Genomic DNA, 50019 nt, shown 5'->3' with positions numbered 1-50019 from the left:
GCCGGAGACTGCCGGGTGTCAGGCTTAGGCCTGTTCTGTTGCCTCCAGCCGCGTCACCACCTTGGCGCCGCTCTCCAGGGTGCGGTGTACCGGGCATTTATCTGCGATTTCCAACAGCCGCGCGCGCTGTTCCTCGCTCAAGGGGCCGCAGAGGCGCACCACCCGTGTGAACTGGTCGATCTTGGCAGGCCCGGAGGGCAGGGCGTCCTGGGCGTGCACCTTGTCATGGCTCACATCCACGCTGATCCCCTCCAGCGGCCAGTCCTTGCGCCGCGCATACATTCTGAGCGTCATCGAGGTGCAGGCGCCAAGCCCCGCAGCCACAAACCCGTAAGGAGACATGCCGCGGTTGGTGCCGCCATAGGCCAGCGGCTCGTCCGCCAAGGCGTGGTGATAGGGGCCGGATTGAACATCCTGCAGGAACCCGTCCGGATCCGCCTCTGTCACCCGCAGGATGCCCTCTGGTGCGCCGGGCGGCGGTGCGGGCGGGGCCATGCCGATATAGCGCCCGGCCCAGGCAGCGATGACTTCGGCGGCGTATTCCGCGTCTGCCGGCCGGGAAATCAGGTGATCGGCGTCATCCAGAGTGACAAAGCTCTTGGGGTGTTTCGCAGCAGTGAAGATGGAGGCGGCATTGTCGATGCTCACGGTCTCGTCGCGCGGCGCATGCAGCACCAGCAGCGCGGCCTTGAGTTCAGCAATCGCAGGCGCCAGCGCCTCGGCGCTGATGTCGTCGACAAACTCCTTGCCGATCACAAACGGCCGCCCGCCCAGGCAGACCTCGGCACGGCCCTTGGCCTCGATCTCCGGCAGGGCGGCTTCGAAGTGGTGGGAGACATGGCCCGGATCAAACGGCGCGGCCAGTGTCACCACCCCCTTGACCGACGGGATGCCCGCCCGCGCCCGCAGTACCGCCGCCCCGCCCAGCGAGTGGCCGATCAGCAGCGCCGGCGCCATATTGCGTGTTGCAAGGTACTGCGCCGCTTTGATGAGGTCCGCCACGTTGGAGCTGAAAGTGGTATTCTCAAACTCGCCTTCCGAATGCCCCAGCCCGGTGAAATCGAACCGCAAGACCGCAATCCCCATCGCCGCCAGCCGCCCGGCAATCCGCCGCGCGGCCGGGATGTCCTTGGAGCAGGTGAAGCAATGGGCGAACAGCGCGGTGGCCAGCACCGGCCCCTCCGGCAGGTCGAGGCGGGCAGCAAGGGTGTTTCCGGCGTGGCCGGTGAAGGTGATCCGTTCCGTGGGCATGGGCGTGGCCTTTTTTGGGTGTTCCGCATAGATTGAGCGTTCGGCGGGGCCTGAACAAGGCAGCGGGACGGAACGTCACGGGAAGGTGAAGCCAGATGAGCAGCAGCGCCCTTACGGGCATCGGATGTTACAGCCCGCAGACCGCGCGGGACCGCGGGATGTGGCAGCGGTTGCAGGCGTTTTGCAGGCAGGAGCCGCAAGCCTTTGGCCGCAATCCGGAAACCGGACATGTCACCGGCTCTGCCTTTGTGATGTCACCGGACAGAAAAAACGTGCTGCTGACTCACCACAAAAAGCTCAACCGCTGGTTCCAGCTGGGCGGCCATTGCGACGGAATTGCCGACGTGCCCTTTGTTGCGCTGAAAGAAGCCTATGAGGAAAGCGGGCTGGCGCGCATCAGGCCGCTGTCTGCCTGTGTGTTCGACGTCGACATCCACGAAATCCCGCCCGGCACCAGGGAGTGCGCCCATCTGCACTATGACGTCCGCTACCTGTTTCAGGCAGAGGCCGGGGGAATTGCTGCAAGTGGTGAATCCCACGCCCTGGCCTGGGTGCCAATCACCCGGCTGGAAGACGTCACTGACTCCCCCGGCGTGCTGGTGCTGCGGGAAAAGCTGGAGCCGTTCCTGAGCAGCTCTTGTTAAGCGGTGGCGCCTGACGGCGCCGCAGGCTGTCCCGGCCCCTCCTTGCGGGAGGGACCGGCGGCAATGGATTACGCCTCGCCCATCAGGGCCTTGTCGAAGGGGTAGCTGGTCAGGTTCTCATAGCCGTCCTCGGTGATCAGCACCTGGTCTTCCAGCTTGATCGAGAAGTCACCGCCCTCAGGCGAAACCAGCGCCTCGACACAGAGCACCATGCCCGGCTCCAGCTCATAGTCAAAGGCGCCCTCGACCATTTGATCCGGATAGGCGACCAGAGGCCACTCGTCGCACAGCCCGACGCCGTGCATCATGCAGCCGTATTTCTGTTTCTGGAATTGGTCATCCAGCACGTGGCAGCCGCGCGACAGCTCCTGAATGTTCACGCCCGGCTTCAGCATCTCCATGTTGTGGCGGATGTGCTCCACCCCGTGCTGCATGGCATAGACCATGTCGGGTCGCGGCTTCTGACTGCCAATCCACCAGCTGCGGGAAATGTCGATGCAGATGCCGTAGGAGCCGACAAGGTCGGTGTCAAAGCTGATCATCTCGTTGTTCTGGATGATGCGGGGGCCGCATTCCTGGAACCAGGGGTTGGTGCGCGGCCCGGACGCCAGCAGCCGGGTTTCGATCCATTCGCCGCCGCGGCGGATGTTCTCTGCGTGCAGCACCGCCCAGACGTCGTCTTCGGAGATATAGCCGCCGGGGATCTGCTCGCGGGCGAATTTCTCCATCGCCGCCACCGCGGTTTCGCAGGCGTGATGGGCGCAGCGCATCGCCAGAATCTCATCCGGTCCCTTCACCGCGCGGCATTTCTCGGTCAGCTCCTCGCCGGGAAAAATCTCCAGCCCCTGTGCCTCCAGCGCCCGCAGCCCGTGCAGCATCACCTTGTCCACCGCCAGCCGCTTGTTGCTGCCGCTGTGCTCTTCCAGCAGGATGCGCACTTCGTTGGAGAACTTGTCGGCGGCCACGTCGATCTTGTCGCCGCGGTCGAAGTAGAACAGGTCGGCACCGGCGCGCTGCTCCCGCACCAGTGGGTTGAATTCGCTGAGGAAGGGCGACTGCTTGTAGTCCCACAGCACCATATAGCCGTCGGCGCAGATCAGCAGCGCGCGGAACGGGTTGTGGGTGTTCCACAGCTGCATGTTCGTGGAATCGGTCGCATAGCGGATGTTGAGCGGGTCAAAGACCAGCAGGCCGCCATAGCCGCGGTCATTGATGTGCTTGACCAGACGTTCCCAGCGGAACCTGCGCAACGCCTGCAGGTCAGGCAGTTGCAGCCCGGCCTCGGCCCATTCTGAAAACGCCAGCTGGGTCGGGCCGATCTCAACCCGGTTGTTGTCGTTCGGGGTGTTGTCGCCCAGGGTGGCGCCGCGGGTCGGGTCAATCTTGCGGATGTCGCGGTAATGCTCGTTCATGCGTGGCCTCCGTCGCTGCACAGTCCTGTCCAATGTGCCGCCGGCAGCCGGGGAAATCGCTGCAGAAAACGACGGGTTTTCCGGTCGTTTCTGACCTGTGATGCAGCGTTGCGGCTGTTTCCCGGCGCTTTGGATGCTATCGCAGAGGGATGAAGGCGATTCTGCAGAAAACACTTCCCTACAACCCGCTGGAGGAGAAGAAACTCCCTGGTATTCAGCCGCTTGAGCCGGATCGCTGGCTGGTGGCGGATGACGCCTATGCGGACCAGATGGCAGAGCGCGAGCGGCTGCTGGCTACCCGGCGGGACGCGGTTTTGCGGCTGGACGCAAACGCGATGGCGGCGGCGCAGGAGCTTTTGCGGATGGCGCTGGACGCACTGGACATCGGCGCGGGCGACACCGCGCTGCGGCCCGATGGTATGCGGGTGACGGTCGATCTGGAGGATCCACTGGGCACCCTGGGCCGTCTCGCGCAGCAGGATTTCTGCATTCTGCAAAAGCCAGAGGGCGCACAGGAGCATGTTCTGACCGGCGCCGTTCTGTGTTTTCCGGCAAGCTGGACGCTGGCGGAAAAATTCCTGCAGCCGCTGACCGGCATACACGTGCCGATGGACAGCTACGATGCAGGGATTGCAGCGCGGGTGCAGCGGCTGTTTGACGGGGTGCAGGCGGGGCGGCCGCTGTGGCGGTTCAATGCGCTTTGGTATCAGGATCCGGCACTGTTTCAGCCGCGGAGCCAATATGCGCCGCGGGACAAACCGCACAGCACCAGGGCTGATTACCTGCGCAGTGAAAGACAAGTGATCATGCGGCTGCCGCAGACCCGTGCGGTGGTGTTTTCAATACATACGCATGTGCTTGCGCGGGCGGATGTGCTCCGCCAGTGGGGCTCAGCGCTGGACCAGCCCGCAGCGCGGCCCTAGTGGAACAGCGGACGCGCGGCCTGCACCATGCCGGCGCTGTCCAGGAACAGGAACAGGGCGGCCATCAGCAGCAGGTGGCTGACAAAACGCAGGCGGCGGCGCGGCGCCAGGATGAAGGCTGACAGCGCGGAGGCCCGTGCCTGGCCGCCCCAGCCGCTGTACTGCTGCCCGGTTTGCAGCGGTCCGCGCATCCGGGCCCGGGTCCGCTCGGCAGCTGTTGTTGCGCCCGGGCCCGGCGCGCGTCTGCCGGCGGCCTGAAAGGCGCGCTCGCAGTGGGCTTCAAGCGCAGGCGCGGTGAGCTCAACCGGGGTGAAGCAGGCGCGCCCGCGCGGCCGCGGGGGCTGCGGCTGCATTGGCTGGCGGCCGGCAGCTTTGGCCGCTGCCGGGGGCGTTTGGACCGGCTGCGGTTCAAACACGCTAAGGAACTGATCGCAGGTCAGCGCCACATCGGTATCGAGCCATTCAACTGAGGTGGCTTCGACCATCGGAACCAGCCGCCGCAGCATTTCGGCCAGCAGCGTTTCAGAGATTTCCCGATCGCAGTCTTCCGGGTAAAGCGGCGACAGCGCGAGTTCCAGCAGCGCCGAAGGCTGCAGCATGCTCCCGGTCAGCCGGCTGGAGCGCCGCAGCGGCACCCGGCGCAGGCGCACCGTGACAAGATACTGATCGCACTGCAGCCGGACGGCATGCTCGGCGCGGGCCTCGATGGCTTCTGCCGGATGGCCAAAATCTTCGAGCGTGTCCACAACAGCGGAAACTGCTGCAGAGAGGGTTCCCTGATCCCGGCTTTCCAGCCCGAGCCTGCCGCTAATTTGCACGTTCTCTGCCACTTTCCGGATCCTCCGTTCAGGGTGCCGATAAAATAAGAATAAATTTGGAACGGGTTGAAAGTTGGGCGGAAAGCGCGGCCCGGCGGCAAACTTTGAGGATTACGCGTTAAAAATCACGAAACGATTTAAGTGTCTGTTTTTATTGGGATTCACGTTCGCTTTGCGTAGCCGGTCGGCGGAATACGGCTCAACTGTGGCACGCGCCGGACACATTGATGCCTTAGGCCTTACAATGCAGCGGGAATCGCGGCACTGTTCCCGGTGGTATGCGCCCCCCCCGCTGCGGCCGCTTTGCAGGCGGCCTCAGGTGCAGGGCGGAGCTACGGCTGCGGTGCTGGCGAAGGCGGCGGCGGCCGGCGCTCAGCCGTCGATTTGCCGCCCCATGATTGCCAGCGACTGCTGATAGACCGTGGCGGCGTTCCACTGCTTCAGAACAGGATAATTCGGCTCACCCGGCTGATAGCCCTTGCCGCGCTTCCAACCCTTCTGTCGCAGGTAATTTGCGGTAGAGGCCAGCGCATCGCCCATATTGTAGAAATCCACCCGGCCGTTGCCGTCCCAATCGATCCCGTACTGCAGGGCGTTACCGGGCAGGAACTGTGTATGGCCCAGCTCGCCGTGTTTAGCGCCCAGGGTGGCCGGGGTGATTGCGCCCTGATCCACCAGTTTCAGCGCCCCCAGCGCGTGCGGGCGGAAGAAATCGGAGCGGCGGCAATCATAGGTCAGCGTCACAATGGCAGAGACCACCTGGCTGTCGCCCATATAATTGCCAAAGGCGGTTTCCATGCCGTGGATCGCAATCAGCACGCCCGCGGGCACGCCGTACTTGCGCTCCAGCGCGGCATAAAAGTCCAGATTGCGCGCCTTGCGCTTGCGGCCCTGCGCCACGATGGTGGCGGAGCCGCGGACCTGCATGAATTTCTCCAGCGAGTATTTGAAGCTTTTCTGGTTGCGGTCAGCGGCGATGGTGCGGCGGGCATATTGCGCATTGGCCAGCGCCTGCAGCCCTGCCTTGCGCACCCCGGCGCGCTTGGCCTCGCGGCTGAATGCCTGTTTCCAGGCATCGAACCCGGCAGAGGTATTGCCGCAGGTCGCGGCCGCGGCGGGGGAGGCGAGGAGGACGGAAATCAGGGCAGGGGCAAGCAGCCGGCGCATGAATGAAACTCTCGAAATGTGACTCGTGTGATTGCAGCCTAGCGTGACGGCGGCTTATGTCTAACGGGAAATCCCGCCAATGGTTCCCATCCGCTCAGGAAAAGGCTGTGCCGGCTGCCAGTGCCAACCCATCGGCGACTGCGGTCATGGCATTTTCCGTTTCGACACGGGCTTTTGGGCACAGCGACCGCATCTCAGCCTGCACCGCCGCCAGCAGCGACGAGCCGCCGACCATGACAATCCGGTTCACTTGATCCGGGTCTATGCCCGCCTGGTTCAGGGTCTCGGCGGCGCAAAGACCGATAGCGCGGGTCTGCTCCGCCAGCGTCCGGTTCATGGCCGCGCCGGGCAGAGGCACAGACAATCCGCGCTGCAAAAGCTTAAGGTCGATAGCGGCGCTGCCCCCCGCATCATTGGCGCGGATCTTGCCGCGCTCCACCGCAAAGGCCAGTTCGTGCCCCAGTTCGTCCTCCAGCACGGCAACCAGCCGCGCCAGTTTTTCCGGCTCCGCTGCATTGACAGCCAGGTCCTTTGCGGCCCGGCGGTTTTCGGGGCTGTAAAGAAACGGGATCATCTGCCAGGTGGCCAGATCGTTGAACAGCCGGTTCGGCGCGGGCAGGGCGCCTCCGCCGAAGGTGTTGCGGATCAGGCTGCCGCGGCCCAGCAGCGGCATTACATGCTGAATGCTCAGCTGCCGGTCGAAATCGGTGCCGCCCAGACGGATCCCGTGCGAGGCCAGGATGCGCGCGGCGCCGTCCGGTCCCTGCTCAAAGGCGGTAAAGTCCGAGGTGCCGCCGCCGATATCGACGATCAGCCCCAGCCCCGGCGACGGCGCGGCGGCGCGCAGGGCGGCTTCGGGCTCGTACATGAACAGGACGTCCTCGAAACCGGCCTCCAGATAGCAGGCGCGCAAGTCCTTTTCCGCCTGCGCGTCGCGGTCCGCATCCTTGGAATGAAACCGCACCGGCCGCCCCGACAGCGCATGGGTGAACTGCATACGGGTGGCCGCCTCGGCGCGCCGCTTCAACTCTGCCAGGAAGCGGGCGATAATGGTGGCAAAGCTCATCCGCTCGCCGCCCAGCCGCCGCTCCTCATGCAGCAGGGAGGTGCCAAGCAGGCTTTTGAGCGCCCGCATGAAACGGCCCTCATCGCCGCGGATAAGGGCCCGCGCGGCGCTGTGGCCGATCCGCATCCGGCGCGGGTCCTCCGCGAAGAACACCGCGGTGGGCAGGGTCTGCTCGCCAGGCTCCATCTCCACCAGCCACGGCCGCCCGGCAACTGCAATCCCGGCAGCAGAGTTGGATGTGCCAAAGTCGATACCAAGAGTGTTCGGGGCTGTCATAATGCGCTCCTCAGACCAAGCGGAGCCGCCCCGGCTACAGCAACTGCGGGCTCCGATCAAGGCGAATCACCCGGAATCAATGGTTGTGAATGCGCCACTGCACAGATTGCCGCAGGAGGTGCAAGTGCCTCAAATATCAACAGTAAAGCGGCCGTAAAAGTATATTAATTCCTGAATATCACACTTTTCTAACCTGCTGCCCAGAGCAGGATCTTTGGAGTTTGGAAGATGAGTAATACTGATAACCAGCGCATCATCTCGAAATTTGCGCTTGATGGAGAGCATCAGAAAGACCTGACACGCGCAAGTGCCCTTCTGGTGCCTCACTTCGATCTGATCCTCGACAAGTTCTATGCCTTTGCCCAATCGGACCGCGAAGCAAGCAAGTTCTTTCCCAATGAGGAAATCCTAACCCACGCCAGAACGGCGCAGAAACGGCATTGGGAACTGCTGCTGAGAGGCGATTTCCCGGAAGAGTATTTCGCGTCCGCGGAGCGCGTCGGCGCCGTCCACTTCAAGATCCAGCTCCCGTTCGAGCTTTACTTGTCGGCCTATTCACGGGCGACCTCCCACATTCAGCAGGTTCTCGGCGAAAAGTTCGGAGCCGCTGTAACCCCGGGCGGGCGGCGCAAACTTTTTGCCATGCTGGGGGCGCTGAACCGGGTGTTTGCGCTGGATACCTATTTTGTCATTGACGCTTATTTTGCGGCGCAGCGCGCGGAACAGGACACTGCCTTTGACTATATCACCGCCGGGATCGAACGGATGGAAGCCCGCGATCTCTCCCGGGCAATCCCGGCCCCCGGCGAAAGCGATTACCCGGAGCGCTATGACCAGGTGCGCGTGACGTTCAACCGGCTTATGGGCAGCCTGGCCGGCGTGATCGGCAGTATTCAGGACTCCGCCGACGGCCTGAACAGCACAGCCAGTGAAATTTCCGACGCGGCCCAGGATCTGTCGCAGCGCACCGAAACCCAGGCGGCAACCCTGGAGCAGACGGCGGCAGCGGTTGAGGAAATCACCTCGAGCATGCGGTCGTCGGCAGAGGCGACCAAGGAAACCAGCACCGTGGCCGCAACAGCGCAAGCCTGCGCCGAAGACGGCTTTGCAGTGGTGACCGACGCCGTCAGCAAGATGAAGGAAATTGCCGACTCCTCCGACCGGATTTCTCAGATCATCGGCGTGATTGACGATATCTCCTTCCAGACCAACCTGCTGGCGCTGAACGCCGGGGTCGAGGCCGCCCGCGCCGGCGAGGCCGGGCGCGGTTTTGCGGTTGTCGCCTCCGAGGTGCGCGGCCTGGCCCAGCGGGCCGCCGTGTCCGCCAAGGAAATCAAAGAGCTGATCAACATCAGTTCAGGCCATGTGGACGAGGGCGTTTCGTTGGTGGACCGCGCAGGTGAGGTACTGACCCGGATTGTGTCCGACGTGAACCGGGTGTCTGAACTGTCGGCGTCGGTTTCTGCCTCTGCCGGCGAGCAGACCACCGGGCTGACCGAGATCAACACCGGCGTTTCGCATCTGGACGGGGTCACGCAGCAGAACGCGGCAATGGTCGAGCAGACGACGGCGGCGACGGTGACCATGCGCCAGGATTCGCAGGCGCTGGCCGATCTGGTCAAATCTTTCAACGTTGGCCACACAACCGCCCCAGCCGCCGCAGGCAGCGGGGACAGCGGCGGCAGCCTGCGTCTGGCCGGCTGACGCAACGATCGGCGCCTGCCTGCTGGCACAAACAGAAAAAGGCGCCGCGAACGGCGCCTTTTCCTTTGGATGTCCTGCTATCAGCAGCTGTAGTACATGCCGAACTCAACCGGGTGCGGCGTGTGCTCGAACTTGTGGACCTCTTCCATCTTCAGCTCGATGTAGCCGTCGATCTGGTCCTTGGTGAACACATCGCCCTGCAGCAGGAAGTCGTGGTCGGCCGCCAGCGCGTCGATGGCTTCGCGCAGCGAGCCGCAGACGGTCGGGATGCCTTCCAGCTCTTCGGCCGGCAGATCGTACAGGTTCTTGTCCATGGCTTCGCCCGGATCGATCTTGTTGCGGATGCCGTCCAGGCCGGCCATCAGCAGCGCGGCAAAGCACAGATAGGGGTTTGCCGCCGGATCGGGGAAGCGGGCCTCGACGCGCTTGGCTTTCGGGCTTTCGGTCCACGGAATACGCACACAGCCGGAGCGGTTGCGGGCGGAGTAGGCGCGCAGAACCGGAGCCTCAAAGCCCGGGATCAGGCGCTTGTAGGAGTTGGTGGACGGGTTGGTGAAGGCATTCAGGGTCTTGGAATGCTTCAGGATGCCGCCGATGAAGTACAGCGCTTCCTGCGACAGGTCCGCGTATTTGTCGCCTGCAAACAGCGGCTTGCCGTCTTTCCAGATCGACATGTTGACGTGCATGCCGGAGCCGTTGTCGCCATAGATCGGCTTCGGCATGAAGGTTGCCGACTTGCCGTATGCGTGCGCCACGTTGTGGATCACGTATTTGTACTTCTGCAGCTCGTCGGCCTGTTTGGTCAGGCTGTCGAAGATCAGGCCCAGCTCGTGCTGGCAGGACGCCACTTCGTGGTGGTGCTTGTCGACCTTCATGCCCAGGCGCTTCATGGTCGAGAGCATTTCGGAGCGCAGGTCCTGCGCTTCGTCGGTCGGGTTGACCGGGAAGTAGCCGCCCTTCAGGCCCGGGCGGTGGCCCATGTTGCCCATCTCGAACTCAGCGTCGGTGTTCCAGGAGCCGTCGGTTGCGTCAACCTCATAGGACACCTTGTTGATGGTGTTGGAGTAACGCACGTCGTCGAACAGGAAGAATTCCGCTTCCGGGCCCATATAGGCCACGTCGCCGATGCCGGAGGACTTGAGGTAAGCTTCCGCCTTCTGGGCGGTGCCGCGCGGGTCGCGCTCATAGGCTTCGCCGGTGTCGGGCTCAACGATGGAGCAGTGCAGGCACAGGGTCTTTTCCGCGTAGAACGGGTCGATGTAGGCGGACTCGGTGTCTGCAACCAGTTTCATGTCGGAGTTTTCGATCGACTTCCAGCCGGCGATCGAGGAGCCGTCGAACATGAAGCCTTCTTCCAGGAAGTCTTCGTCGACCAGGTCCACGTCCACGGTCACGTGCTGCAGCTTGCCGCGCACATCGGTGAAACGGATGTCGACATAGGCGACGTCCTCGTCCTTGAGTGTCTTGAGAACTGCGTCTACGCTCATTCCCTCGGTCCTTTTTGTAGAGATGTAAGGATTTTCGTTGGTGTCTTAGAGTGCGTCCGGGCCGGTCTCGCCGGTACGGATGCGGATCGCTTGCTCGACGGGCGAGACAAAGATCTTGCCGTCGCCGATCTTGTCGGTCTTGGCGGCGTCGACGATGGCCTCGATCGCCTGGTCGACCTGATCGTCGTCCAGCACAACCTCGACCTTCACTTTGGGCAGGAAGTCGACGACATACTCGGCGCCGCGGTAAAGCTCGGTGTGACCCTTCTGGCGGCCGAAGCCCTTGACCTCGATGACGGAAAGGCCCTGCACGCCAACGTCCTGCAACGCTTCCTTCACCTCATCCAGTTTAAAAGGCTTGATGATGGCTTCGATCTTTTTCATCGGCATGGCTCCTCGCAAGCTTGTTGGGGGTGTCATTTCACTTCTAAATGAAGGCAGCAATGCGCGCCTGCGCGGCTGCGGCAATTCTGGCCAGGATTTCATCGTCGCTGCCTAAAAATTAAGCACTGCGCCTGCAAATTGCGCAGAATTGAATCGGGGAAGGGCAAAACATGACCGAACTGCTGACCGCAGCCCAGATGCGGGCGATTGAGCAGGCCGCCATCGCGTCCGGCGAGGTGACCGGGCTGGAACTGATGGAGCGGGCCGGGCAGGGGGTGGTCGAGGCCATCTTCGAGGAGTGGCCGGAACTGGCAGAAGAGCGAGGGGCCAGCCCCTCGCGCTCCCCGGAGTATTTGGGGAAAGATGAAAAGCTGCGCCGTGCAGTTGTCCTGTGCGGGCCGGGCAACAACGGCGGCGACGGGTTTGTGGTGGCGCGGCTCTTGAAGGAGCGCGGCTGGGAGGTGGAGGTGTTTCTTTACGGCGATGCTGAGAAGCTGCCGCCGGATGCGAAGGTGAACTATGAGCGGTGGCAGGAGTTAGGCCGTGTCAATGAGTGGGATGATCGCGGTATCCGTGATTTCTACGAAGGGGATGAAGAAAGCCAGTTTCTCGTGATAGACGCCTTGTTCGGAACGGGGCTGACCCGGGAAATGCCAGATGACACAAATGAAGCATGGAATGGCTTTATGCCGTCTCCTCTAATTACGGATGCCCACGAGCCGAACGAAGACCGTTTCGTAGCAATTGATTTCCCCAGCGGAATTTGCAGCGATAGCGGGCGAGACTTTGGAGCGCTCCCGACCCATCTTACCGTCACCTTCCATAGCGCCAAAATTGGCCATCATATGAGCCAGAATTGCAGGAACTATGGAGGAGCGGGAGGCTGTGGAAAGCTCAAAGTTGTGTCGATCGGTCTACCCCCTGTTTACCCCAAGGGGGGTGTCGAGTTGATTGACGACACGAAGGGTAAACTGAGTGCGAAATTTTCAGGCCACAAATACGCCCACGGCCACGCCCTCGTCCTCTCCGGCGGTCATGGCAAAACCGGAGCGGCCCGGCTGGCTGCCCGGGGCGCGCTGCGGATCGGGGCAGGGCTGGTCACTGTCGGCTCACCGCGCTCGGCGATGTTTGAAAATGCCGCCAACCTGACCGCCATCATGCTGCGTCAGATCGACGGGGCGCATGGGCTGGCGGAACTGTTGGAAGACGACCGCCTCAGTGCTCTCTGCCTTGGGCCGGGCATGGGGCGCGGGGCGGACACGCAGGCGATGGTTTTTGCGGCGCTGAAGGAAAAGCGGCCAACCGTTCTGGATGCCGATGCGCTCACAAGGTTTGAGCTGAAGCCCGAGGCGCTGTTTGAGGCCCTGCACGAAAACTGCGTGATCACCCCGCATGGCGGTGAGTTTGCCAGGCTGTTTCCGGACTTGGCGGAGAAGCTTAAAGCACCGGCAACCACCGGCCCCGCCTATTCCAAGGTCGACGCTACCCGTGAGGCCGCCAAACGCGCAGGTTGCGTGGTGCTGTTCAAGGGGCCGGATACGGTGATCGCCGCGCCGGACGGGCGCTGCTCTGTCAACTCAGCCCATTACGAACGCTCCGCTCCCTGGCTGGCAACCGCGGGGTCGGGCGACGTGCTGGCAGGCTTCATCACCGGGTTGATGGCGCGCGGGTTCGCCCCGATGCAGGCGGCGGAAACCGCTGCCTATATCCATGTGGAATGCGCGCTGGAATTCGGCCCCGGCCTGATTGCCGAGGATCTGCCGGAACAGATCCCCGCGGTGTTCCGCAAACTGGGCCTTTAAAGGTCAGGCCGCCGGGCGCAGATCCTCTTGCGGCGCAGCGGCGGCGGACAGTTCCAGCCCGCCTGCATAGATCACATGCGGGCGGGAAAACTCCAGCACTGCCAGATCCATCATCTGCAGGCCGAGGTCGCGGATGAACTCGCCGTCCACCAGCTCATAGGCCGGCACCACCGCCTGCGGCTGGCCGAACATTGCCTTGGCACGCCAGTCGCGCACCAGAATGCGCTGGTCCCAGGGCACAATCAGATCGCCGTCCGCGCGGGTGTCGCCCAGCGAACCGGCCGCAATGCTCACCGCTTGCAGCATGGCGCGGCGGGTCCGCACCGCCTCGACCTGGGCCATGCCCTGGGTGCGGGTGATCAGGCTGTCGCCGGATTTGATGTCCTCTGCCGGACGTTCGCCCTCACGGGTCAGCACGGTGGTGCCGCGCAGCAGGCTGATGTTCTGGCTGCCTTGAAACAGCCGCCGGGGCTGTGCCTGCCCGCGCATCGCGATTTGCGCGCGCAGGGCCGCATTTCCAAACGGTTTCATATTGTTGCTCGCTCTGTCTGCCTCAGACTTTTTTACCAAACTACGGCACAACCGGATTCCAGGCCCAGTCTTCTCCGGCAAAATTCCGCTCATTGTTGCAATTATGCGGACGGATTGTTGCCGGTCTGCACTGGGAGGGCCCGGCCGCGTTTTCCGCTCGCATCCGCTGCGAAGCTTTGCTATTGAGCGCGGCACGCAAGGCCGGGTGCCTCGCGGTTCGTGCGGGTGTGGCGGAATTGGTAGACGCACCAGATTTAGGTTCTGGCGCCGCAAGGCGTGGGGGTTCAAGTCCCTTCACCCGCACCATTCAATCCCTTTGAGAACAAAGAAACCTATGCCGGCAAGGCGCCTTGTCCGTTTCAAGGCCGCAATTTTGGTTGCAGTCGGGGTCTGGGCGCGCGCCGGACGTTTAGGCGGCGCTGAAATCAGCCTGCTGTGACGACCTGGGCTCTGGGTTGGTTTTTGCACCCGCCGGGTTTTCTGATTGTGCACGAATGAAAAGGGTTCTGCGCGCCGGCGCAGGGTTGCGCGGGTTGCATGGCACCTCTGACGCAAGCGCCCGGTTTAATGTGATGCCCTTCACTCAACGCCTTGAAAGAAGGCGGTTTATCGCCTGGGCGGGATCTTGCTGAGCGAATTTCCGCCTACCTCGGTTGCCTGGCGGCAGTCTGGATTTTCAACCCTGAAGCTCCCGAAAACTGCATGATATCCAGCTCGGCGGCAGCGGCCTCAGGGATGGAGAAGCACGCTGCCGGCGCAACAGGAGACTCAGAACAATGAGCACAAAATTTGCAGCACGTGCCGGCGCGGCGTCGCTGGCAGCGGCCCTGGCAGCCCCGGCCTTTGCGGGCCCGACTTATACCAATGACACCGGCGGCAGCTTCCGCTGGTACGGGCAGTTCAACCCCGCCTACCAGTCCTTTGACGACGGGCAGGAGGACTTTAACCGCCTGGTCGATAACGAGGCGTCAAACTCGCGCATCGGCCTTGAGCTGGAACAGGCCTATGGCGAGAACACCCTGCGGTTCCGCTTTGAAACCGCCTTTGGCTTCCGCGGCTCGGACGGGGTCAGCCAGCTGTCCACCGGCGACAACCTCAGCTGGGACCGCACCAATATCCGCCACGTCGACTTCCAGTTCGACACCGCGCGCTACGGCCGCTTCTCGGCCGGTCAGGGCTCGATGGCAACCGACGGCATCACCGGGGCGGATTTCTCGGGCACTGGCCTTGGCGCCTCCAACTCTGTCGCTGATTCCGCGGGCGGCTATGCCTTCCGCACCGGCGCTGGCGCGCTCAGCACCGTCGATATCGGCGATGCCTTCACCGACCTGGACGGCAGCCGGCTGGGCCGCGTCCGCTATGACTCGCCGGAGCTTGCAGGCTTCACCTTGTCGACCTCCTGGGGCACCGATGTCCTGAAGGACGCCAACGACCGCGAAAGCTACGATGTCGCGGTCCGCTGGGCCAATGACGATGCCGCCGCCTTTGCGATCGACACCGGCATCGGCGCGTCCTGGACCGAAGAAACGGGCAAGGAAGACACCCGCGACGTCTCCGGCTCCTTTGCGGTGCTGCACAAGGCGACCGGACTGTCGCTGAATCTGGCCGCGGGCGAGCGCGACATCGCAGGCACCTATGCCTATGCCAAGCTGGGCTACAAGGCGGATCTGATCGCCGCCGGCTCCACCGCGTTCTCGGTCGACTACTATGACGGCTCTGACATGGTCACCGCCGGCGACAGCGCCGAGTCCTGGGGTGTGGCTGCAGTCCAGAAGATCGACGCCTACAACGTCGAGACCTATCTGGCCTACCGCGATTATTCCTATGCCGACACCAGCGCCACCAGCTACCAGGACGCAAACGTCATCCTGGCCGGCGCCCGCTGGAAGTTCTGATCCTCCCCCTTTCGGTTTAAGAACAGCGAACACGCCCCCGCAGCGGGGCGTGTTTTCGTTACGGCACCCCGGAAATCCGCGGGATTGCGCAGGAAAGAGGCAATCCCTCTTGCGCCGCCGCGCCATGGGAAATAGAAGACCGCAAATTGTCTGGGGGCGCCTGCGCGCACGCGCCCCGAATCTCTATGGGGAATAGGATGCAGGTCACCGAGACGCTGAACGAAGGTCTGAAACGCGGCTACGCCATTACCGTCACCGCTGCAGAGCTGGACGAGAAGGTCAACGAAAAGCTGGTCGAAGCTCAGCCGGAAATCGAAATGAAAGGTTTCCGCAAGGGTAAGGTGCCGATGGCGCTGCTGAAAAAGCAGTTCGGCCAGCGCCTGATGGGCGAAGCCATGCAGGAAGCCGTTGACGGCGCCATGAACAAGCATTTCGAGGACAGCGGCGACCGTCCGGCAATGCAGCCCGACGTCAAGATGACCAACGAAGACTGGAAAGAAGGCGACGACGTCAACGTCGAGATGTCCTATGAGGCACTGCCGGAAATCCCCGAGGTCGACTTCTCCGGCGTCGAGCTGGAAAAGCTGGTTGTGAAGGCTGAAGACGAAGCCGTCACCGAAGCTCTGGAAAACCTGGCCGAAACCGCCAAGGAATTCGAAGCCCGCGAAGAGGGCGCAGCAGCCGAAGACGGCGACCAGGTCGTGATCGACTTCGTCGGCAAGATCGACGGCGAAGCCTTCGACGGCGGCGCAGGCGACGACTACCCGCTGGTGCTGGGCTCCAACTCCTTCATCCCCGGCTTCGAAGAGCAGCTGGTCGGCACCAAGGCCGGTGAAGAAAAAGACGTCACCGTCTCCTTCCCGGAAGAGTACCAGGCCGAGCACCTGGCCGGTAAGGAAGCCGTGTTCTCCTGCACCGTGAAAGAGGTCAAGGCGCCGAAAGCGGCTGAGATCGACGACGAACTGGCCAAGAAATTCGGTGCCGAGGACCTGGACGGTCTGAAGGCACAGATCTCCGAGCGTCTGGAAGCCGAATACGCCGGTGCCGCCCGCGCGGTGATGAAGCGCGCGCTGCTGGACAAGCTGGACAGCCTGGTCTCCTTCGATCTGCCGCCGTCGCTGGTCGATGCCGAAGCCAAGCAGATCGCGCATCAGCTGTGGCACGAGGACAACCCGGAAGTGCAGGGCCACGACCACGGCGAGATCGAGCCGACCGAAGAGCACGTCAAGCTGGCTGAGCGCCGCGTGCGCCTGGGCCTGCTGCTGGCCGAGCTGGGCCAGAAAGCCGAGGTCGAAGTGACCGACGCCGAAATGACCCAGGCGATCATGCAGCAAGCCCGCCAGTACCCGGGCCAGGAACGTCAGTTCTTCGAATTCATCCAGCAGAACGCCCAGATGCAGCAGCAGCTGCGCGCGCCGATCTTCGAAGACAAGGTTGTCGACCACATCGTCGAGCAGGCCAAAGTCGAGGAGAAAGAAGTCTCCAAAGACGAGCTGCAGAAGGCGGTTGAGGAGCTGGAAGAGGAATAATTCTCCTCTCCCTGTTAGATTAGGAAAAGGCCGCCCCTGGGGCGGCCTTTTTCGTGCGCGGCCCGGTTACAGGACCACGCGTTCCTGCAGCCACAGCAGAGATGGGTAGGCCGCCAGCCAGATCCAGAAGAACCGGTTCAGCCCGAACAGGCAGGCGTTGGCAAGGTGGAACAGCGCTGCGGTGAACAGCGCCAGAACCAGCGCCTCTTGGCTGAACAGCGCCAGCGGGAACAGCACCTCGAACAGCATCACCGCCCAGCCCATCATCCACAGCAGCCGCGGGCGGTCCGCCAGGCGGCGCAGGTTTTCGCTGACCGGGTAGGCGGAGAAGCGGAACACATCCTGCAACGCCCGGCCGGAGCGCCACTCAGCATTCACGATTTTTACTTGGCCGGAGATGAAGTAGCAGATCACCAGCTGCCCGGCGAGATAAGCAAAGGCGTATTCCTGCCATTGCTCGGACGGCAGCCAGCGGGCCGCGGTCAGGCAGCAAAGGATCAGCAGGCTCATCTTGTCGCTGCCGCCGTTATACGGCCCCTGAAACCGTTGCAGCAGCAAAAGCCCCAGGACCAGCAGTCCCAGCAGCACCCAGGGCGTGGCGGTCCCGAACAGCAGCAGCCCGGCCAGCAGCAGGCGGGGCCCGTGCAGGATCTGCTCGTCCCGCAAGCCCGCCATATGCTCGGCGCTTTGCTGCAGAAAGGCGAGCGCCAGCAGCACCTCGGTCGCGCGCAGGGCCAGTTCCAGGCTCATGCAGCGGCCCGTGCGGCCTGCGCCGCTTTGGCGGCGGCGCCGGCCATAATCTGCGGCTCGGATTGATAGGTGACCGCCTTCACCAGCCGGCCGTCTTCGCCGCGGTCCAGAAACACCAAACGGAACTGCAGGCAGGGCAGGAGGGCACCGGGCGGCAGTGCGCGCTGCAGGTCGGCCGCAATCCGGCGCAGGATTTCCTGGCGGCTGTGTTCCGTGGGCGCCAGTGTCAGCCGTTCGGCGCAGCTGACCAGGAACAGGCTTTCGTTCCAGCGCGCATTCCACAGCATCCGCCCGGCCACGGCAAGCGGGCTCAGCCGCTGCGGGCGCGGCCGGAATTCCTGCCAGTCCGTCGGCGGACCGGAGGTGCCCGCCAGCATGCGGAACTCAACCCGGGGCGAAGGGTCCACCGACTTGAAAAAGCGCCAGGACGGCATCAGCGCGGGCAGCAGCAGTTTGAACAGGGTCAGCATGGCGCCAGTAAAGCGGGCGCCGGTTATAATTCTGCTAAAATTCCGCCAGAACGAAAGCGAAATGCTCCCGCCCGTCCTTGGCAGCTTCCTGCGGAAGCCGCCGGCGTCCCGTTGGGCCGGGCAGCGCCCCTGCGGGGCGCTGCGGGCGGCGGCTCTGCGGGCCTAGGGGCGCAAGCCGGTCTCCCGGAGCATGCCGCGGCGTTTGGCCTCAAAATAATAGCCGCGGGAGTAATGCTTGACCGCCATGTCCTGGCTGCCATCGGCGAGCAGCCAGGCGCCGCGCAGGTATTTGACGGAAAACTGCAGGTTGGTGTCCGCATCCAGCAGATCCTTGGGCTGCCCCTGAAAGCCCATCGAGCGGGCGGTGGCCGGCAGGATTTGCAGCAGCCCGTAATAGGGCCGGTTCACCGCGTGCGGGCGGTGGGTGCTTTCGCGCACCGCCAGCCGGTGCACCAGGCTGCGCGGCACCTCGTAATGGTCTGCCCAATAATTGATCTGCTGCCGCAGCTCGGGCGTCTCATTGGGGAAGAGCGGCGGATTGTACCGTGTCACCTCCGGGGGCGCAGCGGTGCTTCCGCAGGCAGCCAGAACTGCGGCTGCAAAAAATAAGATCAGTGTGGTCCGGCGCGTCATGCGGCCTCCGCCTATAGTTGCTCGCGGACAGCCTAGCCGCATGGCGGCGGGCTGCAATATGGTCTGCGCCGCTCTCTGCGGCAACCGGCAGGGAACCGCCAGACCCGAAGGGGGATTCCGCCTGCAAAAGGGCCGCCTTGCAGGCCTTCGGGGTGGTCCCTCAAAGTTTAAGTATTAGACATTTGTTAAATATGTCCTCCCACTACATATTGGGTATGCGCATTGAGGCAACACGACCCTCAGGCAGATTGCCCCTCACGCCTGTGGGGCATCTGACCAGATCGGGCAGAAGGGGCCGCGGCTGTTTCCCAATTTTCCGCGGTCCCAACAACTCCCGGCAGGCGCAGCTGCCGCCATCTGGATCATGCCGGGTTTGACCGCCGCCCGGGCCTGCGGCGCAGCGCGGCCAAGCGCGGTGTCAGCCAGCCGTGCGGCCCGGTTTGTCCGGCGTCCCGAACAGGCTGCGGCCCGGCGCAATCACACCCTCGGGCACAATCTCCGCAATCGCTTCCGTTCTGAAGTCCGGCCGGTCGAACCGGTGCCCCCGCAGCAGCCTGAACAGCAGCCGCCGGCGCAGTGCCAGCTCCTCACGCTCCAGGTCGTCATCCAAGGCAAACCCCTCCCTTCTGCTCCCGCTGCCATGCTGGCAAGGAACGGCAAACGGAAGGTTTATGGCAGACGCGCATGTTTCTAAAACTTAGGCCGGCTTTTATCGGTGTCCGCCGGAATCAGAAAAGGCCGCCCGTCAGGCGGCCTTTCCCATGTCTCACCTGACCCGAAGGGATCAGTTGGTTTCTTCATCGCCAGCGGCTTCGGCTTCCGGACCTTCGTCCTCGTCGGAGGCTGCGGAGCCGATATCGTCGAACAGTTCGGAGATCTCGAATTCAGCAGCGGCTTCCTCTTCGGCGGCCAGCTCCTGGATCGATTTGCCCGATGCCTGCAGCTCGGCTTCCTCTTCGGAGCGGGCCACGTTCAGCTTGATTTCGACTTCCACTTCCGGGTGCAGCTTCACGGCGACCGAATGCAGGCCCAGTTCCTTGATCGGGTGGATCAGGGCGACCTGTTTCTTGTCGACCGAGAAACCGTCCGCGGTTGCGGCATCAGCAGCGTCGCGCGGAGTGACCGAGCCGTACAGCGCGCCCGCGTCCGATGCGGAGCGAATCACGATGAACTGCTGGCCGTCCAGCTTCTCTGCCAGTGCCTCGGCTTCTTTCTTGGTCTCCAGGTTGCGCGCTTCCAGCTGCGCTTTCTGGGCTTCGAAAGAGGCGATGTTGGCCTCGGAGGCGGTTTTTGCCTTGCCCTGCGGCAGCAGGAAGTTGCGGGCGTACCCGGGCTTCACGTCAACGACGTCGCCCATCTGGCCCAGCTTTGCAACGCGCTCAAGAAGGATAACTTGCATCTGCTTTTCTCCTTACTTCACGGCGTAGGGCAGCAGGGCGAGGAAGCGGGCGCGCTTGATTGCACGGGCCAGCTCACGCTGCTTCTTGGCCGAAACGGCGGTGATGCGCGAAGGCACGATCTTGCCGCGCTCAGAGATGTAGCGCTGCAGCAGACGGGTGTCCTTGTAGTCGATCTTCGGCGCGTTGTCGCCCGAGAACGGGCAAACCTTGCGGCGGCGGAAAAACGGTTTGGCTGCCATGATTTAGCGTCCTTTTCTCAAGCGTTGATCAGCGGCGCTCGCGACGGCCGTCGCGTTCGTCGCGCTTCTGCATCTGGACCGAAGGGCCCTCGGCGTGCTCGTCGACCTTGATGGTCAGGACGCGCATCACGTCATCATGCAGACGCATCAGGCGCTCCATTTCCTGCACGGCAGACGCGGGTGCGTCGGTGCGCAGGAAGGCATAGTGGCCCTTGCGGTTCTTGTTGATCTTGTAGGCCATGGTTTTGACGCCCCAGTACTCCTGGTCGACCAGCTTGCCGCCGTTGTCGGACAGAACAGCACCGAAGTGTTCGATGAGGCCTTCTGCTTGCGAGTTGGACAGGTCCTGACGCGCAATCATGACATGCTCATAGAGTGGCATGCGAACTCCTGTTTGTGTCTAGGCGCATTTCATAGACGGGGCATCTGATGCTTCCGCTGCCCGGTCACGAGAGGCTGCGCGGATCGAAAGTGTCGCGGAAGCAGGGCCTCCTATACAGGCTGAGGCGCAAAGGGCAAGGCAAAAGCGGCGCCCGGCCGCGCCCGGCGCCGGGCCGCCGCCGCAAAACCGCAGGCGCGCCGCATTGCTGCCCAATTGCCGGCCTTGATTGTTTAACGGAGTCTTAACGCGGTAAGAAGCCGCGGCGCCGGCCCCCGCGCCGGCATGGGCAGCTTTAGAAAGGGCAGTCGGATGGCAATGACAGATCAAATCCCGCCGCAGGGACCGGGCGTTTCCGGCGCCGCGGCGTTTGGCGCAGCGGCCAGGGCGGCGCCGCTCAGCCTGCAGCTGGAGGCGAACTGGAAACTGCGCTTGATCCTGCTCCGGCTTCTGGGGGCGGCGATGATCCTCGGCTCCACCGGCCTGTGGCTGGTGCCCGGCGCCGGGGCCGATCCGGAGATGAACCTGCTCCGGATGGGGGTTTCGGTGGCCTTCCTGCTGGCCGGGCTGGTGCTGATGACAGTGCATGAGCCCGGCAGCGGGCCTGAAGCCTGCTTTGACCCGGTGCGCCGCGAGCTGAGGCTGCTGCAGCGTGACGGCAAAGGGCGCCCGCGCACGGTGCTGCGCCGCAGCTACGAAAGCCTGGGCGCGGTCCGGCTGACCGCCGCGTCGGTGCAGCTCTACGAGACCGACGGCAGCCTGCTGATCGAGCTGCCGCTCCAGACTGCCGCGATGCGCAGCCAGCTGCGCGACCAGTTCAGCGGCGCGGTGCGGATCCTGACCTGACGGATCATCACTTTCCCGCGAGTGAGGCCCGGCTGCACAGCCGCCGGGTTTTGTGTTCGCCCGCTCACAGGTACTGTTGGTTTTTGCCGGCTTCCTTTTCGGGAGCCGTTCGCCACATCTGTTGCCACAAGATTTCTTCAGACGGAGCCTTTCCATGAAAAAGACACTGCTTGCCGCCGCCCTGGCCGCTGCCGCCGCAACCGGCGCTGCTGCCGCCCCCGAAAAATACGTCCTGGATCCCGGCCACAGCCAGATCCTGTTCGATTACAACCACCTGGGCTATTCGACCACCTACGGGCTGTTCGCCGGTTTTGAGGGCGAGATCATGTTTGACCAGGAAGACCCGGCAAATTCCTCCGTCTCCGTGTCCATGCCGCTCAGCAGCATGTTCACCGGCTGGCAGGCGCGCTTCGACCACTTTATGACCAAGGATTTCTTCGACGCCACTGAGGATGAAACCATCAGCTTCACCTCCACCGGCATCGAAGTGACCGGCGAGGAGACCGCCAAGATCACCGGCGATCTGACCCTGAACGGTGTGACCAAATCGGTGGTGCTGGATGCCAAGCTGAACCAGAAAGGCGAGCATCCGATGGCCAAGAAGCCCTGGGCCGGTTTCGACGCCACCACCCAGGTCCTGCGCTCCGACTACAACCTGGGCCAGTTCGCGCCCTTCGTCAGCGACGAGGTCAACATCAAGATCTCGGTCGAGGCGATGAAGGCCGACAGCTGATCCAGCTGCCGCTTCAGCGAATTTCCAGCCGCCGGCCCCAACGGGCCGGCGGTTTTCGTTTGCCTGCCGCTGCCGGCCTCCCCAAAGCGTGACACAAGTTCATTGGCCTTTCCGGCGCTTCAGGAGCAGGCTGAAGATGGCCTCTCCGGCCAACTCGGAAAGGAGGCACCCATGTCCCGCTTAGGCTTCTTCGCTTCGGCCGGCGCGGCCTTGGCCCTCGCAGCCAATCTGGCATTTACAGCGCCAGCCGCCGCCCATGATTCAGGCCATGATGCGGCCCGCGCCGTAGCCGGGCTGCTTGCCCTGGGCATCATCGCCAAAAGCCTGGATGACCGCAAACACCGCCATCACGGCTATAATCACAGCTATTATCCGCGGACCTACTACAAGCCCTACGGCGGCCGCCACCACGTCAAACGGTACCGCCACCACTACCGGGGCATTCACCGTCACCGGTCACGTCACGGCGGCTATTACCGGCATAGCCACTGACGCCCGGCCATTGCACGGACCTGTTGAGCAGAAACCCGCCCGCGGGCCTTTCCCGGCCGGGCGGCTGGCCTAAGCCCGGAACATGTGCGCCACAAGCACACAGCGCCGCGCGTCAGCGCGGCGCCGGGCCCAAGGCTGCCAGGGGGAGCCGGCGCAGCCGGGACTCCCGCAGGCGCGGGAGGGCGTGAACGCCCCGGATCACTCCTCCCGTTCGGCCTCCAGCTCCACTGCAACCTCCACCGCAAATCCCAGCGAGCTTTCGTCCGGCAGGCTCTTGCCGATCCCGAAATCCAGCCGGTTCAGGGTCAGCCCGCCGGTCATTTTCGCAGTGGTCCCGTCCAGCGCCAGGTCAAAGGGCAGGGTCACCGGCACCGTCTGGCCCTTGATGGTCAGCGTGCCGTCAGCCTCATAACCGTCTGCCAGCTTTTCGATCTCCGCCTTGAACAGGGCGGTGGGGAAATTGGCGCTGTCGAAATAATCCGCCCCCATTGCCTGCTGTGTCACCGTTCCCAGTTTCAGCGAGGGAATGGCGATCGTCACCTCCACATCCCCGGCCGGGCCAGGTGCCGCGGGCTCCTCGAAATTGATCACTGCATCCCATTCGCCGAAGCTGCCGGAGACCGCGCTGCCCATCTGGGTGACGGAAATCCCCACTGTGCCCGATTGCACCGTCCAGCTGCCGGCCCCGCCGCCGCCCGGCTTTGCGGCCACAACCGGCGTTGCGGAGCCGGCAGTTTGCTTGCCGCCGAAGACGCCGATTGCAGCCCCGCCGCTCAGCGCGCCGGCCCAGACCAGCAGCGCCGCCAGCAGCGGCAGCAGGCTGTGGCTCTGCGCCGGCGGCTGCGGCGCGCCGGAACGGCCCGGCAGCATCCGCCGCAGGGTGGAGTCGCGGTCGATCACGTGATGCTTGAGCGCGCCGGCAATATGCAGCCCCAGCGCCCCCGCCAGGGTCCAGACCAGAACCCAGTGCAGCCCCGCCGACATTTCCGCCACGGCCTCGGATTGCGGCACAAACGGCAGGGTCTGCCCGAACGGCCACCAGATCGGCGCAAAACCGGTGGTGGCGGCATGGTGGACCCAGCCGCTCAGCGGCACCGCCACCAGCGAGCCGTACAGCAGCCAATGCACCATCTCCGCCGCCAGCGCCTCTGCCTTGCGGTCCGGGTGCAGCAGCCCCGGCTTGGGCTGGCTCAGCGCCCACAGGATGCGCAGCAGCGCGGTAAAGAACACGGTGACCCCGATGGTCTTGTGCAGCGAGAACAGCAGCGTGGCCCGCTCGATCACCGCCTGGCTGCCGTCAAACGCCGGGCTCTGGATCTCATGCGCCAGCTCATTGGCGAGATAGCCCAGCGGAAAGGCAGAGAAGATCAGCAGCGCGGTCAGCCAGTGGAAGGTCTTGGCAACGCTGCCATAGCTTTGAAAGGTGTTTTGGCCGGGCATGGGACTACGGGTCCTTTTCAAGTCGTGTGCTGCACTCAAGGTAGCAACACCGCCGCCCTGCGCAATATTCGCACGCCCTTCATCCGCGCACAGCTGCGGTGCGCAGGCTGCAGCTTTGCTTGTGCGTTGCGTCAAGGGCCGTTACATCAGGCCAAACGCTAAAACAGACGAGGTCTTCAATGACGATCGCATTCGTGTTCCCCGGCCAGGGCGCCCAAACCATCGGGATGGGCAAGGCGCTGGCAGATGCCTATCCGGCGGCCAGGGCCGTCTTTGACGAGGTTGATGAAGCGCTGGGGGAAAGCCTGAGCCAGCTGATCTGGGAGGGCGATATCGAAACCCTGACCCTGACCCAGAACGCGCAGCCCGCGCTGATGGCCACCTCGATGGCCGCCCTGCGGGCGCTGGAGGCCGAAGGCGTTACGATTGAAAAGGCCGCCTTTGTGGCCGGCCACTCGCTGGGCGAATACTCGGCACTTGCGGCGGCCGGGGCGATCTCGGTCACCGACACCGCCCGCCTGCTGCGCACCCGCGGCCTTGCGATGCAAAGCGCCGTGCCGGTGGGCGAGGGCGCCATGGCCGCGATCCTGGGCCTCGACCTCGACGCCGTGCGCGCAGTGGCTGAGGAAGCCGCGCAAGGCGAAGTCTGCCAGGCCGCCAACGACAACGACCCCACCCAGGTGGTGGTCTCCGGCGCCAAGGCAGCGGTGGAACGCGCCGCTGTGATCGCCAAGGAAAAGGGCGCCAAGCGCGCCGTGATGCTGCCGGTGTCCGCCCCCTTCCACTGCGCCCTGATGCAGCCCGCCGCCGACGCCATGGCCGAGGCGCTGGCCGGTGTTGAGATTAAATCCCCCGCGGTGCCGCTGATCGCCAATGTGCGCGCCGATGCGGTGACCAGCCCGGACGAAATCCGCCAGCTTCTGGTCGAGCAGGTGACCGGCTCTGTGCGCTGGCGCGAAAGCGTGCAGGCGATGGCGGCCAAGGGTGTCAGCGAATTCTGGGAGATCGGCGCGGGCAAGGCGCTGTCGGGCATGATCCGCAAGATCGACCGCGCGCTGGCCTGCCGCCAGGTCGGCACCCCCGAGGACGCCAAGGCGGCCGCCGAAGCATAAAGAGATTTTCCGGCGCCAGCCCCGCGCGGCCCGGAACCGCAACTGAAGGAAACGACATGTTTGATCTGACTGGCAAGAATGCCCTCGTCACCGGCGCCTCCGGCGGCATCGGCGGCGACATCGCCCGCGCGCTGCACGCGGCAGGCGCCACCGTCGCCCTGTCCGGCACCCGCGAAGAGCCGCTCAAGGCGCTGGCCGAAGAGCTGGGCGAGCGCGCCCATGTGCTGCCCTGCAACCTCTCCGACGCCGAAGCGGTCGAGGCGCTGCCGAAACAGGCGGCAGAGGCGATGGGCTCCGTCGACATCCTGGTCAACAATGCAGGCATCACCCGCGACAACCTGTTCATGCGCATGAAGGACGAGGAATGGGACAGCGTGCTGAACGTGAACCTCACTTCCACCATGCGGCTGTGCCGCGGCGTGCTGCGCGGCATGATGAAGGCGCGCTGGGGCCGCATCATCAATATCTCTTCCGTCGTGGGCGCCACCGGCAACCCGGGCCAGGGCAACTATGCCGCTTCCAAGGCCGGCATGATCGGCATGTCCAAGTCGCTGGCCTATGAAGTCGCCAACCGCGGCATCACCGTCAACGCAGTCGCGCCGGGCTTCATCGCCACCGCGATGACCGACAAGCTGAACGACAGCCAGAAAGACGCGATTCTGAGCCAGATCCCGGCGGGCCGCATGGGGGATTCGAACGAAATCGCCTCTGCCGTTCTCTATCTGGCCAGCCAGGAAGCGGGCTATGTCACCGGCACAACCCTGCATGTGAATGGCGGCATGGCGATGATCTGAGCCCAGTGCCAGCCTCTGAATTGCCAAGCCCCGCAGCCTGTCTGCGGGGCTTTTTTACGCCATATCTCGCCAAGCCCGCCGCGCAGCCAGTCCTGCCGTTGCCGTCAAGCGGTTGAAAAACGGCGGAATTGCCAAAAAAGTCCGTTAACACTCTTGCAACCACTTGATTGCGGGGCCATCTGCACGGCTTCATACCCGCACGATACCGGCTGCCGCGGGATTCGTTACCAAGCGAAACCGTTTGCCTTGGCCGCGGTCTATGCTATAGGCGGCCCATATCCGCAGGTATTTCCTAAGGGAAACGCCGCACTGTCCCCGTCCCGCGGGGATAACACCGCCCGCTCCGGGCAATAACCACGCCGCCCGCACGGGCAAGGGCAGAACCGGGCAGAGTGCCCTGAAATACGAGGAAGAGACATGAGCGACGTCGCAGATCGCGTTAAGAAGATCGTTGTTGAGCACCTGGGTGTTGAAGAGGACAAAGTCACTGAAAACGCCTCCTTCATCGACGATCTGGGCGCAGACAGCCTGGACACCGTGGAACTGGTGATGGCGTTTGAAGAAGAGTTCGGCATCGAGATCCCGGACGACGCAGCCGAAACCATCCAGACCTTCGGCGACGCGGTCAAGTTCATCTCCGAAGCGTCCTAAGCCACGCTTCCGGATGACCGGAATAAACGGCGCTCTCCCGTGCGGAGGGCGCCGTTTTCTTTTTGCGTATCCGGTGCCGGCCGGGGGGGTCCGAATCTGCTCCTGCGGCAATCTGGCCCCTTGCTTGTTTGCGCTACCAGGCGGCCGGGCGCGCGTGCCGCAATTGTTCCACAAATGGTCAGGATACGGCGTATCGGAGGGTATTATCCGTGCTAATATTTCCGTGACAGGCAGAACACAGAGGAGACTGGCACTATGATGATTTACCCCACGATGGAGATTCAGAACGGCCGCTGCGTGACCCTCGAAAAAGGCCGCCTCGACGAGCCGCAGATCTGGCACGTGGACCCGGTGGAAACCGCCAAAGGCTTTGCTGCCGCAGGGGCGGAATGGATGCACCTGACCGACTTCAGCGCCATTGAAGGCGATTACAGCAACGAAGAGCTGGTGACCGACATCATCCGCGGCGCCGGCATTCCGGTGCAGCTGGGCGGCGGCATCCGCTCGCGCGAGCAGGTTGAGCACTGGATCGACAAGGGGGCAGGGCGCATCGTGATCGGCACCCTGGCTGCCCGCGACCCGCATCTGGTGCGCGAACTGGCCGAACACCATCCGGACCAGATCGTGCTGGCAGTTGATATCTGGCAGGGCCAGGTGATGACCGACGGCTGGCGCAAGTCCGGCGCCTTCACCCCCGAAGCCTATCTGGAGGCCTTTGAGGGCGCGCCGTTTGCCGGCATCATCATCACCGACATCGACTCCGACGTCGCCGATACCGAGGCGCAGATGGGGCTGATGTCGCATCTGGCGTCCACGGTGAAGCTGCCGGTGATTGCCAACGGCGTGGTGCGCAATGCCGATGATATTTCACGGCTGAAGTACATTCAGAACATCTCCGGCGCGATGGTGGGCCGGGCGCTGTTCCGCAAAACGCTGTCGGTTGAGGATGCGCTGGCGGTTGCCCAGCCGGAACCGGAACCGGTGGCGGAATTCCAGTAACCCCAAAGGCCCCGGCCTGCTGTCTGCGGAGCGCCCGCAGGCAGCGCCCGGCCGGGCGTGCGTGGATCAGGCAGTGCTGACCGCAGCGTCCGGCTCAACAGTCTGCGCTGCATTCCGCTTGAGAAGCGTTTTCAGCTGCCCCCGGGACAGCCGCCTGGCGAACTTTATCCCGACATAGTCGTGGTCTTGCCGAAGGGCCTGAGCCTCTACCGGCGGCAGGCCGGTCACGCCGGCCGTCACATCTCCCGCGATGGCTGGCACGGTCTGGCCGTCCTCCAGACCCACCCGGACCTTGGCGCCCAGCCGGCTGATGTCCACAATCCGCGCCTCGAACCGGTAATCGCCGCATTTCAGGATGCAGGGCAGCGCGCAGGGATGGCGGCGGGACAGCCGCAGGCGCCGCCGGGCCAGGCGTTGCAGCACAAACGCAGCCGCAGCACCAAGAATAAGGGTCAGCAAAGAGCCGGCGATGACCGTCTCCTGCGGCAGCCGCTTCAGCTTGCCCAGGCCGCTCAGCGCGGCGCCGGCGGTGCCCTGCGGCGGGACATAGTTGCAGGGCAGGGGCACAATGCGCGCAGCATAAATCTGCAACAGCGCTTCAGTGCCCCGGCGTTGTGCATTTGCCGCGGCCTTTCTGCGACCGTGCCTGCGTTGGATTTCCAGCAGGCTTTTGTAGCGGGTGATCAAATCCAGCGTGGACCGCTCATAGCTCTGCATCCCGGCCCGGCGCAGCCGGATGCGCAGGTCCACCTGGGGATGGTCAACCAGCCAGTTGCGCAATCTGCGGGCTTCGCCGGTATCATTCCCGGTTTTCAGCATCTCGTGAAACTGGCGCATCTGATGCTGCATCATCACAAGATCCGACAGCAGCATGCAGGTCGCGCGGGAGGCGGAGGGCGCAGCGGCCGCCGCTGTGCCGCCCAGGGCAAGGATCAGGGCTGCGGCGGCTGAAAAAATGATGGGCTTGGCGGGCATCCGGGCGACTCGAGAAACTGTGTAGCGATCCCCTCCGGGTATATCTTGCCCGTCTTAATGCACGGCAAGCGGACGCAGCAAACTTCCGTTAAATCTTATCCGCGGCCGTCCGGTCAGGCAGGTTCGCCCAGTCAGGAAACCGGGCGGTCCTGCTGCTGCAGGGGCGCCCGTTTTCGTCATGGAATGCTGCACAGGCGGCAGACGGCGGGCATTGCGCCGCGGGGGCCGGGCTGCGGCTGCTAGATCCCCAGTCCGGGCGGCATCCGCGCTGCCCGCGGCGGGCCGTCCTCATCTTCCAGCGGGAAGGCTTCCAGCAGGCGATGCAGCTGCAGGAAGTTGAAATCCCTGGAGAACTTGACACCGAAATAGTCAGCCGTCTGCCACCGCACGCTGGCATCCAGGGTATAGCCGCCGAAACTGAGGGTCACCCGGGACGCAATTTCGCACGGGGCATCGGGGCGCACCTTGGCGCCGGCCCGGCTCAGGTCGACCAGGTGGGCCGGCACCGTCCGGCCGCCGGCCTGCAGCACGCATGGCACCGAGCAGGGATAGCGTTTGGTGCGGCGGATCTTGCGGATGCCGATCCGGTCGAGGAAATACAGCACGCTGCCGCCCAGCACCAGAAAGGACACCCAGGCGATGGCGGCATTGATGATCTGCTGGCGCTGGCGCGCGTCCGCGGCATTGATCGCAACCAGCTTGCTGCCGTCGCCGTCGTCCTTGACCTGGTCGCAGGGCAGGGCCTCGACCCGGATGCCGAATTCCGTGGCCAGATCCTGGATGCCCATGTGCCGGGCGCTTTCCAGCGCCGCGGCGCGGCCCTGGCTGTCGAGAATCTGCAGCACCATCGTTTGCTTTTTCAGCAGCTCCATCGTGCCGGGCTCAACGGATTGAATCCCCACCGCACGCATGCGCTGCCGCAGCGGCGCAGGCGGATTCGCGCTGATCCAGCTGCGCAGATGCTGCACGCTGTACGCCGCCTTGCCGGTGCTGAGATAGGAGAGAAACCCCTTGGTTGCCCGGTGCAGATCCGACAGGTCGCGGTGGACGGCACAGCCGGCGTTTGCAGGCCCGGGGGACAGGCCGATCACCAGCAGGGTTGCAGCTATGGAGAGCCATTGGCGCATGGCGGGGTCGTTCCTCAAATCCTTCGAGAACAGCAGAATGCCGCAAAGAAGCGAATGGGCGGTTAACGCGGCGGCCGCGGCGTGCGAAAACCTTGCGGCGGCAGCAGCCATGGCGCCCTCCGCCGCGCGGCACAGCGGCAAAACGCGTAAATGCGGAGAAAGAAGAAAGACCGCTTTTCAGCCGCTGAGCCAGGGCCGGTCCGCTTTGGATCAGGAACGGCAGCAAGCGCAGCAAAAAAAACGCGGGCTGGAGACAAAAGGCCCAGAGCTCCAGCCCGCTTTGGCAATCCTGGAGGACGGACGCCGAGTTTCGCGTTTTGATAGCTTCAACCTAAACCTGAGTGGTTAACCAAAGGTTCCCGCAATCTAAAATTGTTGTGATAACCGGTTTTCCGCCGCGTCACGGCTGCTGCCAGCCCGCTCTTGCACCTGCCGGCCATTCCAAGCTATTTGGACGGACGGATTGCCGAGGCAAAGGAGAGCAAGGAATGCGTCGAGTAGTTGTCACCGGACTGGGCCTGGTTACCCCTCTGGCCAGCGGAGTCGAGGAAAGCTGGACCCGGTTGCTGGACGGCCAGTCGGGCGCGGGCCCCATCACTCAGTTTGACGCCGAAGCAAGCGGCGTGACCACGACCTATGCCTGCGAGGTTCCGCGCGGCGATGGCAGCGGCGGCACGTTCAACCCGGACGACTGGGTTGCCAAGAAAGACCAGAAGAAAATTGACGACTTCATCCTCTACGGCATCGCTGCCGCGGACATGGCTGTGCGCGACGCCGGCTGGACGCCCGAGGATGAGGAAAGCCGCCTGCGCACCGGCGTGATGATCGGCTCCGGCATCGGTGGCCTGTCGTCGATCGCCGACACTGCCGTGATGATCAAGGAAAAAGGCCCCCGCCGGGTGTCGCCGTTCTTTATCCCCGGCGCACTGATCAACCTGATCTCCGGCCAGGTCTCGATCCGTTTCGGCTTCAAAGGCCCGAACCACTCCGTCGTGACCGCCTGTTCGACCGGCGCCCACGCCATCGGCGACGCGGCCCGCCTGATCAAATCCGGCGACGCCGACGTGATGATCGCGGGCGGCGCCGAGGCGGCGATCTGCGAGATCGGCATCGCGGGCTTTAACGCGTGCAAGGCGCTGTCGACTAAATACGCGGACGACCCCAAGAAAGCCTCGCGCCCCTATGACGCCGACCGTGACGGCTTTGTCATGGGCGAGGGCGCCGGCATCGTGGTGCTGGAAGACTACGAGCACGCCAAGGCCCGCGGCGCCAAGATCTATGCCGAGGTGCTGGGCTATGGCCTGTCGGGCGACGCCTATCACATCACCGCCCCCTCCGAGGACGGCGAAGGCGGCGAGCGTTCGATGCGCGCAGCCCTGAAGAACGCGGGCCTGGAGCCGTCGGCGGTTGACTATATCAACGCGCACGGCACCTCGACCATGGCCGACACCATCGAACTGGGCGCGGTGGAACGTCTGCTGGGCAACCACGCCGCCAATGTCACCATGTCCTCGACCAAATCCGCCACCGGCCACCTGCTGGGCGCGGCCGGCGCGATCGAGGCGATCTTCTCGATCCTGGCGATCCGCGACCAGGTGGCGCCGCCGACCATCAACCTCGACACCCCCGCGGTTGAAACCCCGGTCGACCTGGCCCCCAACGCCAAGCGCGAGCGTGAAATCAGCGTGGCGCTGTCGAACTCCTTCGGCTTTGGCGGCACCAACGCGTCGGTGATCTTCGGGAAACCTGACTGATGTGGCGCAGCCTCGCCTCAAACATGCTGACTGTCCTGATCGCCGCCCTGTTCCTGCTGGGCGGCATCATCCTGTGGGGGCAGTCGCAGTATACGGCTGACGGCCCGCTGGACACCGCCATCTGCCTGCGGGTGGAGCGCGGCTCCAACATGGCGCGCGTCAGCCGCGACCTGGAAGAGCAGGGCGCAGTCACCTCCGGCACCATCTTCCGCCTTGGCGCCAAATACAGCGAGAAGACCGGCCAGCTGAAGGCCGGCAGCTTCCTGGTGGAGCCGGGCGCCTCGATGGAGCGGATCGTCGACGAGATCACCCATTCCGGCGCCTCCACCTGCGGCACCGAAATCGTCTACCGCATCGGCGTGACCCGCACCCAGGCCGAGGTGCGCGAGCTGGATCCGGCAACGAACAAGTTCGCGGAAAAGGCGGAATTCATCCTTGGCGTGGACGAGGTGCCGGCTGAATACACCGAGACCCGCCAGGACGCCGACACCCGCTACCGCATCGCGCTGGCCGAAGGCGTGACCAGCTGGCAGGTGGTCGAGGCGCTGAAGGCGATGGACGTGCTGGACGGCGACCCCGGCGAACGCCCGGCAGAGGGCCTGCTGGCGCCTGACAGCTATGAGGTCACCCCCGGCACCCAACGCGCCGCCGTGCTGGCTGAGATGCAGGAGCGCCAGATGCTGCGCATCAACGCCGCCTGGGAAAGCCGCGCAGACGACGCTGCCGTCAAGACGCCTGAGGAGATGCTGATCCTGGCCTCGATCATCGAGAAGGAAACCGGCGTCGCCTCCGAGCGCGGTGTGGTGGCCTCGGTCTTCACCAACCGCCTGAACCGCGGCATGCGCCTGCAGACGGACCCGACGGTGATCTATGGCGTCACCAAGGGTGAGGGCATCCTGGGCCGAGGCCTGCGCCAAAGCGAACTGCGCAAGGCCACCCCCTGGAACACCTATGTGATCGAGGGCCTGCCGCCCACGCCCATCGCCAATCCCGGCATGGCCAGCCTGGAGGCCGCAGTGAACCCGGAGAGCACGGATTACGTGTTCTTCGTCGCCGACGGCACCGGCGGCCACGCCTTTGCCGAGACGCTGGACGAGCACAACAGGAACGTCGCCAAATGGCGCGAGATCGAAGCCCAGCAGAAGCAGAGCAACTGAGGCTGCGAGGGCAGGGCAGAAACAGAAAAGGGCGCCGGGTGGCGCCCTTTTTCATGGCCTGACACGACAGCAGGCAGCCACACCACTTTTCAGTAAACACGTTTTTCAGGTGTTTGCGGTTGCGTCCTGCGCGCCGCCGCCCTACATCCCGTAGCGGATGAATGGAGATTTTATGTCCCGGTAAGGAGGGGAGGCAGCAAGCCTCCCAGTGCAATACCTCTCATTGAATACCACCACCACGGCAGCGTGGCGGTGAATGAAGGGTTGCAGCGTTTCCTTACTTTTTTGCCGGGCGATGCCCGCATTCCAGACATGAAAGCCTACCCCAATGGTACGGGACTATTCCCAATTTCTTCCGCTCAGTCACCGTGACGGCGGTTCAAGCAGCCGTGTAACGCCTCTTCAGGCTCTCGGCTGGCAACCGTTCTTTTCCCAGCAAATCGGCATAGAAGACTTCAACGCCACACCGCCCGTCCGCGTCGTCCAGGTGCATCGCAATGCGCTGCACGTCCTCGGCGACAGCATCGACACCACCCTTCCGCCCCGGCAGGATGTGACTGTCGGCGACTGGCTGCTGCTGGATCGCACCCGGCCGCACTCCAGCCGGGTGCTTAACAGAAGCAGCCTGATCAAGCGGCGTGCGCCCGGCACCGGCCGGGACGAGCAGCTGATCGCCGCAAACATCGACACGGCCTTTATCGTTTCGTCCTGCAACCAGGATTTCAACGTGCCGCGGTTCGAACGGTATATCGCCCTGGCCTTCGAGGCGCGGATCACGCCGGTGATCGTCTTGACCAAGGCGGACCAGGTTGCGGACCCGCAAACCTACCTTGATGCGGCCCGCACGATCTCGGACACGGTTGAAGCCGTCGCGCTGGACGCGCGCGGCGATGAGCCTCAAAGCGTGCTCGCAGCCTGGTGCAAGCCAGGTAAAACAGTTGCGTTTCTGGGGTCCTCAGGCGTCGGGAAATCCACCCTCGCCAATGCTCTCTTGAACAGCCAAACGATAGACACGCAGGAAATCCGTGAAGACGACTCCAAGGGCCGGCACACCACGACGCGCCGCGAGCTTCATTCCATGCCAAACGGCTGCATGATCCTGGATACTCCAGGCATGCGGGAATTGCAGCTGACGGATGCCGAAGCCGGAATTGACGACGTTTTCGCCGATATACAGCAGTTGTCGCTTGGATGCCGGTTCAAGGATTGCAAGCACGATACGGAACCGGGCTGCGCAGTCGCGCAAGCCATCGAACAGGGCGCAATCGACGCCTCCCGGCTTGCCCGGTGGCGCAAGCTCAAGGCGGAAAACGCCTTCAATTCAGCCAGCCTTGCCGAACGCAGGTCCAGGGACAAGGCTTTTGGAAAGATGGTGCGCGGCGTTAAGAAACTGAAAGAGAGCCGGAGGTGAACCGATGAGCATGTCAAAAACCGGCCAGGTCGTCTGGCACGATCTGTTCACGTCAGACACGGACCGCGCAATGGCGTTTTACAAGTGCGTCGCGGGGTGGAGCTATGTGATTGAGCACTCCACGGACTTCGCGTGGGGCGGTGGCGCGAAGAACTTCATTCTCGCCCTTTCCGGCGATGAGGCCGGGGCCGGTATTGTACCGGCGCCGCGCGGAGTGGCAGAGGGCTGGCTCACCTACGTCGAAGTCCCCGATGTGGACGCCGCGCTGCACCAGGCGGAGTTGCATGGCGGCAGTGTCGTCAGGCACCCCTTCGAAGTTCCAGGCGTCGGGCGCAACGCGGTTATCCGTGACCCGCTGGGCGCGCTGATCGGGGTCTCGCTGTCGCGCCACAGCTTTCCTGTGCCGCGCCGGCAGTTCGGACCTGAAGTCTACCTGTCGGACACTGGCGCCTTTCCCGATGCATTTTACAGGGAGGTTTTGGGGTGGCAGGCTGCTGAGCCCCGGACACTGGGGCAGGGCGGCCTTGCCATCTCCGGCCCTTCTGGCGGCCTGACCGCGGTCCTGCAACAGCCGGAATGGGGGACAGGCGTGCAAGCTATCTGGGTGCCAAGCATCCGGATCGCCGCGCTGGAGGAGGCGCAAAGCGCTGCAGAGGCCAATGGGGCGTGCCTCTTGAACCGCGGCTCAGTTGAGAATGGTGCGGCGCACAGCGTCGCCCTGCGCGATCCCGGCGGTGCGCTGGCCATGCTGAGCGACATGCCGGCCAGCCCGTCCAGGTGACCTGCGGGCGGGGCGTTGCGGACCCACCGTTCGCACCCCTTCCCATAACCCTTGACTTTTCCAGTACAATCGCGTATAGGTTGTAAGGCAGCTGGAAGAAACATGGACGGCCCCGGACCCCTCCACCGGTGGCCGTCCTGTCTTTCTCTCGTGCGGACAATAACGCATGAGGCAGAGCAACCCATGACAGATAACACACACGATCAGGACGGCGCCGCCGTGCTGCAGCGGCAGGTGCATTTCACCGCCGATCTCCTGCGCTCGCTGCAGGAGAGCATTCACCGTCTGAGAAACGAGGCGGAGGAGCTCCGGGAGCAGCTCGAAACCACCGGCGGCGACGAAGCCACCGGCGCCAAGGGACAGATCAGCAAGCTTGAAGGGCTGATCCGGGACTGCCAGAAAGTGGAGAAAGTCATTGCAGAACAAAGCACCGAATTCGCCCGTATGCTCAAATCCGAGCACGAACTCGATCTCGGCGCGGCGCGCGCAGCTGTCGAATGCGGACTTTCTCGCCTGCGTGCCGCCCTCGCTCCTGAGCTTCTTCTTGGATGAGCTGGACCGCAAATCGCTCTGCGCGCTGCCGCATCTGTTCCACATCTGGGCGCTGGATCACCAGCGCCCGCCGGATGGCGGCTGGCGCGCCTGGGTGATCCTGGGCGGCCGCGGCGCGGGCAAGACGCGGGCAGGGGCCGAATGGGTCCGCTCGCTGGCCGAAGGGGCCCGCCCGCACGACCCCGGCACCGCCCGCCGCATCGCGCTGGTGGCGGAAACCTATGACCAGGTGCGCGACGTGATGATCCACGGCGACAGTGGCATCCTGGCCTGTTCGCCCCCCGACCGCCGCCCCAAGTGGAAAGCGTCGGAGCGCAAGCTGATCTGGCCCAATGGCGCCGAGGCGCAGGCGTTCTCCGCCCACGATCCCGAGGCATTGCGCGGCCCCCAGTTCGACGCCGCCTGGGCGGATGAGCTGGCAAAGTGGCGAAAGGGACAGGAGAGCTGGGACATGCTGCAATTTGCCCTGCGCCTGGGCCAGGACCCGCGCGTCTGCGTCACCACCACGCCCCGCAACGCGCCCGTGCTGAAACGCCTCCTGGCCTCGCCCAGCACCGTCACCACCCACGCCCCGACTGAGGCCAACCGCGCCAACCTCGCGCCCTCATTCCTAACGGAGGTGCGCGCACGTTACGCCGGCACCCGGCTGGGCAGGCAGGAGCTGGACGGGGTGATGCTGTCGGACATCCAGGGCGCGCTCTGGACCACCGCGGCACTGGTGGAAGCCCAGGTGGCAGAACCGCCACCCTTGGACCGGGTGGTGGTGGCCGTCGACCCGGCGGTGAGTGCCGGCAAGGACTCGGATGCCTGCGGCATCGTGGTGGCGGGCGCGATCACCCACGGCCCGCCGCAGGACTGGCAGGCCTATGTGCTGGCGGATTGCACCGTCCAGGGTTACGGACCGCTCGCCTGGGCGCAGGCGGTGATCGCCGCCCGCGACAGGTTTGGTGCCGAAAGGGTGGTGGCAGAGGTCAACCAGGGCGGCGCCCTGGTGGAGACCGTGCTGCGCCAGGCCGACCCGCTGGTGCCGTTCCGCGCCCTGCACGCGAAGAAGGGCAAATCCGCCCGAGCCGAACCGGTGGCAGCACTCTACGAACAGGGCCGGGTGTTTCACCTGCCGGGGCTTGGAGATCTGGAAGACCAGATGTGCCAGATGACCCCGCAGGGCTACTGCGGCAGCGGCTCGCCCGACCGGGTCGATGCGCTGGTCTGGGCCCTGCATGAGCTGATCATCCAGCCCGCTGCCAACCTGCGCAGGCCGCAGGTGCGGGTCTTATAGCCCCATCCCAAAGCTGACCGCCCGGCCGCCAGGCCGGGCAGCGCCCGTCCCGCCCCCCACGGGGCGGGCGCTTCGCTTCCTCCTCGTCGGGACGGGCGCCGCCCTAAGCACTTCGCAACACCGGGTAAAACTCATCAAAAGTGAATAATCACAGTGCCTTGCGGGTGGGTGTTGCGCCCCCGCCGTACGCACCGCTTCCCAGATCTTCAGCCCTTTCTGCCACTAATGATCCTCAGCAAAGGCGCACCAGCCCCACAGGGCCAGCAGCGCCGGATAGGAACAACCTGAGGAGCGGACCATGGTCTTTGACCTGCTGCGGCGCAAAACGCCGGACCCCCGGAAACCGGACCCCAAAAACCCGGGCCTGGAACAGAAGGCCAGCCAGACCGCCCGCGTGGTCTCCTGGCACGGCGCCGGCCGCATCGCCTGGAGCCCGCGCGACACCGTCTCTCTGACCCGCAGCGGCTTTGCCGGCAATCCGGTCACCCACCGGGTGATCCGCCTGATCGCAGAGGCCGCCGCCGCCGTGCCGCTGGTGCTGCAAGACAGCCGCCAGCGCTTTGACACCCACCCCTGGCTGGCGCTGCTGGCCCGTCCCAACCCGGCCCAGACCCAGGCTGAGATGCTGGAGGCGCTCTACGGCCACCTTCTGCTCTCTGGCAACGCCTATATCGAAATGGTCGCGACAGAGGACGCCAGCCCCGCAGAACTGCATGTGCTGCGCTCCGACCGGATGAACGTGGTGCCCGGCCCGGACGGCTGGCCCGCAGGCTTTGATTACGTGGTGGGCGGGCGCAAACACCGCTTCGCACACGAGCCGGGCAAATCCCCGGTCTGCCATATCAAGAGCTTCCACCCGCAGGATGACCACTATGGCCTCTCAGCCCTGCAATCGGCGGCGATGGCGATTGACGTCCACAACGCCGCCTCCCGCTGGTCCAAGGCGCTCTTGGATAATGCGGCCCGACCCTCTGGCGCGCTGGTCTGGACCGGCTCCGACGGTCAGGGCCAAATGTCCGACGATCAATTCCGCCATCTAAGCGAAGAAATTCAAACAAATTTCCAGGGTGCCCAGAATGCCGGCCGCCCGATGGTGCTGGAGGGCGGACTGGACTGGAAGCCGATGGGCTTCTCGCCTTCTGACATGGAATTCCAAAAGACCAAGGACACCGCCGCCCGCGAAATCGCGCTGGCCTTCGGGGTGCCGCCGATGCTCCTTGGCATCCCCGGCGATGCTACCTACGCCAACTATCAGGAGGCTCACCGCGCCTTCTACCGGCTGACCGTGCTGCCCCTGGTGTCCAAGGTCACCGCCGCGCTGTCCGGCTGGCTGGCCGCCTGGACCGGCGAAGAGCTGTGCCTGAAGCCCGACCTCGACCAACTGCCCGCCTTGGCGGCCGAGCGCGAGGCGCAGTGGCGGCGCATCATTTCCGCAGATTTCCTCACACCCGCGGAAAAGCGGCAGCTGCTGGGGCTGCCCGCAGAAACCCCGCCCCCATGCCGCACTGAGGGCGGGCAGATGGAGGGCGGACAGGATGACTGAGCACCCGATGCACGCATTTGATTGTTCCCCGGGATTGCGCCTGTCCGCCCATGAGCGGGTGGCCCAGATCCAGCACGACGCCGTGAACCGCCGCCTTGACCGGATCGAACAGATGATGGAGCGGCTGGAAAAACGCCTCTGGCTCACCGTCTACGGCGTCGCGGCGGTGATCCTGGCGCAGGCCTTCCAATCCTTCCTGACGGTGCAATTTCCGTAACTCCAACGACTTGCGAGGCAAAGACGATGCAGGGAACACCCCAGCTGGAACATAAATTCGCACGCTTCGGCGAGGATCTCTCGCTGAAGGACGCTACCGAAATCGAGGGCTACGCCAGCCTGTTCGGCCAGACCGACCAGGGCGGCGATGTGGTGCAGCGCGGCGCCTATGCGGCCTCGCTCAAGGCGCTCCGCGATCAGGGCCGAACGGTCAAGATGCTGTGGCAGCACGACCCCGCCCAGCCCATCGGCGTCTGGGACGAAGTGCGCGAGGATGCCCGCGGCCTGTACGTCAAGGGCCGCATTGTCACTGCCACCCCCAAGGGCGCCGAGGCCGCCGCGCTGATCGAAGCAGGCGCGATTGACGGCCTCTCCATCGGCTACCGCACCCAGAAAGCCACCCGCGCCCAGGACGGCACCCGCCGCCTGACCCAGGTGGAGCTGTGGGAGGTGTCTCTGGTCACCTTCCCGATGCTGCCCGCCGCGCGGGTGGCAGCAAAATCCTCCGCCGATGCGGAAGCACAAGCGCTGCGCGCACTGGCCGACGGCCTGCGCCAGATAACCCGTGACCTCAGAACAGGACAACCAACATGAGCAACCAAGACCTCCCGGCCCAAACCGGGGATGCAGCGCCCCTGGCGCATGAAGTGAAACAGGCCATCTCCGGCTTTCTTCATGAATTCAAGGGGTTTCAGGATGACGTGCAATCAAGGCTGAAACAGGCAGAAGAGCGAGTGACCATGCTGGACCGTAAGACAATCTCTCAGAACCGCCCCCATCTGGCAGCCAGCCAGGACGCGGGCGCGCCGCACCAGAAGGCGTTCAACGCCTACCTGCGCAGCGGCGACGACGACGGCCTGCGCGGCCTGGAACTGGACGGCAAATCCATGTCCACCGCCGTGGGCAGCGACGGCGGCTACCTGGTCGACCCGCAGACCTCCGATACCGTCAAGGCGGTGCTGAACGCCTCCGCCTCGATCCGCGCCGTGGCCTCCGTGGTGCATGTGGAGGCCTCAAGCTATGACGTGCTGATCGACCACAGCGAAATGGGCGCCGGCTGGGCCAATGAAACCGGCCCGGCAGCGGAGACCTCCACCGGCAACATCGACCGCATCTCTATCCCGCTGCATGAACTGAGCGCGCTGCCCAAGGCTTCGCAGCGGCTGCTGGACGACAGCGCCTTTGATATCGAGGGCTGGCTGGCAGGCCGCATCGCCGACAAATTCGCGCGCTCCGAGGCTGACGCCTTCATCAACGGCGACGGCATCGACAAGCCCACCGGCTTCCTCAACTACAACGTCGAGGAAAACGACAGCTGGACCTGGGGCAACATCGGCTACAAGGCCACCGGCGTCGATGGCGAGGTCGGCAACGGCGACGCGATCATCGACCTGGTCTATGCGCTGGGGGCGGAATACCGCGCCAACGCGACTTTCATAATGAACTCCAAGACCGCGGGAATGCTGCGGAAATTGAAGGACGCTGATGGCCGCTTCCTGTGGTCCGACGGCCTGGCCGCGGGTGAGCCTGCGCGCCTGATGGGCTACCCGGTGCTGATCGCTGAGGACATGCCGGACCCGGCTGCCAACAGCTTCCCCATCGCCTTCGGCGACTTCCGCGCCGGCTATACCATTGCCGAACGCCCGGACCTGCGCGTGCTGCGCGACCCCTTCAGCGCCAAACCGCATGTGCTGTTTTACGCGACCAAGCGCGTCGGCGGCGACGTCAGCGACTTTGCCGCAATCAAGCTGATGAAATTCGGCCTGAGCTGACCGCTCAGCGCTGATGGCGGACCGGCAGCCCGGTCCGCCGGCTGGCACGCACCCCGTATTTCCTTGCCGTCTAGCTGCTCCCCCTCCGTCCGAGCGGCAGGGAACGGTGCGTGCCGGCCGAACCTTCAACGGACAGCAGATCAGGGCCGCCAAGGGGGAGGCCCGCAGGAGTGAGATGATGATGCTGAGCGAAGTGACCCCCGTGCCCGAGGCCGCCCTGCCGCTGGCCCCCTTCAAGGCGCACCTGCGTCTGGGCACCGGCTTTGGCGAGGACAGCCTGCAGGACGAGGTGCTGTTTGGCTTCCTGCGCGCCGCCCTGGCCGCGATCGAAGGAAGGACCGGCAAGGCACTGATTACCCGCGGTTTTGAGCTGGAGATCCGCCACTGGCGCGACCGCACCCGGATGGTGCTGCCGATCGCTCCGGTGCAAGCTGTGACAGAGGTGATGATCCGCGACGCCGCAGGGGCTGAAACGGTTCTGAACGCAGCCCTCTACAGCCTCGAACGGGACAGCCAGCGGCCCAGCCTGCGCCCTGCCGGCAGCCTGCTGCCCGCCATCCCCGCCGGCGGCCTGGCACGGATCACCCTGCAGGCTGGCATGGCCGCGGACTGGGGCGGTTTGCCTGCCGATCTGGGCCAGGCGGTGATGCTGCTGGCGGCGCATTACTACGAATACCGGGCCGACACCGGCCTGCACGGCGGCTGCATGCCCTTTGGCGTCACCAGCCTGATCGAACGCTACCGCAGCCTGCGGCTGACCTTGGGAGGCCTGGCATGAAACGCCCCCCGAACCTGACCCGAAAACTGGTGCTGGAAGACCCCCAGCGCATCCCCGACGGCGCCGGCGGTTACACGGAAACCTGGGTGGCGCTTGGCACCCTGTGGGCCGAAGTGAAATCCCTGAGCGGCCGCATGGCAGGCGATAGTGTGTCTTTGCAGAAATACCGCATCACCCTGCGCGCCAGCCCCGATGGTTTTGCATCCCGCCCGCGCCCGGATCAGCGGTTCCGCGCCAGAAACCGTCTCTATCGCATTGATGCGGTTGCGGAAAACGACCCCGACGCCCGCTACCTGACATGCTTCGCGGTTGAGGAGGTGAGCGGATGACCTATGCCATCGCAGGCGGTCTGCAATCCGCCGTCTACACCCATCTCACGGGCGATGCGGGCCTCACCGCGCTGGTCGGCAATGCGATCTACGACGCCATCCCCGCAGGCCCCTTGCCGCAGACCTATGTGGCCTTGGGATCAGAGGAAGTGCTGGACCGATCCGACAAGACCGCAGGCGGGGCGGAGCACCGGTTCTTTGTCACCGTTACCACGGACACCGCCGGTTTCGCCGGCGCCAAGGCCGCTGCCGCGGCGGTCTGCGATGCGCTGGTGGGCGCCCAGGTGCCGCTGCCGCGCGGGCGGCTGACGGGCCTGTGGTTCGACCGCGCCAAGGCGGAGCGGCTGACCACTGGCGGCAGGCAGATCACCCTGCGCTTTCGCGCCCGGGTGGATGACGTTTGAGTTGGCCCGCTAAGGGCAGAGCCCGTCCGCGGGCGGAAACGAAGTGCCCGCCCAGGGGGGCGGACCCTTGGATCTCAGTTGGAGAAACCCCATGACAGTTCAAAACGGCAAGGACCTTTTGGTCAAAGTGGACATGAACGGCGCAGGCCAGTTCGAAACCATCGCGGGCCTGCGCGCCACCCGCATCAGCTTCAACGCCGAAAGCGTCGATGTGACGAGCCTTGAAAGCCAGGGCGGCTGGCGCGAACTGCTGGCAGGCGCCGGCGTCCGCTCCGCCAGCATCTCCGGCTCCGGAATCTTCCGGGACGAGGCAACCGACGAACGCGCCCGTCAGCTGTTCTTTGACGGGCTGACGCCGGAGTTCCAGGTGATCATCCCCGACTTCGGCATCGTGCAGGGGCCGTTTCAGGTGACCGCACTGGAATATGCCGGCAGCCACAATGGCGAGGCGACCTATGAACTCTCGCTCGCCAGCGCCGGACAGCTCAGCTTTGCGGCGGTGTGACCGATGGTGAACCCGAACGCAGGCGAGGCGGAATTGCTCGTGAATGGAACGCCTTATGCGCTGAAGCTGACACTGGGCGCACTGGCGGGGCTGGAGGCCGCGCTGGAGGAAGGCACGCTGGTCGATCTGGTGCAGCGGTTTGAACAGGGCCGGTTTTCCGCCCGCGACGTGCTGGCGCTGCTGGCGGCCGGCCTGCAGGGCGGCGGATATGATCTCAGCCGCGAAGACCTGGCATCTGCCGCCATCACCGGCGGGCCGATGCAGGCGGCGCGGGTGGCGGCGGAACTGCTGGTGCGCAGCTTTGCCGTGCCGGAGAGCAAATGACTGCGCTCGACTGGCCCGCCCTGATGCGCGCCGGGATGGCGGGGCTGAGGCTGCTGCCGCGTGACTTCTGGCAGCTGACCCCGGCGGAGCTGCGGCTGATGCTGGGCGATGCTGCCACGCCGCAGCCCTTGGGCCGCGACCGGCTGGCGGCCTTGATGCAGGCCTTCCCGGACCGGCCTGCGCCGCAGAACAAGGAGACAACAGATGACTGATTCATCCTCAATGGCGGAACTGGAATTGCAGGGCGAGGCTTTGGGCGAAGCACTGGACGGTGCCTCTGGAATGGCCGCAGCCTTTGCAGAAGTGCTGGGGCGGGTCAAGGAGGGGTTCTCTGAAACCGGCCGCGATGCGCAGATCCTGGACCGCAGTCTTTCCAAGGGCTTACGGCGCGCTTTTGAGGGGCTGGCCTTTGACGGCGACAGCCTGTCGGAGGCGATGGACACGCTGGCCCGCAGCATGATCCGCACCACCTACAACGCGGCGATGAAGCCGGTGACCAATCATATCAGCGGGATGATGACCGACGGGCTCACCTCGCTGATCGGCGGCATGCTGCCCTTTGCCGATGGCGCGGCTTTCAGCCAGGGCAAGGTGATGCCGTTTGCCAAGGGCGGGATCGTGACCAGCCCGACAACCTTCCCGATGCGCGGCGCCACCGGGCTGATGGGCGAGGCCGGGCCGGAGGCCGTTCTGCCGCTGACCCGCGGCGCGGACGGCTCGCTGGGCGTGCGCAGCCAAGGCGGCGGCGGGGTGAGCGTGGTGATGAATGTCTCCACCCCGGACGTCAAAGGCTTTGAACGCAGCCGCAGCCAGATCGCCGCGCAGCTGTCGCGCGCGCTGTCCCGCGGCGGGCGCAACCGTTAAGGATGGAAGGTAACCACATGAATTTTCACGAAGTCCGCTTTCCCGCCTCGCTCAGCTTCGGCTCTGTCGGCGGCCCGGAACGGCGCACCGATGTGGTGACGCTGGCCAACGGGTTCGAGGAGAGGAACACCCCCTGGGCGCACTCCCGCCGCCGTTATGACGCCGGGCTGGGCCTGCGCGCGCTGGAGGACATCGAGACGCTCATCGCCTTTTTCGAGGCCCGCCAGGGGCAGCTGTATGGCTTCCGCTGGAAGGACTGGAGCGATTACAAATCCGCCCGGCCCAGCGCCGAACCCGATTTCCGCGACCAGGTGATCGCCACCGGCGATGGCAGCACCGTGACGTTCCAGCTGGCCAAGACCTACCGCTCCGGCGCATTCACGTATCATCGCCCGATTGCCAAACCGGTGGCGGGCACGGTGCGGGTCGGCATCGAACAGGATGAGCTGCGCGAGAGCGTCGATTATGAACTGGACACCGCCACCGGTCTGATCACCCTGGCGCACCCGCCCGAAGCGGGCCTCAGCATCAATGCCGGGTTTGAATTCGACGTGCCGGTGCGGTTCGACACCGCCAGCATCCAGACCAGCGTCGCCTCGTTCCAGGCCGGTGAGGCGCCCGCGGTGCCGGTGGTGGAGGTGCGGGTATGAGCAGTCTTTCCAAGGCGTTGCAGGCGCATCTTCAGTCCGGCATCACCACCGTCTGCCGCGCCTGGGCGCTGGAGCGGAGGGACGGAACGGTGCTGGGCTTCACCGATCACGATTGTGTGCTGCGCTTTGATGGCGTGGATTTTCAGCCCGGCAGTGGCCTCACCGCGCGCGCGGTGCAACAGGCCACCGGCCTGTCTGTCGACAACACAGAGGCGCTGGGGGTGCTGAGCGACGCCGCCGTGCGGGAGGATGACATCGAGGCCGGCCGGTTCGACGGCGCCGGGGTGCGCTGCTGGCTGGTCAACTGGCAGGATGTTTCGATGCGCTGGCTGCAGTTCCGCGGCTCCATCGGTGAGATCCGCCGGGCCGGCGGCGCCTTTGAGGCGGAGCTGCGCGGGCTGAGCGAAGCGCTGAACAGGCCGCAGGGGCGGATTTATCAGAAGCCCTGCACCGCGGTGCTGGGCGATGCCGCTTGCAGATTTGATCTGGACACGCCCGGCTATGCGGCGGAACTGGCCGCCGCGGAGGTGGAGCGCAATGAGGTGTTCCGCTGGGACGCCCTGCAGGGGTTTGAGCCGGACTGGTTCACCGGCGGGCGGCTGACGGTCCTCAGCGGCGCGGCCGAGGGGCTTTGGGCGGCGGTGAAAGCCGACCAGACCTCGGCGGATGGCCGCAGGATCACGCTGTGGGAGCCGGTCCGGGCCGCGGTTCAGCCGGGTGACATGCTGCGGCTGGAGGCGGGCTGCGACAAGCGGATGGAAACCTGCCGGCTGAAATTCAACAACCTGCTGAACTTCCAGGGGTTCCCGGACATTCCGGGCGAGGACTGGGTGATGGCGGTGCCGCGCCAGTCGGGCATGAACACCGGGGGCAGCAGGCGATGAGCCGGGTGGTGCAGGCCGCCCGCGGCTGGATCGGCACGCCTTATGTGCATCAGGCCTCCTGCAAGGGGGCGGGCTGCGATTGCCTGGGCCTGATCCGGGGGCTGTGGCGGGAGCTGTGCGGCGCCGAGCCGGAACTGCCGCCCGCCTATACGATGGACTGGTCAGAGCCGCAGGGGGCTGAGGTGCTTTGGCAGGCGGCGGCGCGGCATCTGGCGGCGAAGACTCTGCGCGATGCCGCTCCGGGTGATGTGATCCTGTTCCGGATGCGGGAGGGATCGGTGGCCAAGCATCTGGGGGTGCAGTCCGCGGTTGGTGAAGATGAGCTGAGGGCTGCGCCTGCCGGGGGGCATGCAGGCGCAACCCGGCGTGCCGCCGGGCGGTACGTTCGTGTTTCAGCCCCCGCCTTCATCCACGCATACGCCGGCCACGGGGTTGTCGAAAGCCCGCTGAGCCCGCCCTGGCAGCGCCGCATCGTGGCGCGGTTTCACTTCCCGAAGGAGCTGATCTGATGGCAACCATTCTTCTCTCGGCCGCAGGCGCGGCGGTTGGCGGCGCAATCGGCGGCACTGTGGCGGGCCTCTCATCCGCGGTGATCGGCCGGGCGGTGGGCGCCACGCTGGGCCGCATGATCGACGACCGCCTGCTGGGCTCAGGCTCCGCCCCGGTGGAAACCGGCAAGGTCGACCGCTTCCGCCTGACCCAGTCCAGCGAGGGCAGCCCCGCCGCGCAGGTCTATGGCCGGATGCGGCTGGGCGGGCAGGTGATCTGGTCCTCGCGGTTTCTGGAAACCTCCACCACCAGCGGCGGCGGCGGCAAGGGCCGTCCCAGCCAGCCGCAGGTCACCAGCTACAGCTATTCCGTGTCGCTGGCGATTGCGCTGTGCGAGGGGGAAATCGCCCATGTCGCCCGCATCTGGGCCGACGGCGAGGAAGTGGCGCCCAAGGATCTGAACATGACCGTTTACCGCGGCACACAGGACCAGCTGCCCGACCCGGTGATGGAGGCGATCGAGGGCGCAGGCGAGGTGCCTGCCTACCGCGGCACAGCCTATGTGGTGTTTGAGAACCTGGAGCTGTCGCGCTTTGGCAACCGGGTGCCGCAGTTTTCCTTTGATGTGCTGCGGCCGGAGCAGCCGGACAGCCGGACATTTGCGCAGGATCTGGGCCAGCTGGTGCAGGGGGTGGCGCTGATGCCCGGCACCGGCGAATACGCGCTGGCCGCCGGGACGGTGCTGTACTCCGGCGGGCCGGGCGATGCTAAGGCCGCCAATGAGCATACGCCCTCGGGGCTGAGCGATCTCAAGACCTCGCTCAACGCGCTGGAGGCGGAGCTGCCGTCCTGCGGCGCGGCCTCGCTGATCGTGTCCTGGTTCGGCGATGACTTGCGCTGCGGCACCTGCACGCTGACACCGAAGGTGGAGCATAAGGAGGCTGAGGGCAGTATGCCCTGGAGCGTCAGCGGGCTGACCCGCGAGAGCGCGGCGCAGGTGCTGACGCAGGAGGGCACGCCGCTTTATGGCGGCACGCCCGCCGATGCCTCGGTGATCCAGGCGATCCGGGAGATGCGAGGCAGGGGCCTGAGGGTGATGTTCTATCCCTTCATTCTGATGGATCAGGCCGAGGGCAACGCATTGCCCGATCCCTGGACCGGTGGCGCCAGCCAGCCGCATCTGCCCTGGCGTGGCAGGATCACACTGTCCGCCGCGCCGGGGCAGCCTGGCTCGCCCGATGGCACCGCGGCGGCGGATGCGGAGGTGGTGGCGTTTTTCGGCACCGTCACCGCGGCGGATTTCACTGTGGGCGACGGCACCGTCGCCTACAGCGGGCCGCAGGAATGGAGCCTCAGCCGGTTTATCCTGCACAACGCTGCGCTCTGTGCGGCGGCGGGCGGGGTGGAGGCGTTCTGCATCAGCTCCGAGATGCGGGCGCTGACGCAGATCCGCGGCGCCAGCGGCTTTCCTGCGGTGGAAGCCCTGCGGGCCTTGGCGGCGGAGGTGCGCCTGCTGCTGGGGGCAGAGACCAAGATCGGCTATGCCGCCGACTGGTCCGAATACTGGGGCTATCAATCGCCGGAGGGCGACCGGTATTTCCACCTTGACCCGCTGTGGGCGGACCCTGAGATCGACTTTATCGGTATCGACAATTACATGCCGCTGAGCGACTGGCGAGAGGGGGAGGATCACCTGGACGCGCGCTCCGGCGTGCCGGCGATCTATGACCTGGATTACCTGCGCAGCAACGTGGAGGGCGGTGAGGGGTTTGACTGGTATTACCACTCGCCCGAGGCCGAAGCGGCGCAGATCCGCACTCCGATCACTGACGGCGCCCATGATGAGCCCTGGATCTGGCGCTACAAGGATATCCGCAGCTGGTGGATGCACGAGCATCACGAGCGGATCGGCGGGGTGCGCCAGGCCGCACCGACCGCCTGGGTGCCGCAGAGCAAACCGGTTTGGTTCACCGAACTGGGCTGCGCTGCCATAGACAAGGGCACCAACCAGCCGAACAAGTTCCTGGACCCGAAAAGCTCAGAATCGAAACTGCCGAAATATTCCAATGGGTTGCGTGACGATCTGATCCAGGTCCATTACTTGCGCGCGATCCTTGGCTATTGGGGCGAGGAAGCCAACAATCCGGTCTCGGACGAATACGGCGATCGCATGCTGGATATGTCCAACGCCTATGTCTGGGCCTGGGACGCGCGGCCGTTTCCGGCTTTCCCCAGCCGGCTGGAGATCTGGAACGACGGCGAGAACTACCTGCGCGGCCATTGGCTGAACGGGCGGGCCGGGCAGCGCACGCTGGCCTCGGTGGTGGCAGAGGTGTGCCGGCGCGCGGGGCTGGAGGCGTTCGATGTCTCGCAGCTTTACGGCGTGGTGCATGGCTATGTGAACCCGGATGTGAGCGATGCGCGCGCGGTGCTGCAGCCCCTGATGCTGCGGCATGGGTTCGATGCGGTGGAGCGCGACGGGACGCTGCAGTTCCGGATGCGCAGCGGCACCGGGGCTGAGGCGCTGGCGCTGGAGCATCTGGCCGAAAGCGAGGAGCTGGAGGGCACGCTGGAGCTGGCCCGCGCCAGCGAGGCGGAACTGGCGGGGCGGGTGCGGCTGCGGTTCACCGAATGGGGCGGCGACCATGCCGCCGGATCGGTGGAGGCGGTCTTGCCCGATGAGGCCACCCATGCCGTCAGCCAGAGTGAGCTGCCGATGGCGCTGACCGGTGCCGAGGCGCGCCAGGTGGCCGGGCGCTGGCTGGCGGAGGCGCGGATCTCGCGCGATACGCTGCGGTTCCAGCTGCCGCCCTCGATGCTGCATCTGGGCGCGGGGGACGTGGTCTCGCTGCCGCTGGAAGGCGGCGATCAGCTCTACCGTATCGACCGGCTGGAACAGGGCGAGGCGCAGCTGGCGGAGGCGGTGCGGATCGAGCCTGGCACCTATGACCTGGCCGCGGTGGCGGAGGAGCTTCCGGGCGTCAATGCCTTTGCAGCACCTGGACCGGTGCTGCCCCTGTTCCTGGACCTGCCCTTGATGCGCGGTGACGAGGTGCCCCATGCGCCGCATCTGGCGCTGACGGCGCAGGCCTGGCCGGGCAGCGTGGCGGTCTACGGCTCCGGGGCGGATGAGAATTACGCGCTGGAGCAGGTGATCGCCGCGCGGCAGGTGGTCGGGGTCACCGAAACGCCGCTGTATGGCGCCGGAGCAGGGCGCTGGGATCTGGGCGCGGATCTGCAGGTGAAGCTGATTTCCGGTGCCTTGGAAAGCCGCACTGTTGAGGCGGTGCTGAACGGCGCCAATGCGGCCGTCATCGGCGATGGCAGGTCGGGCAACTGGGAGCTGTTCCAGTTCCGCGAGGCGGAGCTGATTGCGCCGCAGACCTATCTTCTGCGGGGGCGGTTGCGCGGCCAGCAGGGCACTGACGGGGTGATGCCGCAGGTCTGGCCTGCGGGGTCTTTTGTCGTGCTGCTGGACGGCACGCCGGTGCAGATGGAGCTGGCGCCGGAACTGCGCCGCCGGCTGCGGCATTACCGGATCGGGCCTGCGCGCCGGGCGCTGGAGGATCCGTCTTATGTGCATCTGCAGGAGAGCTTCGAGGGCATCGGGCTGCGCCCCTATGCGCCGGTGCATCTGCGGCTGAGCGGGGTGCTGGGTGAGGACATTGCGGCCAGCTGGATACGCCGCACCCGGATCGAGGGCGACAGCTGGGAGCTGGAGGAGGTGCCGCTGGGCGAGGAGTTGGAATCCTACCGCATCCGGGTGATGCGCGGGGCCACGGTGCTGCGGGAGGAGACCGCGGCCGCGCCGGACTGGACATACCCGGCAGCGGCGCAGGCGGCGGACGGGGTGCAGGCCGGAGATATTCTGGAGGTGGCCCAGCGGTCGGCGCGGTTTGGTGCCGGGCCTGCGGCGAAGGTTGAGCTGGGATGATCCGTCCGGTGCTGCCGGGGGATGTGACCGCGGTGGCGCGGGCCTTGCTGGCGGCGCCGGGGAGCGAACGGTTGCGCCTGTGCCGCCGCATTTTCGGCGGCGCGGCGGAGGCAGCGGCGCATTGCCGGCTGTTCGGCCGCCTGCATCCGCGCTGGGGCGATGGATCTTTAAACGCCGCGGCCCGGTGGTTTGGGTTGGCGGATGAACCGTTTCTGGATGATCCGGAGTACCTCAGCTGCACCCGGCTGGTGCTGCGGGAACTGGCGGAAGCGGTTGTGGCGGACGGGGAAGCTCCCGCCCGCTGATCCGTGCAGGGAACCTGCCCGGCCGGCAGTTGGGCGCAGCGCCGCCTTGCGGCGGCGCGGGTGCGCAGCCCGGCAGGCTGGCGGGGTCAAGGAGGGCCGCAGGCCCCCGCGCCCTGGCGCGGCTTGTCCTTGAGGCTGCCAGGCTGGCCTGACACTTGG

At 65.1% G+C, this 50019-nt stretch carries 54 protein-coding genes and 1 tRNA gene; 37 read left to right on the top strand and 18 right to left on the bottom strand.

Annotated features, from left to right (window positions below):
- Window positions 1-24: 24 nt before the first annotated feature.
- Window positions 25-1251 carry a bifunctional alpha/beta hydrolase/OsmC family protein gene (locus ACTRWG_RS15150; RefSeq protein WP_027237867.1) on the bottom strand — a complete coding sequence of 409 codons (1227 nt, stop codon included), beginning with the start codon at window positions 1249-1251 and terminating at the stop codon, window positions 25-27.
- 95 nt (window positions 1252-1346) lie between these two features.
- Between ACTRWG_RS15150 and ACTRWG_RS15145 the strand changes: the two genes are divergently transcribed.
- Window positions 1347-1895: an NUDIX hydrolase gene (locus ACTRWG_RS15145; RefSeq protein WP_027237866.1), complete on the top strand. Its 549-nt coding sequence runs from the start codon at window positions 1347-1349 to the stop codon at window positions 1893-1895.
- 68 nt (window positions 1896-1963) lie between these two features.
- On the opposite strand, the gene dddP is transcribed toward ACTRWG_RS15145, so the two are convergent.
- Window positions 1964-3307 carry a dimethylsulfonioproprionate lyase DddP gene (gene dddP, locus ACTRWG_RS15140; protein ID WP_027237865.1) on the bottom strand — a complete coding sequence of 448 codons (1344 nt, stop codon included), beginning with the start codon at window positions 3305-3307 and terminating at the stop codon, window positions 1964-1966.
- A 149-nt stretch (window positions 3308-3456) separates the two neighbouring features.
- Between dddP and ACTRWG_RS15135 the strand changes: the two genes are divergently transcribed.
- Window positions 3457-4230, top strand: a complete 774-nt coding sequence (locus ACTRWG_RS15135) for a heme-dependent oxidative N-demethylase family protein (protein ID WP_027237864.1) — start codon at window positions 3457-3459, stop codon at window positions 4228-4230.
- Here ACTRWG_RS15135 and ACTRWG_RS15130 read toward each other — a convergent pair.
- The 3 genes from ACTRWG_RS15130 to ACTRWG_RS15120 form a co-directional block, all read right to left on the bottom strand.
- Window positions 4227-4976 carry a hypothetical protein gene (locus tag ACTRWG_RS15130; RefSeq protein WP_154667858.1) on the bottom strand — a complete coding sequence of 250 codons (750 nt, stop codon included), beginning with the start codon at window positions 4974-4976 and terminating at the stop codon, window positions 4227-4229. The two genes, ACTRWG_RS15135 and ACTRWG_RS15130, sit on opposite strands and share 4 nt — an antisense overlap.
- 444 nt (window positions 4977-5420) lie before the next feature.
- On the bottom strand, window positions 5421-6215 hold the full coding sequence (locus tag ACTRWG_RS15125; protein ID WP_462829537.1) for a lytic murein transglycosylase: 795 nt from the start codon (window positions 6213-6215) through the stop codon (window positions 5421-5423).
- A 94-nt stretch (window positions 6216-6309) separates the two neighbouring features.
- Entirely contained in the window at window positions 6310-7557 is a 1248-nt protein-coding gene (locus ACTRWG_RS15120) for an Hsp70 family protein (protein WP_462829535.1), read from the bottom strand.
- Between the two features lie 228 nt (window positions 7558-7785).
- Here ACTRWG_RS15120 and ACTRWG_RS15115 point away from each other — a divergent pair, with 228 nt between their 5' ends.
- Window positions 7786-9261 (top strand): methyl-accepting chemotaxis protein, encoded by a 1476-nt coding sequence (locus ACTRWG_RS15115; protein WP_462829534.1) that lies wholly within the window; start codon window positions 7786-7788, stop codon window positions 9259-9261.
- An 80-nt stretch (window positions 9262-9341) separates the two neighbouring features.
- Here the strand turns inward: ACTRWG_RS15115 and glnA are convergent, their stop codons facing one another.
- Both glnA and ACTRWG_RS15105 read right to left on the bottom strand, forming a co-directional pair.
- Complete coding sequence (gene glnA, locus ACTRWG_RS15110) at window positions 9342-10748, bottom strand: type I glutamate--ammonia ligase (RefSeq protein ID WP_027237859.1); 1407 nt, start codon at window positions 10746-10748, stop codon at window positions 9342-9344.
- Window positions 10749-10793: 45 nt separating this feature from the next.
- On the bottom strand, window positions 10794-11132 hold the full coding sequence (locus tag ACTRWG_RS15105; protein ID WP_008554830.1) for a P-II family nitrogen regulator: 339 nt from the start codon (window positions 11130-11132) through the stop codon (window positions 10794-10796).
- Window positions 11133-11302: 170 nt separating this feature from the next.
- Here ACTRWG_RS15105 and ACTRWG_RS15100 point away from each other — a divergent pair, with 170 nt between their 5' ends.
- Window positions 11303-12934 (top strand): bifunctional ADP-dependent NAD(P)H-hydrate dehydratase/NAD(P)H-hydrate epimerase, encoded by a 1632-nt coding sequence (locus tag ACTRWG_RS15100; RefSeq protein ID WP_027237858.1) that lies wholly within the window; start codon window positions 11303-11305, stop codon window positions 12932-12934.
- Window positions 12935-12937: 3 nt separating this feature from the next.
- On the opposite strand, the gene ACTRWG_RS15095 is transcribed toward ACTRWG_RS15100, so the two are convergent.
- Window positions 12938-13465: a Hint domain-containing protein gene (locus ACTRWG_RS15095; protein ID WP_027237857.1), complete on the bottom strand. Its 528-nt coding sequence runs from the start codon at window positions 13463-13465 to the stop codon at window positions 12938-12940.
- A gap of 221 nt (window positions 13466-13686) precedes the next feature.
- Here ACTRWG_RS15095 and ACTRWG_RS15090 point away from each other — a divergent pair.
- The 3 genes from ACTRWG_RS15090 (at window position 13687) to tig (ending at window position 16889) form a co-directional block, all read left to right on the top strand.
- Window positions 13687-13771 (top strand) — tRNA-Leu (locus ACTRWG_RS15090).
- A gap of 470 nt (window positions 13772-14241) precedes the next feature.
- Window positions 14242-15360: a porin gene (locus ACTRWG_RS15085; protein WP_462829533.1), complete on the top strand. Its 1119-nt coding sequence runs from the start codon at window positions 14242-14244 to the stop codon at window positions 15358-15360.
- A 197-nt stretch (window positions 15361-15557) separates the two neighbouring features.
- On the top strand, window positions 15558-16889 hold the full coding sequence (tig, locus tag ACTRWG_RS15080) for a trigger factor (protein ID WP_259959116.1): 1332 nt from the start codon (window positions 15558-15560) through the stop codon (window positions 16887-16889).
- Between the two features lie 66 nt (window positions 16890-16955).
- Here tig and ACTRWG_RS15075 read toward each other — a convergent pair whose 3' ends face one another.
- The 7 genes from ACTRWG_RS15075 to rpsF form a co-directional block, all read right to left on the bottom strand.
- Window positions 16956-17639: an HTTM domain-containing protein gene (locus ACTRWG_RS15075; RefSeq protein WP_462829532.1), complete on the bottom strand. Its 684-nt coding sequence runs from the start codon at window positions 17637-17639 to the stop codon at window positions 16956-16958.
- On the bottom strand, window positions 17636-18109 hold the full coding sequence (locus tag ACTRWG_RS15070; RefSeq protein WP_259959117.1) for a hypothetical protein: 474 nt from the start codon (window positions 18107-18109) through the stop codon (window positions 17636-17638). Before ACTRWG_RS15070 ends, ACTRWG_RS15075 begins: the two co-directional genes overlap by 4 nt.
- A 162-nt stretch (window positions 18110-18271) precedes the next feature.
- On the bottom strand, window positions 18272-18742 hold the full coding sequence (locus ACTRWG_RS15065) for a lytic transglycosylase domain-containing protein (protein ID WP_027237805.1): 471 nt from the start codon (window positions 18740-18742) through the stop codon (window positions 18272-18274).
- Between the two features lie 418 nt (window positions 18743-19160).
- Window positions 19161-19352 (bottom strand): hypothetical protein, encoded by a 192-nt coding sequence (locus ACTRWG_RS15060; RefSeq protein ID WP_027237804.1) that lies wholly within the window; start codon window positions 19350-19352, stop codon window positions 19161-19163.
- Window positions 19353-19526: 174 nt separating this feature from the next.
- The gene (gene rplI, locus ACTRWG_RS15055) at window positions 19527-20141 is read right to left on the bottom strand and encodes a 50S ribosomal protein L9 (protein ID WP_027237803.1); all 615 of its coding nucleotides are present in this window, start codon (window positions 20139-20141) and stop codon (window positions 19527-19529) included.
- 12 nt (window positions 20142-20153) lie between these two features.
- Entirely contained in the window at window positions 20154-20381 is a 228-nt protein-coding gene (rpsR, locus tag ACTRWG_RS15050; RefSeq protein ID WP_005982441.1) for a 30S ribosomal protein S18, read from the bottom strand.
- Window positions 20382-20409: 28 nt separating this feature from the next.
- Window positions 20410-20763: a 30S ribosomal protein S6 gene (rpsF, locus tag ACTRWG_RS15045; protein WP_027237802.1), complete on the bottom strand. Its 354-nt coding sequence runs from the start codon at window positions 20761-20763 to the stop codon at window positions 20410-20412.
- 315 nt (window positions 20764-21078) lie between these two features.
- On the opposite strand from rpsF, the gene ACTRWG_RS15040 reads away from it, so the two are divergent.
- From ACTRWG_RS15040 to ACTRWG_RS15030, 3 genes are all read left to right on the top strand, one after another.
- Window positions 21079-21606 (top strand): hypothetical protein, encoded by a 528-nt coding sequence (locus ACTRWG_RS15040; RefSeq protein ID WP_245597405.1) that lies wholly within the window; start codon window positions 21079-21081, stop codon window positions 21604-21606.
- A gap of 154 nt (window positions 21607-21760) precedes the next feature.
- Entirely contained in the window at window positions 21761-22339 is a 579-nt protein-coding gene (locus ACTRWG_RS15035) for a YceI family protein (protein WP_027237800.1), read from the top strand.
- A gap of 171 nt (window positions 22340-22510) precedes the next feature.
- A complete protein-coding gene (locus ACTRWG_RS15030; RefSeq protein ID WP_260003900.1) occupies window positions 22511-22831 on the top strand; it encodes a hypothetical protein in 321 nt (106 codons plus the stop codon).
- 198 nt (window positions 22832-23029) lie between these two features.
- Here the strand turns inward: ACTRWG_RS15030 and ACTRWG_RS15025 are convergent, their stop codons facing one another.
- Window positions 23030-24271, bottom strand: a complete 1242-nt coding sequence (locus ACTRWG_RS15025) for a cytochrome b/b6 domain-containing protein (protein WP_462829530.1) — start codon at window positions 24269-24271, stop codon at window positions 23030-23032.
- A gap of 179 nt (window positions 24272-24450) precedes the next feature.
- Between ACTRWG_RS15025 and fabD the strand changes: the two genes are divergently transcribed.
- The 4 genes from fabD (at window position 24451) to ACTRWG_RS15005 (ending at window position 27827) form a co-directional block, all read left to right on the top strand.
- Window positions 24451-25383 (top strand): ACP S-malonyltransferase, encoded by a 933-nt coding sequence (gene fabD, locus ACTRWG_RS15020; RefSeq protein WP_462829529.1) that lies wholly within the window; start codon window positions 24451-24453, stop codon window positions 25381-25383.
- A gap of 56 nt (window positions 25384-25439) precedes the next feature.
- Window positions 25440-26177, top strand: coding sequence for a 3-oxoacyl-ACP reductase FabG (gene fabG / locus ACTRWG_RS15015; RefSeq protein ID WP_027237796.1), 738 nt, complete (start codon window positions 25440-25442; stop codon window positions 26175-26177).
- Between the two features lie 417 nt (window positions 26178-26594).
- Entirely contained in the window at window positions 26595-26828 is a 234-nt protein-coding gene (locus ACTRWG_RS15010) for an acyl carrier protein (protein ID WP_005982462.1), read from the top strand.
- Window positions 26829-27083: 255 nt separating this feature from the next.
- Entirely contained in the window at window positions 27084-27827 is a 744-nt protein-coding gene (locus tag ACTRWG_RS15005) for a 1-(5-phosphoribosyl)-5-[(5-phosphoribosylamino)methylideneamino]imidazole-4-carboxamide isomerase (protein ID WP_027237795.1), read from the top strand.
- Window positions 27828-27893: 66 nt separating this feature from the next.
- Here the strand turns inward: ACTRWG_RS15005 and ACTRWG_RS15000 are convergent, their stop codons facing one another.
- Together ACTRWG_RS15000 and ACTRWG_RS14995 are read right to left on the bottom strand one after the other, a co-directional pair.
- Window positions 27894-28802: a PilZ domain-containing protein gene (locus tag ACTRWG_RS15000; RefSeq protein ID WP_027237794.1), complete on the bottom strand. Its 909-nt coding sequence runs from the start codon at window positions 28800-28802 to the stop codon at window positions 27894-27896.
- Between the two features lie 239 nt (window positions 28803-29041).
- Window positions 29042-29929 (bottom strand): PilZ domain-containing protein, encoded by an 888-nt coding sequence (locus ACTRWG_RS14995; protein WP_027237793.1) that lies wholly within the window; start codon window positions 29927-29929, stop codon window positions 29042-29044.
- Between ACTRWG_RS14995 and ACTRWG_RS14990 the strand changes: the two genes are divergently transcribed.
- From ACTRWG_RS14990 to ACTRWG_RS14880, 23 genes are all read left to right on the top strand, one after another.
- Complete coding sequence (locus ACTRWG_RS14990; RefSeq protein ID WP_027237792.1) at window positions 29928-30278, top strand: hypothetical protein; 351 nt, start codon at window positions 29928-29930, stop codon at window positions 30276-30278. The genes ACTRWG_RS14995 and ACTRWG_RS14990 overlap by 2 nt on opposite strands.
- 139 nt (window positions 30279-30417) lie before the next feature.
- The gene (gene fabF / locus ACTRWG_RS14985; RefSeq protein ID WP_027237791.1) at window positions 30418-31683 is read left to right on the top strand and encodes a beta-ketoacyl-ACP synthase II; all 1266 of its coding nucleotides are present in this window, start codon (window positions 30418-30420) and stop codon (window positions 31681-31683) included.
- Window positions 31683-32840 (top strand): endolytic transglycosylase MltG, encoded by a 1158-nt coding sequence (gene mltG, locus ACTRWG_RS14980; protein WP_462829528.1) that lies wholly within the window; start codon window positions 31683-31685, stop codon window positions 32838-32840. The genes fabF and mltG overlap by 1 nt, the downstream gene beginning before the upstream one ends.
- Window positions 32841-33168: 328 nt before the next feature.
- On the top strand, window positions 33169-34251 hold the full coding sequence (rsgA, locus tag ACTRWG_RS14975) for a ribosome small subunit-dependent GTPase A (protein WP_462829527.1): 1083 nt from the start codon (window positions 33169-33171) through the stop codon (window positions 34249-34251).
- A 4-nt stretch (window positions 34252-34255) separates the two neighbouring features.
- A complete protein-coding gene (locus ACTRWG_RS14970; protein ID WP_462829526.1) occupies window positions 34256-35032 on the top strand; it encodes a VOC family protein in 777 nt (258 codons plus the stop codon).
- A gap of 183 nt (window positions 35033-35215) precedes the next feature.
- Window positions 35216-35584, top strand: a complete 369-nt coding sequence (locus ACTRWG_RS14965; protein WP_051357847.1) for a hypothetical protein — start codon at window positions 35216-35218, stop codon at window positions 35582-35584.
- Complete coding sequence (locus ACTRWG_RS14960) at window positions 35577-36863, top strand: DNA-packaging protein (RefSeq protein WP_027237786.1); 1287 nt, start codon at window positions 35577-35579, stop codon at window positions 36861-36863. The genes ACTRWG_RS14965 and ACTRWG_RS14960 overlap by 8 nt, the downstream gene beginning before the upstream one ends.
- A 298-nt stretch (window positions 36864-37161) precedes the next feature.
- On the top strand, window positions 37162-38406 hold the full coding sequence (locus tag ACTRWG_RS14955; protein ID WP_027237785.1) for a phage portal protein: 1245 nt from the start codon (window positions 37162-37164) through the stop codon (window positions 38404-38406).
- The gene (locus ACTRWG_RS14950; protein WP_027237784.1) at window positions 38399-38623 is read left to right on the top strand and encodes a GTA head formation protein, RCAP_rcc01685 family; all 225 of its coding nucleotides are present in this window, start codon (window positions 38399-38401) and stop codon (window positions 38621-38623) included. Before ACTRWG_RS14955 ends, ACTRWG_RS14950 begins: the two co-directional genes overlap by 8 nt.
- 26 nt (window positions 38624-38649) lie before the next feature.
- A complete protein-coding gene (locus ACTRWG_RS14945; RefSeq protein WP_027237783.1) occupies window positions 38650-39216 on the top strand; it encodes an HK97 family phage prohead protease in 567 nt (188 codons plus the stop codon).
- Entirely contained in the window at window positions 39213-40394 is a 1182-nt protein-coding gene (locus tag ACTRWG_RS14940; RefSeq protein ID WP_027237782.1) for a phage major capsid protein, read from the top strand. Before ACTRWG_RS14945 ends, ACTRWG_RS14940 begins: the two co-directional genes overlap by 4 nt.
- A gap of 178 nt (window positions 40395-40572) precedes the next feature.
- A complete protein-coding gene (locus ACTRWG_RS14935) occupies window positions 40573-41172 on the top strand; it encodes a head-tail connector protein (protein ID WP_259969380.1) in 600 nt (199 codons plus the stop codon).
- The gene (locus ACTRWG_RS14930; RefSeq protein WP_027237780.1) at window positions 41169-41501 is read left to right on the top strand and encodes a head-tail adaptor protein; all 333 of its coding nucleotides are present in this window, start codon (window positions 41169-41171) and stop codon (window positions 41499-41501) included. The genes ACTRWG_RS14935 and ACTRWG_RS14930 overlap by 4 nt, the downstream gene beginning before the upstream one ends.
- Window positions 41498-41905 carry a DUF3168 domain-containing protein gene (locus ACTRWG_RS14925; RefSeq protein WP_027237779.1) on the top strand — a complete coding sequence of 136 codons (408 nt, stop codon included), beginning with the start codon at window positions 41498-41500 and terminating at the stop codon, window positions 41903-41905. The genes ACTRWG_RS14930 and ACTRWG_RS14925 overlap by 4 nt, the downstream gene beginning before the upstream one ends.
- A gap of 91 nt (window positions 41906-41996) precedes the next feature.
- The gene (locus ACTRWG_RS14920; protein ID WP_027237778.1) at window positions 41997-42410 is read left to right on the top strand and encodes a phage major tail protein, TP901-1 family; all 414 of its coding nucleotides are present in this window, start codon (window positions 41997-41999) and stop codon (window positions 42408-42410) included.
- Window positions 42411-42413: 3 nt separating this feature from the next.
- Window positions 42414-42734: a gene transfer agent family protein gene (locus tag ACTRWG_RS14915; protein ID WP_027237777.1), complete on the top strand. Its 321-nt coding sequence runs from the start codon at window positions 42414-42416 to the stop codon at window positions 42732-42734.
- Window positions 42731-42946, top strand: coding sequence for a rcc01693 family protein (locus ACTRWG_RS14910; RefSeq protein ID WP_027237776.1), 216 nt, complete (start codon window positions 42731-42733; stop codon window positions 42944-42946). Before ACTRWG_RS14915 ends, ACTRWG_RS14910 begins: the two co-directional genes overlap by 4 nt.
- Window positions 42939-43598, top strand: coding sequence for a phage tail tape measure protein (locus ACTRWG_RS14905; RefSeq protein WP_027237775.1), 660 nt, complete (start codon window positions 42939-42941; stop codon window positions 43596-43598). Before ACTRWG_RS14910 ends, ACTRWG_RS14905 begins: the two co-directional genes overlap by 8 nt.
- 17 nt (window positions 43599-43615) lie before the next feature.
- Window positions 43616-44248: a DUF2460 domain-containing protein gene (locus ACTRWG_RS14900; RefSeq protein ID WP_027237774.1), complete on the top strand. Its 633-nt coding sequence runs from the start codon at window positions 43616-43618 to the stop codon at window positions 44246-44248.
- Window positions 44245-45132, top strand: a complete 888-nt coding sequence (locus ACTRWG_RS14895; protein ID WP_027237773.1) for a DUF2163 domain-containing protein — start codon at window positions 44245-44247, stop codon at window positions 45130-45132. Before ACTRWG_RS14900 ends, ACTRWG_RS14895 begins: the two co-directional genes overlap by 4 nt.
- A complete protein-coding gene (locus ACTRWG_RS14890) occupies window positions 45129-45641 on the top strand; it encodes a C40 family peptidase (RefSeq protein WP_027237772.1) in 513 nt (170 codons plus the stop codon). The genes ACTRWG_RS14895 and ACTRWG_RS14890 overlap by 4 nt, the downstream gene beginning before the upstream one ends.
- A complete protein-coding gene (locus ACTRWG_RS14885; RefSeq protein ID WP_462829525.1) occupies window positions 45641-49555 on the top strand; it encodes a baseplate multidomain protein megatron in 3915 nt (1304 codons plus the stop codon). Before ACTRWG_RS14890 ends, ACTRWG_RS14885 begins: the two co-directional genes overlap by 1 nt.
- Window positions 49552-49860, top strand: a complete 309-nt coding sequence (locus tag ACTRWG_RS14880; protein WP_462829524.1) for a DUF7742 family protein — start codon at window positions 49552-49554, stop codon at window positions 49858-49860. Before ACTRWG_RS14885 ends, ACTRWG_RS14880 begins: the two co-directional genes overlap by 4 nt.
- The last annotated feature ends 159 nt before the right edge of the window (window positions 49861-50019 follow it).

Source organism: Leisingera sp. G5_S3_59_S7 (assembly GCF_054968485.1).
The sequence above is the reverse complement of the archived record's forward strand: the minus strand, read 5'-3'. Positions and strand labels throughout refer to the sequence as shown.

What these genes read in the sequence shown, in the direction of transcription:
- ACTRWG_RS15150 (WP_027237867.1), bottom strand. Translation starts at nt 1,251, where the DNA reads ATGCCCACGGAACGGATCACCTTCACCGGCCACGCCGGAAACACCCTT.
- ACTRWG_RS15145 (WP_027237866.1), top strand. Translation starts at nt 1,347, where the DNA reads ATGAGCAGCAGCGCCCTTACGGGCATCGGATGTTACAGCCCGCAGACC.
- dddP (WP_027237865.1), bottom strand. Translation starts at nt 3,307, where the DNA reads ATGAACGAGCATTACCGCGACATCCGCAAGATTGACCCGACCCGCGGC.
- ACTRWG_RS15135 (WP_027237864.1), top strand. Translation starts at nt 3,457, where the DNA reads ATGAAGGCGATTCTGCAGAAAACACTTCCCTACAACCCGCTGGAGGAG.
- ACTRWG_RS15125 (WP_462829537.1), bottom strand. Translation starts at nt 6,215, where the DNA reads ATGCGCCGGCTGCTTGCCCCTGCCCTGATTTCCGTCCTCCTCGCCTCC.
- ACTRWG_RS15120 (WP_462829535.1), bottom strand. Translation starts at nt 7,557, where the DNA reads ATGACAGCCCCGAACACTCTTGGTATCGACTTTGGCACATCCAACTCT.
- ACTRWG_RS15115 (WP_462829534.1), top strand. Translation starts at nt 7,786, where the DNA reads ATGAGTAATACTGATAACCAGCGCATCATCTCGAAATTTGCGCTTGAT.
- glnA (WP_027237859.1), bottom strand. Translation starts at nt 10,748, where the DNA reads ATGAGCGTAGACGCAGTTCTCAAGACACTCAAGGACGAGGACGTCGCC.
- ACTRWG_RS15105 (WP_008554830.1), bottom strand. Translation starts at nt 11,132, where the DNA reads ATGAAAAAGATCGAAGCCATCATCAAGCCTTTTAAACTGGATGAGGTG.
- ACTRWG_RS15100 (WP_027237858.1), top strand. Translation starts at nt 11,303, where the DNA reads ATGACCGAACTGCTGACCGCAGCCCAGATGCGGGCGATTGAGCAGGCC.
- ACTRWG_RS15095 (WP_027237857.1), bottom strand. Translation starts at nt 13,465, where the DNA reads ATGAAACCGTTTGGAAATGCGGCCCTGCGCGCGCAAATCGCGATGCGC.
- ACTRWG_RS15085 (WP_462829533.1), top strand. Translation starts at nt 14,242, where the DNA reads ATGAGCACAAAATTTGCAGCACGTGCCGGCGCGGCGTCGCTGGCAGCG.
- tig (WP_259959116.1), top strand. Translation starts at nt 15,558, where the DNA reads ATGCAGGTCACCGAGACGCTGAACGAAGGTCTGAAACGCGGCTACGCC.
- ACTRWG_RS15075 (WP_462829532.1), bottom strand. Translation starts at nt 17,639, where the DNA reads ATGAGCCTGGAACTGGCCCTGCGCGCGACCGAGGTGCTGCTGGCGCTC.
- ACTRWG_RS15070 (WP_259959117.1), bottom strand. Translation starts at nt 18,109, where the DNA reads ATGCTGACCCTGTTCAAACTGCTGCTGCCCGCGCTGATGCCGTCCTGG.
- ACTRWG_RS15065 (WP_027237805.1), bottom strand. Translation starts at nt 18,742, where the DNA reads ATGACGCGCCGGACCACACTGATCTTATTTTTTGCAGCCGCAGTTCTG.
- rplI (WP_027237803.1), bottom strand. Translation starts at nt 20,141, where the DNA reads ATGCAAGTTATCCTTCTTGAGCGCGTTGCAAAGCTGGGCCAGATGGGC.
- rpsR (WP_005982441.1), bottom strand. Translation starts at nt 20,381, where the DNA reads ATGGCAGCCAAACCGTTTTTCCGCCGCCGCAAGGTTTGCCCGTTCTCG.
- rpsF (WP_027237802.1), bottom strand. Translation starts at nt 20,763, where the DNA reads ATGCCACTCTATGAGCATGTCATGATTGCGCGTCAGGACCTGTCCAAC.
- ACTRWG_RS15040 (WP_245597405.1), top strand. Translation starts at nt 21,079, where the DNA reads ATGACAGATCAAATCCCGCCGCAGGGACCGGGCGTTTCCGGCGCCGCG.
- ACTRWG_RS15035 (WP_027237800.1), top strand. Translation starts at nt 21,761, where the DNA reads ATGAAAAAGACACTGCTTGCCGCCGCCCTGGCCGCTGCCGCCGCAACC.
- ACTRWG_RS15030 (WP_260003900.1), top strand. Translation starts at nt 22,511, where the DNA reads ATGTCCCGCTTAGGCTTCTTCGCTTCGGCCGGCGCGGCCTTGGCCCTC.
- ACTRWG_RS15025 (WP_462829530.1), bottom strand. Translation starts at nt 24,271, where the DNA reads ATGCCCGGCCAAAACACCTTTCAAAGCTATGGCAGCGTTGCCAAGACC.
- fabD (WP_462829529.1), top strand. Translation starts at nt 24,451, where the DNA reads ATGACGATCGCATTCGTGTTCCCCGGCCAGGGCGCCCAAACCATCGGG.
- fabG (WP_027237796.1), top strand. Translation starts at nt 25,440, where the DNA reads ATGTTTGATCTGACTGGCAAGAATGCCCTCGTCACCGGCGCCTCCGGC.
- ACTRWG_RS15010 (WP_005982462.1), top strand. Translation starts at nt 26,595, where the DNA reads ATGAGCGACGTCGCAGATCGCGTTAAGAAGATCGTTGTTGAGCACCTG.
- ACTRWG_RS15005 (WP_027237795.1), top strand. Translation starts at nt 27,084, where the DNA reads ATGATGATTTACCCCACGATGGAGATTCAGAACGGCCGCTGCGTGACC.
- ACTRWG_RS15000 (WP_027237794.1), bottom strand. Translation starts at nt 28,802, where the DNA reads ATGCCCGCCAAGCCCATCATTTTTTCAGCCGCCGCAGCCCTGATCCTT.
- ACTRWG_RS14990 (WP_027237792.1), top strand. Translation starts at nt 29,928, where the DNA reads ATGGCGGGGTCGTTCCTCAAATCCTTCGAGAACAGCAGAATGCCGCAA.
- ACTRWG_RS14995 (WP_027237793.1), bottom strand. Translation starts at nt 29,929, where the DNA reads ATGCGCCAATGGCTCTCCATAGCTGCAACCCTGCTGGTGATCGGCCTG.
- fabF (WP_027237791.1), top strand. Translation starts at nt 30,418, where the DNA reads ATGCGTCGAGTAGTTGTCACCGGACTGGGCCTGGTTACCCCTCTGGCC.
- mltG (WP_462829528.1), top strand. Translation starts at nt 31,683, where the DNA reads ATGTGGCGCAGCCTCGCCTCAAACATGCTGACTGTCCTGATCGCCGCC.
- rsgA (WP_462829527.1), top strand. Translation starts at nt 33,169, where the DNA reads ATGGTACGGGACTATTCCCAATTTCTTCCGCTCAGTCACCGTGACGGC.
- ACTRWG_RS14970 (WP_462829526.1), top strand. Translation starts at nt 34,256, where the DNA reads ATGAGCATGTCAAAAACCGGCCAGGTCGTCTGGCACGATCTGTTCACG.
- ACTRWG_RS14965 (WP_051357847.1), top strand. Translation starts at nt 35,216, where the DNA reads ATGACAGATAACACACACGATCAGGACGGCGCCGCCGTGCTGCAGCGG.
- ACTRWG_RS14955 (WP_027237785.1), top strand. Translation starts at nt 37,162, where the DNA reads ATGGTCTTTGACCTGCTGCGGCGCAAAACGCCGGACCCCCGGAAACCG.
- ACTRWG_RS14950 (WP_027237784.1), top strand. Translation starts at nt 38,399, where the DNA reads ATGACTGAGCACCCGATGCACGCATTTGATTGTTCCCCGGGATTGCGC.
- ACTRWG_RS14945 (WP_027237783.1), top strand. Translation starts at nt 38,650, where the DNA reads ATGCAGGGAACACCCCAGCTGGAACATAAATTCGCACGCTTCGGCGAG.
- ACTRWG_RS14940 (WP_027237782.1), top strand. Translation starts at nt 39,213, where the DNA reads ATGAGCAACCAAGACCTCCCGGCCCAAACCGGGGATGCAGCGCCCCTG.
- ACTRWG_RS14935 (WP_259969380.1), top strand. Translation starts at nt 40,573, where the DNA reads ATGATGCTGAGCGAAGTGACCCCCGTGCCCGAGGCCGCCCTGCCGCTG.
- ACTRWG_RS14930 (WP_027237780.1), top strand. Translation starts at nt 41,169, where the DNA reads ATGAAACGCCCCCCGAACCTGACCCGAAAACTGGTGCTGGAAGACCCC.
- ACTRWG_RS14925 (WP_027237779.1), top strand. Translation starts at nt 41,498, where the DNA reads ATGACCTATGCCATCGCAGGCGGTCTGCAATCCGCCGTCTACACCCAT.
- ACTRWG_RS14920 (WP_027237778.1), top strand. Translation starts at nt 41,997, where the DNA reads ATGACAGTTCAAAACGGCAAGGACCTTTTGGTCAAAGTGGACATGAAC.
- ACTRWG_RS14915 (WP_027237777.1), top strand. Translation starts at nt 42,414, where the DNA reads ATGGTGAACCCGAACGCAGGCGAGGCGGAATTGCTCGTGAATGGAACG.
- ACTRWG_RS14910 (WP_027237776.1), top strand. Translation starts at nt 42,731, where the DNA reads ATGACTGCGCTCGACTGGCCCGCCCTGATGCGCGCCGGGATGGCGGGG.
- ACTRWG_RS14905 (WP_027237775.1), top strand. Translation starts at nt 42,939, where the DNA reads ATGACTGATTCATCCTCAATGGCGGAACTGGAATTGCAGGGCGAGGCT.
- ACTRWG_RS14900 (WP_027237774.1), top strand. Translation starts at nt 43,616, where the DNA reads ATGAATTTTCACGAAGTCCGCTTTCCCGCCTCGCTCAGCTTCGGCTCT.
- ACTRWG_RS14895 (WP_027237773.1), top strand. Translation starts at nt 44,245, where the DNA reads ATGAGCAGTCTTTCCAAGGCGTTGCAGGCGCATCTTCAGTCCGGCATC.
- ACTRWG_RS14890 (WP_027237772.1), top strand. Translation starts at nt 45,129, where the DNA reads ATGAGCCGGGTGGTGCAGGCCGCCCGCGGCTGGATCGGCACGCCTTAT.
- ACTRWG_RS14885 (WP_462829525.1), top strand. Translation starts at nt 45,641, where the DNA reads ATGGCAACCATTCTTCTCTCGGCCGCAGGCGCGGCGGTTGGCGGCGCA.
- ACTRWG_RS14880 (WP_462829524.1), top strand. Translation starts at nt 49,552, where the DNA reads ATGATCCGTCCGGTGCTGCCGGGGGATGTGACCGCGGTGGCGCGGGCC.